Annotated in this window: 49 protein-coding genes, 3 tRNA genes and 1 pseudogene; 25 read left to right on the top strand and 28 right to left on the bottom strand. The window is 35.1% G+C overall.

Going from position 1 to position 50,854, the window contains the following annotated elements:
* The 5 genes and pseudogenes from HMPREF9699_RS02570 to HMPREF9699_RS02550 all read left to right on the top strand — a co-directional run.
* Positions 1 to 1,032, top strand: a pseudogene (locus tag HMPREF9699_RS02570) (hypothetical protein); the annotation flags it as partial.
* A 42-nt stretch (positions 1,033 to 1,074) separates the two neighbouring features.
* Entirely contained in the window at positions 1,075 to 1,533 is a 459-nt protein-coding gene (locus tag HMPREF9699_RS02565; RefSeq protein WP_051008190.1) for a hypothetical protein, read from the top strand.
* Between the two features lie 45 nt (positions 1,534 to 1,578).
* Entirely contained in the window at positions 1,579 to 1,854 is a 276-nt protein-coding gene (locus HMPREF9699_RS02560; protein ID WP_147292194.1) for a hypothetical protein, read from the top strand.
* Between the two features lie 122 nt (positions 1,855 to 1,976).
* Positions 1,977 to 2,486 (top strand): hypothetical protein, encoded by a 510-nt coding sequence (locus HMPREF9699_RS02555; RefSeq protein WP_002662161.1) that lies wholly within the window; start codon positions 1,977 to 1,979, stop codon positions 2,484 to 2,486.
* Positions 2,487 to 2,539: 53 nt separating this feature from the next.
* A complete protein-coding gene (locus HMPREF9699_RS02550) occupies positions 2,540 to 3,376 on the top strand; it encodes an IS5 family transposase (RefSeq protein ID WP_002662160.1) in 837 nt (278 codons plus the stop codon).
* Positions 3,377 to 3,508: 132 nt separating this feature from the next.
* On the opposite strand, the gene HMPREF9699_RS02545 is transcribed toward HMPREF9699_RS02550, so the two are convergent.
* The 9 genes from HMPREF9699_RS02545 to HMPREF9699_RS02505 form a co-directional block, all read right to left on the bottom strand.
* Entirely contained in the window at positions 3,509 to 4,504 is a 996-nt protein-coding gene (locus HMPREF9699_RS02545) for an SDR family oxidoreductase (RefSeq protein WP_002662158.1), read from the bottom strand.
* A gap of 1 nt (position 4,505) precedes the next feature.
* Complete coding sequence (locus HMPREF9699_RS02540; protein WP_002662156.1) at positions 4,506 to 5,186, bottom strand: NAD-dependent epimerase/dehydratase family protein; 681 nt, start codon at positions 5,184 to 5,186, stop codon at positions 4,506 to 4,508.
* Positions 5,183 to 5,986, bottom strand: a complete 804-nt coding sequence (locus HMPREF9699_RS02535; RefSeq protein ID WP_002662154.1) for a glycosyltransferase family 32 protein — start codon at positions 5,984 to 5,986, stop codon at positions 5,183 to 5,185. The genes HMPREF9699_RS02540 and HMPREF9699_RS02535 overlap by 4 nt, the downstream gene beginning before the upstream one ends.
* 309 nt (positions 5,987 to 6,295) lie before the next feature.
* On the bottom strand, positions 6,296 to 7,159 hold the full coding sequence (locus HMPREF9699_RS02530) for a hypothetical protein (protein WP_002662152.1): 864 nt from the start codon (positions 7,157 to 7,159) through the stop codon (positions 6,296 to 6,298).
* A gap of 12 nt (positions 7,160 to 7,171) precedes the next feature.
* Complete coding sequence (locus tag HMPREF9699_RS02525; RefSeq protein ID WP_002662150.1) at positions 7,172 to 8,152, bottom strand: glycosyltransferase; 981 nt, start codon at positions 8,150 to 8,152, stop codon at positions 7,172 to 7,174.
* Positions 8,153 to 8,460: 308 nt separating this feature from the next.
* Positions 8,461 to 10,254: an ABC transporter ATP-binding protein gene (locus tag HMPREF9699_RS02520; protein WP_002662149.1), complete on the bottom strand. Its 1,794-nt coding sequence runs from the start codon at positions 10,252 to 10,254 to the stop codon at positions 8,461 to 8,463.
* A 63-nt stretch (positions 10,255 to 10,317) separates the two neighbouring features.
* Entirely contained in the window at positions 10,318 to 11,178 is an 861-nt protein-coding gene (locus tag HMPREF9699_RS02515; protein ID WP_260182241.1) for a glycosyltransferase family 2 protein, read from the bottom strand.
* A 158-nt stretch (positions 11,179 to 11,336) separates the two neighbouring features.
* Positions 11,337 to 12,305, bottom strand: coding sequence for a glycosyltransferase family 2 protein (locus HMPREF9699_RS02510; protein ID WP_002662146.1), 969 nt, complete (start codon positions 12,303 to 12,305; stop codon positions 11,337 to 11,339).
* Positions 12,306 to 12,309: 4 nt separating this feature from the next.
* Positions 12,310 to 12,735 (bottom strand): acyltransferase, encoded by a 426-nt coding sequence (locus HMPREF9699_RS02505; protein ID WP_245946089.1) that lies wholly within the window; start codon positions 12,733 to 12,735, stop codon positions 12,310 to 12,312.
* A 182-nt stretch (positions 12,736 to 12,917) separates the two neighbouring features.
* Here HMPREF9699_RS02505 and HMPREF9699_RS02500 point away from each other — a divergent pair, with 182 nt between their 5' ends.
* Complete coding sequence (locus HMPREF9699_RS02500; RefSeq protein ID WP_002662142.1) at positions 12,918 to 13,913, top strand: glycosyltransferase; 996 nt, start codon at positions 12,918 to 12,920, stop codon at positions 13,911 to 13,913.
* A 36-nt stretch (positions 13,914 to 13,949) separates the two neighbouring features.
* Here HMPREF9699_RS02500 and rfbA read toward each other — a convergent pair whose 3' ends face one another.
* The 7 genes from rfbA to HMPREF9699_RS02465 form a co-directional block, all read right to left on the bottom strand.
* Entirely contained in the window at positions 13,950 to 14,810 is an 861-nt protein-coding gene (gene rfbA, locus HMPREF9699_RS02495; RefSeq protein ID WP_002662140.1) for a glucose-1-phosphate thymidylyltransferase RfbA, read from the bottom strand.
* Positions 14,811 to 15,068: 258 nt separating this feature from the next.
* Positions 15,069 to 16,109, bottom strand: coding sequence for an acyltransferase (locus HMPREF9699_RS02490; RefSeq protein ID WP_002662138.1), 1,041 nt, complete (start codon positions 16,107 to 16,109; stop codon positions 15,069 to 15,071).
* Positions 16,102 to 17,451 (bottom strand): DUF6056 family protein, encoded by a 1,350-nt coding sequence (locus HMPREF9699_RS02485; RefSeq protein ID WP_002662136.1) that lies wholly within the window; start codon positions 17,449 to 17,451, stop codon positions 16,102 to 16,104. Before HMPREF9699_RS02485 ends, HMPREF9699_RS02490 begins: the two co-directional genes overlap by 8 nt.
* Positions 17,438 to 18,391, bottom strand: coding sequence for a glycosyltransferase family 2 protein (locus HMPREF9699_RS02480; protein WP_002662134.1), 954 nt, complete (start codon positions 18,389 to 18,391; stop codon positions 17,438 to 17,440). Before HMPREF9699_RS02480 ends, HMPREF9699_RS02485 begins: the two co-directional genes overlap by 14 nt.
* 34 nt (positions 18,392 to 18,425) lie before the next feature.
* Entirely contained in the window at positions 18,426 to 19,514 is a 1,089-nt protein-coding gene (gene rfbB, locus HMPREF9699_RS02475) for a dTDP-glucose 4,6-dehydratase (protein ID WP_002662133.1), read from the bottom strand.
* A 317-nt stretch (positions 19,515 to 19,831) separates the two neighbouring features.
* Positions 19,832 to 21,142, bottom strand: a complete 1,311-nt coding sequence (locus HMPREF9699_RS02470; protein WP_002662132.1) for a UDP-glucose dehydrogenase family protein — start codon at positions 21,140 to 21,142, stop codon at positions 19,832 to 19,834.
* Between the two features lie 127 nt (positions 21,143 to 21,269).
* Positions 21,270 to 21,863, bottom strand: coding sequence for a 50S ribosomal protein L25/general stress protein Ctc (locus tag HMPREF9699_RS02465; protein ID WP_002662131.1), 594 nt, complete (start codon positions 21,861 to 21,863; stop codon positions 21,270 to 21,272).
* Between the two features lie 404 nt (positions 21,864 to 22,267).
* Between HMPREF9699_RS02465 and HMPREF9699_RS02460 the strand changes: the two genes are divergently transcribed.
* Complete coding sequence (locus HMPREF9699_RS02460; RefSeq protein ID WP_002662130.1) at positions 22,268 to 24,760, top strand: ATP-dependent Clp protease ATP-binding subunit; 2,493 nt, start codon at positions 22,268 to 22,270, stop codon at positions 24,758 to 24,760.
* A gap of 59 nt (positions 24,761 to 24,819) precedes the next feature.
* Here HMPREF9699_RS02460 and HMPREF9699_RS02455 read toward each other — a convergent pair whose 3' ends face one another.
* Both HMPREF9699_RS02455 and HMPREF9699_RS02450 read right to left on the bottom strand, forming a co-directional pair.
* A complete protein-coding gene (locus HMPREF9699_RS02455) occupies positions 24,820 to 25,347 on the bottom strand; it encodes a DUF6646 family protein (RefSeq protein ID WP_002662129.1) in 528 nt (175 codons plus the stop codon).
* A 9-nt stretch (positions 25,348 to 25,356) separates the two neighbouring features.
* The gene (locus tag HMPREF9699_RS02450; RefSeq protein ID WP_002662128.1) at positions 25,357 to 26,769 is read right to left on the bottom strand and encodes a nucleoside recognition domain-containing protein; all 1,413 of its coding nucleotides are present in this window, start codon (positions 26,767 to 26,769) and stop codon (positions 25,357 to 25,359) included.
* A 538-nt stretch (positions 26,770 to 27,307) separates the two neighbouring features.
* On the opposite strand from HMPREF9699_RS02450, the gene HMPREF9699_RS02445 reads away from it, so the two are divergent.
* Entirely contained in the window at positions 27,308 to 28,339 is a 1,032-nt protein-coding gene (locus tag HMPREF9699_RS02445) for a DUF3078 domain-containing protein (protein WP_002662126.1), read from the top strand.
* Here HMPREF9699_RS02445 and HMPREF9699_RS02440 read toward each other — a convergent pair.
* Positions 28,334 to 28,936: an aminotransferase class IV gene (locus HMPREF9699_RS02440; protein WP_245946090.1), complete on the bottom strand. Its 603-nt coding sequence runs from the start codon at positions 28,934 to 28,936 to the stop codon at positions 28,334 to 28,336. The two genes, HMPREF9699_RS02445 and HMPREF9699_RS02440, sit on opposite strands and share 6 nt — an antisense overlap.
* 68 nt (positions 28,937 to 29,004) lie before the next feature.
* Positions 29,005 to 29,985: an aminodeoxychorismate synthase component I gene (locus tag HMPREF9699_RS02435; protein WP_002662124.1), complete on the bottom strand. Its 981-nt coding sequence runs from the start codon at positions 29,983 to 29,985 to the stop codon at positions 29,005 to 29,007.
* Positions 29,986 to 30,054: 69 nt separating this feature from the next.
* On the opposite strand from HMPREF9699_RS02435, the gene HMPREF9699_RS02430 reads away from it, so the two are divergent.
* The gene (locus HMPREF9699_RS02430) at positions 30,055 to 30,777 is read left to right on the top strand and encodes a hypothetical protein (protein WP_002662123.1); all 723 of its coding nucleotides are present in this window, start codon (positions 30,055 to 30,057) and stop codon (positions 30,775 to 30,777) included.
* A gap of 56 nt (positions 30,778 to 30,833) precedes the next feature.
* A complete protein-coding gene (locus HMPREF9699_RS02425; RefSeq protein ID WP_002662122.1) occupies positions 30,834 to 31,577 on the top strand; it encodes a hypothetical protein in 744 nt (247 codons plus the stop codon).
* Between the two features lie 284 nt (positions 31,578 to 31,861).
* On the opposite strand, the gene HMPREF9699_RS02420 is transcribed toward HMPREF9699_RS02425, so the two are convergent.
* The 3 genes from HMPREF9699_RS02420 to HMPREF9699_RS02410 form a co-directional block, all read right to left on the bottom strand.
* Positions 31,862 to 31,945 (bottom strand) — tRNA-Leu (locus HMPREF9699_RS02420).
* Between the two features lie 35 nt (positions 31,946 to 31,980).
* Positions 31,981 to 32,053, bottom strand: a tRNA-Gly gene (locus HMPREF9699_RS02415).
* Positions 32,054 to 32,058: 5 nt separating this feature from the next.
* A tRNA-Leu gene (locus tag HMPREF9699_RS02410) sits at positions 32,059 to 32,140 on the bottom strand.
* A 163-nt stretch (positions 32,141 to 32,303) separates the two neighbouring features.
* Between HMPREF9699_RS02410 and HMPREF9699_RS02405 the strand changes: the two genes are divergently transcribed.
* A complete protein-coding gene (locus HMPREF9699_RS02405; protein ID WP_002662121.1) occupies positions 32,304 to 32,687 on the top strand; it encodes a DUF3127 domain-containing protein in 384 nt (127 codons plus the stop codon).
* 55 nt (positions 32,688 to 32,742) lie between these two features.
* The gene (gene aat, locus HMPREF9699_RS02400; RefSeq protein WP_002662120.1) at positions 32,743 to 33,381 is read left to right on the top strand and encodes a leucyl/phenylalanyl-tRNA--protein transferase; all 639 of its coding nucleotides are present in this window, start codon (positions 32,743 to 32,745) and stop codon (positions 33,379 to 33,381) included.
* Between the two features lie 60 nt (positions 33,382 to 33,441).
* Here aat and rpmA read toward each other — a convergent pair whose 3' ends face one another.
* The 4 genes from rpmA to xrtF form a co-directional block, all read right to left on the bottom strand.
* Positions 33,442 to 33,699: a 50S ribosomal protein L27 gene (gene rpmA, locus HMPREF9699_RS02395; protein WP_002662119.1), complete on the bottom strand. Its 258-nt coding sequence runs from the start codon at positions 33,697 to 33,699 to the stop codon at positions 33,442 to 33,444.
* Between the two features lie 240 nt (positions 33,700 to 33,939).
* Positions 33,940 to 34,251, bottom strand: coding sequence for a 50S ribosomal protein L21 (gene rplU, locus HMPREF9699_RS02390; protein WP_002662117.1), 312 nt, complete (start codon positions 34,249 to 34,251; stop codon positions 33,940 to 33,942).
* A gap of 234 nt (positions 34,252 to 34,485) precedes the next feature.
* Positions 34,486 to 34,914, bottom strand: a complete 429-nt coding sequence (locus HMPREF9699_RS02385) for an exosortase F system-associated membrane protein (RefSeq protein ID WP_002662116.1) — start codon at positions 34,912 to 34,914, stop codon at positions 34,486 to 34,488.
* On the bottom strand, positions 34,914 to 35,438 hold the full coding sequence (gene xrtF / locus HMPREF9699_RS02380) for an exosortase family protein XrtF (protein ID WP_002662114.1): 525 nt from the start codon (positions 35,436 to 35,438) through the stop codon (positions 34,914 to 34,916). The genes HMPREF9699_RS02385 and xrtF overlap by 1 nt, the downstream gene beginning before the upstream one ends.
* Positions 35,439 to 35,531: 93 nt before the next feature.
* Between xrtF and HMPREF9699_RS02375 the strand changes: the two genes are divergently transcribed.
* The 13 genes from HMPREF9699_RS02375 (at position 35,532) to HMPREF9699_RS02315 (ending at position 48,960) form a co-directional block, all read left to right on the top strand.
* A complete protein-coding gene (locus tag HMPREF9699_RS02375; RefSeq protein ID WP_034985449.1) occupies positions 35,532 to 36,518 on the top strand; it encodes an aminoglycoside phosphotransferase family protein in 987 nt (328 codons plus the stop codon).
* Positions 36,519 to 36,523: 5 nt separating this feature from the next.
* Positions 36,524 to 36,925 carry a RapZ C-terminal domain-containing protein gene (locus HMPREF9699_RS02370; protein WP_002662110.1) on the top strand — a complete coding sequence of 134 codons (402 nt, stop codon included), beginning with the start codon at positions 36,524 to 36,526 and terminating at the stop codon, positions 36,923 to 36,925.
* A gap of 3 nt (positions 36,926 to 36,928) precedes the next feature.
* Positions 36,929 to 37,648, top strand: coding sequence for a nucleotidyltransferase family protein (locus tag HMPREF9699_RS02365; RefSeq protein ID WP_002662108.1), 720 nt, complete (start codon positions 36,929 to 36,931; stop codon positions 37,646 to 37,648).
* A gap of 5 nt (positions 37,649 to 37,653) precedes the next feature.
* Positions 37,654 to 38,412, top strand: a complete 759-nt coding sequence (locus tag HMPREF9699_RS02360) for an LOG family protein (RefSeq protein WP_002662106.1) — start codon at positions 37,654 to 37,656, stop codon at positions 38,410 to 38,412.
* Positions 38,413 to 38,505: 93 nt separating this feature from the next.
* Entirely contained in the window at positions 38,506 to 38,982 is a 477-nt protein-coding gene (locus HMPREF9699_RS02355; protein ID WP_002662104.1) for a DUF6702 family protein, read from the top strand.
* Positions 38,983 to 39,165: 183 nt separating this feature from the next.
* Positions 39,166 to 41,292 (top strand): prolyl oligopeptidase family serine peptidase, encoded by a 2,127-nt coding sequence (locus HMPREF9699_RS02350; RefSeq protein ID WP_002662102.1) that lies wholly within the window; start codon positions 39,166 to 39,168, stop codon positions 41,290 to 41,292.
* Positions 41,293 to 41,367: 75 nt separating this feature from the next.
* Positions 41,368 to 41,811, top strand: a complete 444-nt coding sequence (locus tag HMPREF9699_RS02345; RefSeq protein ID WP_002662101.1) for a hypothetical protein — start codon at positions 41,368 to 41,370, stop codon at positions 41,809 to 41,811.
* A 65-nt stretch (positions 41,812 to 41,876) separates the two neighbouring features.
* Positions 41,877 to 42,887 (top strand): aspartate-semialdehyde dehydrogenase, encoded by a 1,011-nt coding sequence (locus tag HMPREF9699_RS02340; RefSeq protein WP_002662099.1) that lies wholly within the window; start codon positions 41,877 to 41,879, stop codon positions 42,885 to 42,887.
* 100 nt (positions 42,888 to 42,987) lie between these two features.
* The gene (locus tag HMPREF9699_RS02335) at positions 42,988 to 43,584 is read left to right on the top strand and encodes a DUF3575 domain-containing protein (RefSeq protein ID WP_002662097.1); all 597 of its coding nucleotides are present in this window, start codon (positions 42,988 to 42,990) and stop codon (positions 43,582 to 43,584) included.
* Positions 43,585 to 43,673: 89 nt separating this feature from the next.
* Complete coding sequence (gene dnaB, locus HMPREF9699_RS02330; RefSeq protein WP_002662095.1) at positions 43,674 to 45,269, top strand: replicative DNA helicase; 1,596 nt, start codon at positions 43,674 to 43,676, stop codon at positions 45,267 to 45,269.
* A 12-nt stretch (positions 45,270 to 45,281) separates the two neighbouring features.
* On the top strand, positions 45,282 to 45,761 hold the full coding sequence (gene rnhA, locus HMPREF9699_RS02325) for a ribonuclease HI (RefSeq protein WP_002662093.1): 480 nt from the start codon (positions 45,282 to 45,284) through the stop codon (positions 45,759 to 45,761).
* Positions 45,762 to 45,764: 3 nt separating this feature from the next.
* Positions 45,765 to 46,397 (top strand): NAD(P)H-dependent oxidoreductase, encoded by a 633-nt coding sequence (locus HMPREF9699_RS02320; protein ID WP_002662092.1) that lies wholly within the window; start codon positions 45,765 to 45,767, stop codon positions 46,395 to 46,397.
* A gap of 109 nt (positions 46,398 to 46,506) precedes the next feature.
* On the top strand, positions 46,507 to 48,960 hold the full coding sequence (locus tag HMPREF9699_RS02315) for a hypothetical protein (protein WP_002662090.1): 2,454 nt from the start codon (positions 46,507 to 46,509) through the stop codon (positions 48,958 to 48,960).
* Positions 48,961 to 49,051: 91 nt separating this feature from the next.
* Here the strand turns inward: HMPREF9699_RS02315 and HMPREF9699_RS10750 are convergent, their stop codons facing one another.
* On the bottom strand, positions 49,052 to 50,653 hold the full coding sequence (locus tag HMPREF9699_RS10750; RefSeq protein WP_002662089.1) for a hypothetical protein: 1,602 nt from the start codon (positions 50,651 to 50,653) through the stop codon (positions 49,052 to 49,054).
* Positions 50,654 to 50,854: the final 201 nt, after the last annotated feature.

Here is a 50,854-nt window from a genome sequence, read left to right as displayed (position 1 = left end):
GCCGATGAACATATCCAAGACCCATACAACACGCAGAACTATAACAAATACGGCTATGTGTACAATAACCCACTGATGTACAATGACCCGAGTGGAGAGTTTGTAGGATTTATATTTGGAGCGATAAAAATAATATCCGCAATTTTCTCAGCGGTGCAGATAGTGAAATCCATAGATGCTTTAGTTACAGGGACAATAGATGCTTTTCAGTTTGTTAAAGGACTTTTCTTTATGGCAGTTTCTAAGATTGCCTCTGTAGGATTAGGGGATGTGTTTAAGGCAGGAGGTTTTTGGGAAACTGTGGGTAATGGTGCATTGGCAGGAGCAGGCGGTGGTGGCGTACAAGCTCTTATGAACAATGAAAATTTCTTTAAGGGACTTGTAAAAGGAGCAGTGATAGGTGGGTCTATAGCAGCGGTGAGTTATGGGTTAGGGAAATTGTTTGAAGGTAAAAACTCTGTAGAATTAGATGCAAAGGGAGATTTTAGTTATGATGGGCAGCAATTTTCAAGTAAGCAGGAATTATTAGAGTATATTCAAAAGAATAATGGTGATGTGAATACGATTATGAGAAAACTCAAAATAGATGATGTTAGACTAGTATCCTCCGACAACCTTCCACACTCAAAAGGTTCCTTTTATAAGTTGGAAAATGGTTTAATGAAAGAATATATAAGAACTTATAATCAAGAACAACAAATAGGTCAAACTCTTGCAAAAGTTGTAAAAAGTGAATCTGAAACAATTTTATATGTGTCTCCCGGATTAAAGGGTATTCATATCAATGGGCATTATATGGCAAAATCTATTTTAAATCATGAATTCATCCATGCTCGTCATATGATGTTAGGATTAAATAACACTAGGTATTTAGAAAGATCTGCTTGGTCTTATAACTATGCTTATGCTAGGTATCATAATTTGCCTGTAAATGGTATTTTGAAACACCTTAATAGTTACGGAGGATTTCATATACCTAAAAACTATATGTGGAGTAATTTAGGATTGGATAAATTTTTAAAATTATTTTAAGCAATGAGGTTGTTGTGTTACATTATTGTTGTTAGTTTTGCTATGTCTTGTAAGCGTGAAAAAATGATTGGTTTTCAATTAGAGTTTTCAAAGATTGGAACTATAATTTATCAAGATAATGAAGAGCTATATTATCTAGATTATAAGATAGGTAAAGAACAGTTTTTTTTGTCAAGTGATGAATTATCATGTGATACCATAAAAATGAGTCTAACTAGTTATGAAATGGAGAAAATTAATAATGCCTTTTCAGAGAATAAGATTTATCTTTTTAATCATAATAACAATGATGTTGGAGATATTATAGATGAGATTCATACAGATGAAAATTTGAAAAAGTATACCATTATTACAGATAGAAGAAAGATTGTTGTAAACTATCAAAATAGCTCCCAAATGTCCCTCATAAATAGAGATAAAACGAATAGATTTAAGTTGTTTCATTCGGTATTAGATACCATTTATAGTGAAAAAATAAAAAATCATTTCAAAAATCGGTAATCCAGTACAATGCTCCCCCAGAATCAGACCGGTAAGTATATCAAAATGGAAAAAGGGTTTATGGTTGAATATAAAAAAGATATTTTTGGAAATTCAATAAAAAAATCAGGATCTATGAAGATTGCAAAGACTATTCATGAGAATAATGCTTCTAAAATATGGGTGTCTCCGGGTTTAAAAGGAGTCCGTGTTGATGGACATTATATGGCAAAATCTATTTTAAATCACGAGTTTATTCATGCCCGACATGTGATGTTAGGATTAAATAACACTAGGGTATTTAGAAAGATCTGCTTGGTCTTACAATTACGCCTATGCTAGGTATCATAATTTGTCTGTAAATGGTATTCTGAAGCACCTTAATAGTTACGGGGGATTTCATATACCTAAAAACTATATGTGGAGTAATTTGGGACTTGATAAATTTGTAGAGCTTTTTTAATATGAAAATATTTTTGTTTTTCGTTTTTTTCAGCGGTTTATTTTTTCAGTCTTGTAATAGAGAGAAGGTGTTGGGGTTTAAGCAGGAGGATTTTATTGGGACTGTTGTGTATTTGAATAATAGCGAACTTTATATCTATGATAGAGTGCAAGATAAGAATGATATATTAGATATAAAGGAGGATTCTGTAAAAATAAATCTTTCTGCGAAAGATTTGAGTGATATACAAAAATCTTTTATCGAAAACGAAATCGGTTCTTTTCATGACATGAATCATGACATAGGGGAAGTAATGGAATTCTTTGAATCTGGAAAAATTTTTGATACTTATAGTATATATACCAATAAGCGTAAGATTGTTATTAAATATGTTTATACGATGGATTCATCGTCTATTAATCACCAAAAAACAGAGCGATTTAAAAGGTTTTATTCGGTTTTAGATCGTATTTTTACTAGAAATATCAGTCAGAATAATAGTTTTGAGAATGAGTCTATCTTGACTTTTTGAAAACAAACAAGGAATTATGATTTTTGTGGTGTGAAACATAAAAACCTAAGACCTTGTTTGTAGTACTGGACAAAGATACGATAATAGAAGAAATTATCCCACATTTACCTAAAAGAAAAAGAGGATTTAAACCAAAATCGCCTATTAGTGAGATAGTTAACTGTATTTTATACAAATTAAAAACAGGTATTCAATGGGCACTTTTACCAATGGAACAATTGTTTTCAGAGGTAGTTCCGAGCTATAAAACCGTGTTTGGGCATTACCGGAAATGGTGTGAAGAAGGTGCTTGGCAGACTTGTTGGGTAGAAATTTTGAAGAAAAACAAATCGAAAATAGATTGTTCAAGTTGCGATTTTGACGGTAGCCAAACACCCGCAAAAAAAGGCGGGGAAGAAGTCGGTTATCAAGCTCGTAAAAAAGCAAAAACAACGAATAGTTTGTTCTTGTCCGACAGGCAAGGTTTGATGTTAGCAATGTCTCAGCCTATATCTGGCGAGCATCACGACTTGTATAATATAGAGGTTCATTTTCAAGGAATTACATCCGTTTTGAAAAAGGCTGAAATTTCCACAGAGGGTTTATTTGTGAATTTTGATGCAGGTTTTGACAGTGAAAATCTTCGGAAAATAACCGCCTCAGAAGGTATCATAGCCAATATTTGTGAAAACAAAAGAAACCAAAAATCACCCTCTGAAACGGAACATTATTTCGATAAAAAACTCTATAAAGAGCGTTACGCCATTGAAAGAAGCAACGCTTGGATGGATAGTTTTCGTTCGGTTTTAAATCGTTTTGATACTACCGTAAGTAGTTGGATAGGTTTTAATTACCTTGCATTTATCGTCTCAGGACTCAGAAAATTTAAACAAAAGAGAAAGTCCAGATGAGTTCTACAGCTATTTTTATTAAGTACAAATAATAATAAATGATTTTTATCACTATCCAATCGTATTTATTTGAAATAATTTACTGATGATAAAGCCGAATTCTTCGTTTGTTTTTCAAAAACGAAGATAAACTTATGATAGTTTCAGATGCTCCCAATACCAATCTACCGCTTCTTTTAGCCCTTCAGCGAATTTATGAGTGGGTTGGTAACCCAAATTCTTTTGTGCTTTTTCTATGGAAGCCAAAGAATGTGGCACATCCCCCTGACGATTTGGCCCATGGAGAATTTCTACTTCTGCGATTTTAGGGTCGTATTCCGATAGATATTTTTTGAGCAATTCCGCCATATCTTTGATGGTCGTTCGGTCGCCTACCGCCGTGTTATATACTTGATTAACTGCATTTTCATTCTCTGAAATCATCGCCAAAAGATTCATCTGAATCACATTATCAATATAAGTAAAATCACGAGAGTAAGTTCCATCGCCATTAATGGTAGGCGATTGGTGGTTCATCAGCTGAATCACAAATTTGGGAATTACCGCCGCATACGCTCCTTTAGGATCTTGTCTTCTTCCGAAGACATTAAAATATCTCAATCCAATAGTATCAAAATCATAAGTTCTTTTGAATACATCGGCGTATAGTTCGTTGACATATTTAGTGATTGCATACGGGGAAAGTGGTTTTCCGATGACATCCTCCACCTTAGGTAGCGATTTAGAATCTCCATAAGTAGAGGAACTCGCGGCATAAACCAAGCGTTTTACTCCCGTATCTCTCGCAGCTACCAGCATATTAAGGAAACCGCCTACATTCACATCATTACTGGTAATTGGGTAATTAATGGAACGCGGTACAGAACCTAAAGCCGCCTGATGCAAGACAAAATCCTGTCCTTCACAAGCTTTTCTACAAGTTTCCAAATCGCGGATGTCTCCCTCTATCAAGGTAAAATTCTCATTGGATAGGAAAGCCTCTATATTGTGTCTATGTCCTGTGGCAAAATTATCCAAAACGGTCACCATAGCTCCTAATTCCAAGAGCTTTTCAGAAAGATTAGAACCGATGAAGCCTGCTCCACCGGTTACTAATATTTTTTTGTTTTGTAATGATTGGAAATTCATTTTATGAATAGTATTTCTTTAATATGTTACAAAGATACGCCTCTTTATTGGTCAATTTATTTTTTTTGAAATAGTCTTGAATATCTGGAATACTAATATCATAACCAGAGCCTGCTTTGATGAGATTAACATTGAGATTCAGACTAAAAAACTTCTCTATGATTTCTAAAATTTCAATGATGGCATAATTCTCTAAATACGCTAAGTTTACTATCTTGTTCAGCTCTTGCTTTTCAAGGAGCAATAAGGTAACATTCTTAATATCCTCGGTATCAATCAGATTCCTAGTCGCCTTAGTATGCACATTAATTGTTTCTCCATTTTTCACAGAACGGATAAGATAGTTCATCAGAAGGTTAGGGTTTCCACCATGCCCTACAGCATTACTCACCCTTAAAATGAGATACTTCTCACAGGCGTCCGCAATGATTTGCTCCATTTTTAGCTTGTGAAGGACATACTGACTTTGTGCTTTGGAAGAATCATAAATACTACAAGTGGAAAAATAAACGAAGATTTTACCCTCATTCTCCGAAATGGTTTTCCTAATAAGATTTTCTTCCCTCAGAAATTCAGATTCCCGAGTTTCCAAAGAATTAGAAACCCCCGAAGCGAAAAACACTACGCTTTCCGCATCATCCTCCCTAAACAAAGAGGCAATAAGCCCGTTACCGATGATCATTTAAGTTTTATTTTTTTTAGCAATTGAATTACTACGAAATTTACTATAAACCTTAATGGAAACTGAGATAATATTTTATCTAAATCCAATTTTTTATGATTATAAATTACATCCTTAATATGTTTTTTCCCATTTGGAATATCTTGTAATTGTTTGAGAACCCCATAAGTGTTAACCATTTTTTTATAGGTACTATCACTTTCTAGCCAAGAAGAATGCCAAGAACCTGAAAAATGATGAGTGATATAGTTTTTAGGTAAATCCAATGAGAAATAGTGAGACGGATATAATGCTATCCCTTCTTTTAGTTGTTGAAATTTATCCTCTTTACCATTTGCACCATATTTATCAATTAATAATTTTGAAAAAATAGCAGTATTAGGAATTTCTGAAAAATGATTTAATTTTTCATAATAATCTTTAATATCCTTAGCTAACGGATGTCTTTTCTCTACTGCCCAAAAAGCAGAATAGGGAACATCTTCTATTTCAAATCCACAAATGGCACGATGATTAACAAACTCATCTAAAGGAAATTTTAACTCCATATCTGTATCCAAATAAAAACCACCTTCTTCATATAAAATCTTTGCCCTGGCATAATCCGAAACAAACGCCCATTTCTTTTTTGCATATGCTTCCCTGGCGAATGAACATTGATTAACATCAAAATTTTCTTCCGTCCATTCTATAATTTCAAAATCAGATTGATTCTTCTTCCAACTTTCTAAACAAAATTTTACTAAATCCGATTTTTTACCTTTTCCGAACCAAAAATAATGTATTTTCTTAGGTATCATTTATCTAATAATATTTTTCAAATTAAGTGCTCTTTTCTCTACCCAGTGCCATGACAACCAACCGAGGAGCCCCGAAACAAGTAAACTCGGAATGATAAGTTCGTAAGCATTGAAACCAAAAATATGGATAAGCATTTGCTGAACAAACTATTTTCGGAGTTAAATGAAATCGAAAAACCGATTTTCCAAGACCAAAATATTCTCAATTCAGTACTGAGAAAAAACAGTGGGGTAGACTAATATCAAACAAATATAATATACCCTTTCTACAAAGAGATTTTAGAGGCAAACTAAAATGTTTAGCCTTCTTTAACTCTCAACACCATAATATTTTGCCACTCTTGGATGACCAATATGTAGCAGAATCTCGTACCCACAGCCAATATCTCCATCACATACACAGAATTGCATTGGCAAAACATAAGGATAAACACCTGTTTTCCAGGCTGCTTTATACATTACAAGTGATCCTCTGGAGGGATTATCTTTCATAATTTCTAAACAAGAGTTATAGTAAACTTTTCCTCTATCATCTCCTCTCCAAAGGGTCATTGGACTTTGGTTATAGGAGTGAGCATTTCCTAAACTATCATCATTAACATTTTGTGTATCAAGGGAAATAGCCATATCCTTATTGATTAATTGCCTTGAACTATTATTAGCTGTGCAAAATCCAAACTTTTTAGTTAAGGTTACCAAAGAGTAGATGTTTTCATTTACAAAAAGCATATCTGTATCCAAGGCACAAGCAAAATCGGCTGTAGAATCCAATAATCCTTTGAACTTAAAATAATTTCCTGTTCTGTATCCAAATCTTGCATGCTCAGGAAACGGGATAGGGGATTCCACCTTTACAATGTTTAGATCTAGATTTTCTTCCCAATCAAAATCTGTAAAAACGGTAATTTTAGCATTAGGGAAAAACTTTTTTATTCCTGATAAAGAGGGTTCAAGTCTATTTTTTTTATCTAAAACGGCTCCTCCTGCATTCACTCGCTCTTTTCCAAATTCTGTAAAAATAAATTCATAACTATAGCGTTCCAGATTTTTTTTAAAATCATCTGAAATAATAGATTCCTTAAATCCTGTGAACACTATAGGCTTCTCTATTTTTGCTTTACCTAAAAATACTTTTAATGCAGATTTCAGTCTATATTTTAGTGTATTTATCATTGTTTATATTTATTATTGAATTAATTTATGAAATAATGAATCCCATTGTTTCATAACCTTTTCTATGTTATAATATTGTAAAACATTTTCTCCTTTCTTTCCCATTTCACTCCTTTTATCCTTAGATTTCATTAATTTTGAAAGTTGTTGAATAAATATTTTTTCATTGTTTAAAGGAATTAAATATCCCCCATTGGATTTAGAAAGAATTTCTTTTATACCAAATCCGGAGTTGAATGTAACTATAGGAATTTTACACATAGATGCTTCTAATAGCACATTAGGAAACCCTTCGTATTGAGAAGTAAGTACTAAAATAGAATGATTCAGCATTTGTTGTAAAATGTCTGGATTTTTACCTTTTAGAAATATGGTTTTTTCCATATTAAGTCTATATATTTTTCTTTCTAATTCTTCTTTTAGGGGGCCTTCTCCATAAATATTAAGTTGCCAATCGGGAAAATCATTTACTATTTTAACCCACATGTCAATCAAACGAGAAAATTGTTTTACAGGCTCTAATCTTCCAACTGCTATAACTTTTTTAGATTCATATTTTGGATTAGGCAATGCTATAATGTCAATGGGATTTCCAATGAAAAAAATACGATTAATATATTTTTTGAATTTTTTTTTACCGCCTTCGGACAAACATACGAAAGCATCATATTTTCTAGCTGTATGTATAAATTTTAAAAATCTTTTTTTGTCTTTAAACCAATTTTTTAAGTCATATCTCCAATTAGAGAAACCATAAACATATTTATATGAAGTATGAAACTCCATAATTTTTTTACTTCCATCATTGATCTTGTATAAATCATTAAAAACACTATCACTAAGAGCAATACCTATGGTGATATCAAATGATTGAGAACACAAATAATTTTCTAATGTTTTTCTGAACATTTTTGATTTCATAGATATATAATGTATGTGTACTCTATCATTTTTTTCAAAAAATAGAGGAATATTTTTATATTGCTCATCCATAGTAAGTAAACACTATGATTCAGCTTATCTGCTAAAAAATTAGCCTTGAGGAGTATAGTCTTAGGTACCCCTCCTGAAGCTGTCATGTTAGGATATATGTATAAGATTTTCATAGTATAAAAAGAAATAGTATTGTTAAATACATATAGTTATGGATAAAAATAGATTGCCTTATTTAACTTATTATGATTAAGTTGAAATTCTAAACATTTCTGATAAATATATTAAATCAACTATACCAAAGAAATTAATACTTTTAGATTGTATTATAAAGGAACTCATCACATTGCCAGAATTTAATTCAAGCTTTAAATTTCTTGTAATTCTATCATTTTTCTAAACTTTTCAGACTTTTCAGCGAGTTGACTGAAATTACCCTGTGCAGAAATATTTCCCTTTTCTAACAAATAAACAGTGTCTACATTTTTTATCGTGGAGAGCCTATGTGCAATGATAATCATTGTAAATTTGCCATGAAGCAAATCTATACTATCTTTAATATGCCTCTCCGTTTCCGAATCTAAAGCAGAAGTAGCTTCATCCATAATCAATAGTTCTACATCTTTATACAATTCTCTTGCAATAGAAATTCTCTGCTTTTGTCCCCCTGAAACTAAAATACCATTATTCCCCAATTTAGAATCTTCGTGATTTTCAAGTTCAGAAACAAAATGTGTCAATGAAACCATTTCCATCACTTTATGAAATTTCTCTAATGCCTCGGGGGTTTTTTCCGCCCAAAAAGAAACATTGTTAAACAGCGTATCATTAAATATAACTGGTTCTTGTGTGATGTATCCTATCTTACTTCTATAGGAATTCAAGTTCGATGCATACAAAGATTGGTTCCCCACCATTACCTCTCCCGAATGTGGACGCTGCAAACCACAAATCACATTAGCGAGGGTAGTTTTTCCTGCTCCACTTTCTCCTACAAAAGCAACGGATGTTTTCGGTGGAATGGTAATATTAATATCTCTCAAGACTTGTAAATTCCCAAAAGTAACACCAAGTTGTTTTACTTTTATTCCTCCATCTATAGACGCTACCTCATCTGAAAATAAAGGCTCTCTATTTTCTTCAAATTCTTTAAGAATAGTATCAATAGATTCTATGGAAGCCGATGCAGGAGCAAATGCCGCAATCGCCATCTGCAAATTCACCAAATAACCTAAACAACGATAAAACAAAAGTAAACTGACTAAGATAGATGCCAAATTTCCATCAAATACCTTAAGCTGGATTACAATGACTAATGCAATAATAGTAATAATCATAGGCTCTCTTGCATTCACCATAATGGAATTTAAAATAGATGATTGCAAATTATAATGATTATTCAACTCAATGTTCTCTCTCAATATTTTTTTATATATGGGAAAATAATTCGTTGCTTTTAGGTATTTAAAATTATTTACAGACTGTACCAATATTTCATTGTATGAATTTCCTAATCCAATTTGCTTCTTAGCATATTCCTTAATCAGTTTGCTCAAATATTTGAATAAAAAATCCGTGATATATCCCCCTATAGCCACCATAATAGCGAACTGCCAGTTAGACACCGCTGCTAAAATAGCATAAGTAGCCAGCATAGTTCCAAACTGAATGATATTCATATAAATCTTTATAGACTCTACGAGTTTCCATGCTTCAGTAAAAACATGATTCTGTATCCTCCCTACACTCATCTTAGTAAACCCATCATAAGAAAGCCCCTCTACACCATCTACCAACTGAAATCTAAGATTCTTAGCCGCTCTTAAATTAATTTTAGTAATATAAATAGATTTAAAATAACTGATTACTCCTTTGAAAGTAAACAAAACTACCATAAGAATAAGAATATTAACAATATTAAATTCTATTCCCCAGCTTTGGAGGAAGTCTATAAAAACTTGTAAACTACCTAAAGATTCATTAGCATTCGTGGTGTCTGTGGCTGCGGATAGTAAAGGAATAAACATGGTCAATCCCAAACCATCTAATAAACCTACAAGAAAATTAAGCACAATGAAAACATAAATATGTTTTCCGAGTTTTTCTCTGAAATAATTAAAATGCCCTAATAACCCTTTTGTTTTATCCTCCTTTTGCTTCATGGTAACTATTTCTTCCTAATTCTGGTGTACAAATATACTGAAAATAATGCCATTTTTTATGCTCTACTCTATCTCACAGCCTAAATTTCTGTACTGATTTTTAAACCTTTCTACCCATTTTCTAAATTCTGCCGTGTTTATTTTATGCTCTATAAACAGTTCCCAATAGTCTGTAGAAAAATCTTTTGGAAAGTTTTGCATCACATCAAAATTGTCCTTATACCATGCTTCACTGATGAGATGATTAAACATATTCACATCAAAATCAAAACCGTACTCATGGTAGGAGTTCGTAGCCGAAGACTGAAAAGTAGTTCTCATCGCTTCCTTATTTAGTCTTGCAATAAAATGAGGATTATTTTTATGTTTTCTATAATAGATAGCGGCATTTCTCAGCTGTTGCTTTTCATCTACTTTTCCCTGTGCATCTTTCCAAACAAAATTCCAATAGTCCTTATTCCAAAATCCCATTAATATAGAGTTCAATGCCCAATACCTCAACTTTGTTTCATTATCAAACATTTTTAATCTGTACCCCAATGTAAAGAACTTGTACTTATTATAAAAAAACAAATCCATTATAAAAGGATGTGAAAGGAATAAGTCTTTTGGCTGGGTAGCGACAAGGTTTTCATTAATTTTTAGTAAATCTACCCATTGGTCATCTTTAAAATTCCCAAGCCAGCCTAATTTTAATAAAGCAACTTTATTTTCTTTTGCTTGATGGGCAAGTTCATTTACATTAATTTTTTCTGTAAACCAAACATCATCCTCGGTCATTATAAAATATTCGGATGCGTTTTCAGCAGCATTTCTCCATAAATCAGTAGGAATGTGAAAACCATTGATATCCTTACCATGTTCCAAATTTTCTTGTATGGCTTTAATCTTCTGAGAGTAGTTTTCCGAAATTCGGATTTTCACATGGGGATACTTTTCCCGTATTTTGTTCAAATATTTTTCAGGAGTACCATCATCTAAAATTGTGACTTGGAAGTTACCCGAGACATAGGTTTTGATACCTTGTAAGCATCTATCCAAATAATAAGGCCGGTTAAAGGATTTTATAAAAATATCGGTCATTAATCAATAAATAATTTAAAATAAAGTTTTGTGAAAGACCATGGTAAAGAGTTTAAAAGACTATAAATTGCAACATTAAAATTAAAGCCATTATCAAGCTGATATTTTTTTTTCAAAATAGAAAACTCTTTATTATAACCAAATTTTGTAGCTACTTTTAATCCAAACTCCAAATCTTCTTTTAATGATTTTTTTTCTTCATTAAGTATATTAAGAAAATATTCAGGATTAAAATGCTCATAAGAATCTTTACCTTCTAACATCCTTTCTTTATAGAATGATTTCATTTTTTCTAGAAAAAGTGTTCTATAAAATTTACCATCTTTACGAGAAATAGAAGAGTTTAAAATTCTATAATCCAATAATGGTTCAGCGAAATTATAGAACTTACTCCCGTTATACATCAATCTTAAATAAAGATCATAATCTTCACAGTAATATATATTTTCTCTATACCTTACTTCAGAATCATTACGAAACATAATTACTGGATGATACATTGATATTTGTTTAGGCATTACACGCTTTATCAATGAATCTCTTTCTAATGCCTCCAATCTTTTGATAAAATTATTTTCTTCATCTATAAGATTAATCGAACTTCCCACCATAAAAACATCTGGATTATCTCTCAAAAACGCAACTTGTTTCTCAAAACGAGTAGGATGGGATATATCATCTGCATCCATTCTAGCGATATACTCTCCTTGAGCTCTATGCAAACCAATATTCAGATTTTCTATAAAGCCTTTCATTCCCTTGTTCTCTTGCTTTCGAATAATCTTAACACGCGAATCCTGCATAGAATAATCTTCCAAAATAGTAAGAGAGTTATCAGTAGAGCAATCTTCTATAATTATAAATTCAAAATCCTCAAAAGTTTGATTAAGAATAGAATCTATTGATTGTGAAAGATATTTTTCTGCATTATAAACAGACATTACCACAGAAACTTGAGGCTTCTTCATTGTTTTATATTCTTCTAAACTCAAAAACACTCTTTATAACACTCTCACTTTTATTTACTACAACAGAATGAGCCGGAATATTTTTATAAACAGTAACATTCGCTCCAATGATACTATTATCTCCTATGGTTACTCCCTTAAGAACCACTACATTACTCCCAAGCCAGCAGTTTTTCCCTATTTTGATAGGTGCTTTTTTAAATTTCTGCCTTTCTACTTTTTCGGATGAGTATTCATGATTATGGTCATAAAGTTTCACCCCTTCACCAAAAAGTGTGTTTTCTCCTATTTCTATTTTTTCAAGACAATTCACCGAACAGCCATTATTCATGAAAACATTATTTCCGATACTAAGAGTCGCATCTTTCTCTACTCGAATGGAACAATGATTTCTAAGCTCTAATTTTTCGCCAATAGTTACTTTTGCCATATGATGGAAAGTAAAATTACAAAAATCGCCAATTCTAGGTGACTTCCCGAATGCCTGAATCTTCTTTAAAGAAGGGCGTTTTAGTAAATAATAAAGTAGTTTTGATAGAAAAAGCATCCACTAATTTTATGGCAAAATTACCAAAAATTATTCATAATTTTGTTGTTTAATTTGAATTATTCATGCAACCCTTAGTTACTATTTCCATCCCGATTTTCAAATGTGAAGACTCTCTTGAAAAATGCTTACTATCAGTCCTTCATCAAACTTATAAAAACTTAGAAGTAACACTGATCAATGACCAAACACCTGATGATTCAGTAAAAATCGCAGAGCGTTTCATCCAAAAACATGGGCTCCAAAACTGGAAAATCTATTATTTAGAAGAAAACTCTGGGCTTTCCGTGGTAAGAAATAAAGGCATAGACACCGCACAAGGTAAATACCTATTTTTCCTAGACTCTGATGATACTATTACTCCTAGCTGTATAGAAAAAATGGTACATCTAGCAGAAAAAGAAAAGGTACAGATGGTCATGGGAGAAGTAGAAGCGGTAAAACTTCCCGAAGGAAAAAGATATCCTATTTTCCCAATTACTGAGAAAAAAAATACCCTTCTAAACAATGAAGAGATTTTTGAAAGTTTTATTAGTGGGAAATATCCTGAATGTAGCTGGAACAAACTGATACTTTTAGATTTCATAAAAGAAAATCAGCTCTATTTTACTAAAGGGCTCTACGCACAAGACTCCTTACAAAGTTTCGAAACCGCTTTGGTATTAGAATCCATCGCTTTTCTAAGGGAAAAGACCTATGATTATTATCTCCACCAGAATTCAGTTATTCATAATAGAGGTAAAAAACATTTCGATAATTGGTTTACCATTGCAAAACAGATAGACCATTCATTTAAGAAAGAAAAATCTCCCGAAAGAAAGAAAAAGATTTTGCAACATCTTATTAACTTTAAAACCCTCACGCTCCAAATGAACTGGCGTGCCAAGAAAAACGATATGCTTTGGAAGGAAAGCTATTCTAATTATAAGACACTCAGTTCCCTAAGTTTAAGCGATTATTTATCCCCAAAGTTTTCCAATAAAATCAAAAAAGAAAACTTCTTTAATAATCTTCCCACTCATTTAGGATTTAAAGTTTTTAAGAAGAGATGGGGTGCATAATAAAGATAGAGACGCCGTATCAGCGTCTCTATTTTATTATTTTATCAATCGTTTCAAATAATCTCCATACCCGCTTTTCCCGTATTTCTCGGCAGATTTTAGTAGTTGCTCTTCATCAATGAAACCTTTTTTATATGCGATTTCCTCAATACAAGAGATTTTAAAGCCTTGTCTTTTCTCCAAAACCTTTACAAATTCTGATGCCTCGTGGAGGGAGTCAAAAGTTCCTGTATCCAGCCAAGCGGTTCCACGGCTCATCACCCCTACTTCTAACTCGCCTTTTTCAAGGTAGATTTTGTTGATATCCGTAATTTCCAATTCGCCTCTTGCAGACGGTTTTAGATTTTTAGCATATTCCACCACCTTGTTATCATAAAAATACAAGCCTGGAACTGCATAATTGGATTTTGGCTGAGCAGGTTTTTCTTCGATGGAAATCGCTTTTTGATTCTCATCGAACTCCACCACTCCATAGCGTTCTGGATCGGATACTTGATAAGCAAAAACACAGCCTCCAGTTACATTGGTTTTACTTTCTAAAAGCTGAGGCAATCCTGTTCCATAGAAGATATTATCCCCTAAAACGAGTGCCACAGCATCATTACCAATAAATTCTTCGCCTAAAATAAACGCTTGAGCTAATCCATCGGGAGAAGGTTGTACTTTATACTCGAATTTACAACCAATCTGGGAACCGTCTCCCAAAAGTTTTTGGAAAGCCTCACTATCATGAGGTGTGGTAATGATAAGTATCTCTCTAATTCCGGCCAAAAGCAAAGTGGATAGCGGATAATAAATCATCGGTTTGTCGTACACAGGCATCAGTTGCTTACTTACAGCGATGGTCAGTGGATATAGTCTGGTGCCAGAACCTCCGGCAAGTATAATTCCTTTCATTGTATTATTTTATAAGTTTCCTTTTACATAGCTAAGAACACACGAGCAACTCCTATATCCTTATTCAATATTCCAAATATTATTTGATTAAAAACATACTTATCTTCACATCTTTATTTAAGATAACAAAGATAAATAAAAAAACATCCCCGAAAATTGCCCTCACCAATCAAATTTAAATCTCATAGACTAATAAAAATTCACAGTTGGAAAAACCCAATAACATACATAAAGTCTCAAAATAAAGCTTCTTTCTTATCACATTACTACTTTTCTTAATAAAGGAATTCTACACAATAAATTGATCATAACATAAGAAAGTAATAATACCCCAAAAGAGGTAATAATTACGAAAATAGCGGTCGCCGCGTATGTATGTATGTATGTATGTATGTATGTATGTATGTATTCAGCCAATTTATTTAAGTAATGTAATATAAAAACATGCACAAAATATATTCCGAAAGAATATTTTTCTATTTGTTTTATAATTGTATTTTCTTTTAGGCGAGCGTGTTTTACTAAAAGAAAAACACATGCAGACATGATTGCTACATTAAAGGTCAGGTAAAATGTGTATCTCGGGGCGAAGTTATTAGCTAAATTTGACAGATAAAAGGTAATACCAAAAGTGAACAAAACAGATATAACATACACTATCCATGCACTATGCTTCACTATTTTAGATGAAAAATTGAATTTAATAATACTAAGATAATAGCCTAAAACTAAATAAAATACATACCCTCCAAAATTCACAAAATTTTCTACAACAGGTTTTACACCATATTGATTCGCAATTAATACAATACAACTTATCAGTAAGAAATATTCTATCTGCCTTTTAGTGGCATGCATCGTAAATTTTCGCAAAACTGGAATAAAAGCATATACACCTATAATCATATATAAGTACCATAAATGATAGGCACTTCCATTGTATAAATTATTCAAAAAAATCTTTAATAATTCCATATCCACCTCCAGTAATTCATCCTTATAATACCAACAAGTATAAAATAAACTCCAAAATAGAAATGGAACCACTATTTTTTTTATTCTTTTATTTAAAAACAACTTTACTCCTTCATTTTTACCTAGCAATAAAGCCCCTGAAATCATTACAAATAAAGGTACACAAAACCTTACTCCACTATTAATAAAAGTTGCTACTGACCAAGACCCTATGCTTACATTTTTGTAATCCATAGATATAAATGCTGCTGTATGAAGCACAATAACAGAGATTGTTGCTATTACTCTTAAGTAAGAAATATAAAGTTGAGAAGAATTATTCATCCGTTTTGATGCTTTTTATTTGATAAAAATGAGCCACAGATGTATTAATATAGTGGTGCTTATCAGAAGTAATATCTTTAAACAAAATAGTTCTTGGAGCATTTTTGATAGCAGGAACCGTACATTCATCACAATGCTTTATTAATTGTTTTCTTTCGTTGATTTGTTCCACATACTCTTTTGCTCTGCTATTAAAAATATCAGAGTAAAGCAACTGAAGATTGCTTTCCCTTTGAAAACTATTTTTGGGAACACAAAAATAAACTAAACATACCGCAACACCACTGACGATGTAGTATATATTTTTAAGGTTAACAAAATATCTTTCATAAAAAATATAAGACAGAAGAAAAATAAATATTAAAGAAACAAATAATAACAAATTCTCTACCCTTGGTGGATAATAATAAGTCAGTTTATATATTGTAATGAAAGAACCTATAAATAGGAGAAAATTATAAAATACAAAAATATAAATCGGATGTTTTATTTTATTATTAATAGTCAGCTTTACATTCACTGTTTTGAACAATAAAACAAAAAGAATAAATCCTACAACAAGATAACGAATATTGATAACAATAACTTTATTAAAACTCATGAAAGCTACATCCATAAGAGATAATTCCGCTTTCTTTATCTGTCCTCTGACTTCATTTCCAGGACTTAAATATACAAACAAAAATAACCCTACAATCAATAAAATAAGAATGATATAAGAATAGTTTATCTTTTTATTCTTTATAAAGTAAAAAATGAACAATATCCCTGTAATAATCCCCGAAAAACCAACCAATAATTCACTACATCCACCAATGATTAACATAGAGCTCATAGCAAAAAATGAATTAAGCAAAGCTCTTTGATGACTAAATATTCTTTTCAAACAGGAAATATAAAAAATAAATAAAATAGAGGGTAAAAAATAAGTAGCACTTCCTGCTAACCAAAAATAATTCTCCACAAGAGAGGTTTGCAACAAAGTATAAACAGAGATAATACTTAAATTAACCACAAACCTTTTTCTTTTATCCTCCATGCCAACATCTTTTAGAATACGATGATTAGCAAAATAAAATAACATTATAAAAGCAAAGGTGTAAAGTCCAAAATACTGATCTGAGCCAAAATTTAAGGGACTTGTAATGAGAAAAGCAGTAGCCATATACCGAGAACCCCAGTTATTATAGTGCCATATCTGCCTCTCCATAAAACCCTTGTGGGAATCAATAGCATAGCTAAAATCATCAGATGATGGATAATTGTATATGCTCAAATATATTATTGGTAAAATAACAATCAAGTTTACCAAAAATAGTAGCCCAAAGTTATTTTTGTTCATTTTTCAATAATTTTTGCACAATATAACGAGGTCTTCTCTTTACCTCCATATAAATCCTCCCTATATATTCCCCTAATATACCTATTCCAATTAGCTGCACACCTCCTATAAAGAATACAGAAACTATGATAGAGGCATACCCTTGCTCTTGTATTCCAAAAAAGAATTTTTCAATTAAAACTTTTATTCCTAAAACAAAGGACAAAAAAGCAATAAACGAGCCTATATATAGCCAAACTCGAATGGGTATAGTGGAAAAAGAAGTAATGCCTTCTAATGCCAAATTCCAAAGTTTATACCCGTTAAATTTACTACTACCTGCAACTCGCTCTTCTCTATTATACTCCACAATTGCTGAACGAAATCCTACCCAATTAAAAACCCCTTTCATAAAAAGCTGATTTTCTTTTAGTTTAAGAATTTCATCCACAACATTTCTGGTCATTAAACGGAAATCCCCTACATTGGGTTCCAATTTTACTTTAGCAATTTTATTATACACCTTGTAAAATTGCTCTGCCGAAAATCTTTTCAAAAAACCATCTTTTTGCCTTTCTGCCCTTTTTGCTAAAACCACATCATAACCTTCTTCATATTTTTCTAGCATTGTTTTGATAACTAATAAAGGATCTTGTAAATCTACATCTATTGGGATAATAATTTTACCATCTATTGATATATGTTCCAAACCTGCAAACAGGGCATTCTCTTTCCCAAAATTCCTTGAAAAGCTAACGACTGTAATGTTTGAATTCATTTCATAAAGTTCCTGTAAAACATCCATTGTTTTATCATCGCTTCCATCATTCACAAAAACCAACTCAAAAGAGTACTTTTCATTATCAATTTCATTTTGAAAAAAATGACAAATTTCTTTATGGAAAATCCTTATTGTTTCTTGCTCGTTATATACAGGAACTATAAAACTTATTAAGTCCAAACCTTTTTTATTTTTGTTTCAATATAAATAATTTCTATTTCGCTTTTTCATACTGCTCCTTATAATACTCTTGATACGCTCCGCTGGTTACATTTTCCAGCCATTCTTGATTTTCCAAAAACCAATCTATGGTTTTGGCCAATCCTTCTTCAAAAGTTACCGATGGCTTCCAGCCTAAATCTTTATTGAGCTTGGTGGCGTCAATGGCATAGCGTTTATCATGCCCTGGGCGGTCTTTCACGAAATTAATCAGTTTTTCTGAATATCCCTGAGGTCTGCCCAGTTTAGCATCCATCTGTTGGATGAGTTCTTTAATCAAGTCAATGTTTTGCCATTCGTTCCAACCACCGATGTTATAAGTTTCGCCTGTTTTCGCTTCGTGGAAAATTTGGAAAATGGCTTTTGCATGGTCTATTACAAAGAGCCAATCACGCGTATATTTTCCATCGCCATAAATCGGCAGTGGTTTTTCATGGATAATATTGGAAATACACAGCGGAATGAGCTTCTCTGGGAAGTGATTAGGCCCGTAATTATTAGAACAATTGGATACGATGAAAGGCAAACCATAGGTATTCCCGTACGCTCTTACCAAATGGTCACTCGCAGCTTTACTGGCCGAATACGGAGATTTCGGGTCATACGGTGTGTCCTCGGTAAAGAATCCCGTTTCGCCTAATGCACCATACACCTCATCTGTAGAAACATGGTAGAACAGATTTTCTCTTGGCGCATTAGGAAAATTACCATGCGTATGTTCTGGATTCAATGTCCAAAACTCTCGGCAAAGGTTTAGTAAATTGGCCGTCCCCATCACATTGGTATTGATAAAGGCGTTCGGGTCTGTGATACTTCTATCCACATGGCTTTCCGCTGCCAAATGCACCACCGCATCGGGGTGATGTTTTTCAAATACCGCTCTTAGCTGTTCAGGTTTTGTAATGTCTGCCTTTTCAAAGATATAATTAGGCTCGTTTTCTATATCCTTGAGATTTTCCAAATTCCCTGCATAGGTAAGGGCATCCAGATTGATGATTTTAGTTTGTGGCAAGTTTTTCACAAACTCCCTTACCACATGAGAACCGATGAATCCTGCTCCACCTGTTATGATGATTGATTTCATATTTTTATTAAAGTTATAAGGTTAAGAGGTTAGAAAGTTAGAAAGTAAAAAATGCTTACTTTCTATTTTAAATTTAAACTTGTAATTAATTTGATTAGCATATCTTAATAAAAAAAATTCTCTTTTTAATTTCATTGTTTTCTTGGGTAAAATATTTACGAAGTTAGTCCAAAAACCTCTTCCTTTGGAAAGTTTTGAGTTAGAGTGTAAATATCCCTTACCAAAATCATTGATTCTTGATAAACTTTCAAATCTTTATGAGATTTTATCTCCCTCACCCTCTAACCTTTTAGCTTTCTAGCTTTTTAGCAAAAATTCTATTTCACTAGTTTTCTACCAATAGACTGATAGTAAAATCCATTTTGCTCAGGTAATTCTAAAGGGAACATATTCCTTCCATCAAAAATCACCTTATTCTTCATTTTTTCTGCCAAAATATCGAAATTAGGATTCTTAAACTCACTCCACTCAGTAGCGATGAATAGACAGTCGGCTCCCTCTACACAGCTATACATATCTTTGGCATACTGAATTTTATCTCCTAAAACTCTCTTCACATTATCTTCTGCAATAGCATCATACGCCACTATTTCCGCCCCTTTTTCCAAAAGGATTTTGATATTATCTAATGAAGATGCCTCACGAATATCATCTGTGTTTGCCTTAAATGCCAATCCCCAAAGTGCAATTTTTTTACCTTTCAAATCCCCTCCGAAATACTTTTCTATTTCATAAGAAAGAATGACTTTTTGTTTTTGATTGACCTCTTCTGTAGCCTCCAAAATTTGGAAGTTAAAATCTTCCTCTTTTCCAGATTTAATGAGGGCTTTCACATCCTTAGGAAAACAAGAACCACCGTAGCCTATCCCTGGAAAAAGAAATCTATGCCCTATTCTATCATCACTTCCCATCCCTAATCTTACTTTATCCACATCTGCTCCTACTTTCTCACAATAATTGGCAATTTCATTCATAAAGGTAATCTTTACTGCTAGGAAAGAATTAGCCGCATATTTCGTTAATTCCGAGGACTTTTCATCCATAAAAATAATAGGAATTCCCGTATTAGTAAATGGCTGATAAATTTTAGACATAATATCTTTAGCCTTTTCAGAGGAGCAGCCTACCACCACTCTAGCAGGATTCATAGAATCCTCCACCGCAAAACCTTCACGAAGAAACTCTGGATTAGAAACCACATCAAAAGGAATATTGGTTTTTGCAGAGATGGTAGCTCTCACTTTATCCGCAGTCCCTACAGGAACAGTAGATTTATTTACCACTACTTTATAATCCGTCATAAATTCACCGATGTCATTAGCCACTTTCAGCACATAGGATAAATCTGCAGAACCATCCTCTCCCGGCGGCGTAGGCAGTGCGAGATACACCACTTCACTTACCTCCAATGCTTCTTTTAAATCTGTCGTAAAGTGTAATCTCTGTGCCTGAATATTTCTGGTAAACATTTCCTCTAGTCCAGGCTCGTAGATAGGTACGATACCTTTTTTCATCCGTTCTACTTTTTCGGCATCTACATCTACGCAATATACTGAATTCCCGAGTTCTGCGAGTGTAGTACCCGTTACTAAACCCACATAGCCTGTTCCTACTATAGCAATATTCATCTTATTTATTTTTGTTTGTGCAAATTTAGTTTAAAATGTTTAAAAATTAACCGACTATGTGGAATTCATAAAAAAAATTGCCTCAAAATTTTGAGGCAATCTTATTTTATAGAACAGAGTATGAATTTTATTCATCATCTTCATCATCCATTCCTCCTGCTTGAGCATTTTTCATTGCGTTTCTTGACATCTTCACTGCCACTACTACCGCATTATCAGGATGCATGAATGTGTAATTTTCATTCTTAATATCTCCGATATAAAGCTTATTACCAATTCTTAATGGAGTAACATCCACCACTATTTCATCTGGTAAGTTTGCTGGAAGTGCTTTCAATCTCAATTTACGGAAAGACTGACGAAGTGCTCCACCAGCTACCACCCCTTTCGCTCTACCAGTAAGTCTTACAGGAACATCCATAATTACTGGTTTGTCTTCAGATAACTGATAAAAATCTGCATGAAGGATTCTATCCGTAATTGGGTGGAACTGAATATCCTGAAGTACAGCAGGAATAGTCTCCCCATCGATAACGAGTTCTACTGTGTGTGCTTCAGGAGTATAAACCAAGTTCTTAAAAGATTTCTCTTCTGTAGAGAAACTTAAAGCTTCTTTTCCTCCATACACAACACAAGGAACTAATTCAGCATCACGAAGGGCTTTTGTAGATTTCTTGCCAACGCTTTCTCTTTTTGCGCCTTGAATTGTAATAGATTTCATATTGTATAAAAATTTTGAATTGCAAAAATACAATTATTTTTTGGAATAGAAACATTTTCTTTGATTTCAATATTAAAATTTCAGAGTTAAATCCAAAACAATAGTAAAGCACATAGCTCTCAAAGCTCATTTACACTTTCTTCAAAAAAATCACATAAAACGCTACTAATTATCAATAACTTAAAAATAACACACATTAACAATTACGAGAGAAGCAAAATTTTAAGCATCTACTTTATATAAGTCTCTTGGCATGAAAAATACTTTTTGGAGCCAGAAAAGTTGCTATATGCCATTCCGTCACATTATTTACTTTGGTAAGTATTTTGTAATTTTGGAGTACATAATTTCTTTTTCGGAATGGTAAAACACCGAAAAGAATATCATTCTTTAAGCGATATACAATGAATTATCAATTTTCTGAAGGTGTAAATAATGTCTTCAAACATAGTAAAAGTGAGGCTCGCCGCCTTAAAAGTGAGCATGTAAATACGGAGCATCTACTGCTGGGCATCCTAAAGACAGAAAACTCTGCAAAGGATATTCTCAGAAAATTAGATGTAGACCTTACCCAAGTTCGTAGAAAAATAGAAAATATGTCTGCTGTTTCTCTTAATCCCAATTTAATGGAAACGCAAAATATCTTCTTTACCAAAATGGCAGACCAAGCCATCCGAAGAGCAGAATTGGAATGCAGACAATACCAAGGAGCTGAAATAAATACCGTACATCTCCTACTGGGTATTCTTTATAAATTTGAAGACCCTACTTCTAGCATACTCAGTGCCTATGATGTGGATTACAGTGCGGTATCCGCTGCATTTAGAGCCATGCTTAAAGACTCTGGCATGAATCCTCAGATGTCTGCTTATGATGAATCTGATGATCCCGATGAAAGTCAGCCCATGAAAAAGCCTACAGGAAATTTGGGTACTGGAAAATCTAAAACGCCTACACTGGACAACTTCGGTAGAGACCTTACCGCATTGGCAAAAGATGGTGCGTTAGACCCTGTCATCGGTAGAGAAAAAGAAATAGAAAGAGTATCTCAAATTCTTTCCAGACGAAAAAAGAACAATCCGCTCCTCATTGGAGAGCCTGGAGTGGGAAAATCTGCCATTGCAGAAGGGCTTGCCCTAAGAATTCATCAGAAAAAAGTATCCAGAATTCTTTTTAACAAAAGGGTAATCACCTTAGACTTAGGAAGTTTAGTAGCAGGCACCAAATACCGCGGACAGTTCGAGGAAAGAATGAAAGCCATCATGACCGAGCTGGAAAAAAATAAAGATGTCATCCTTTTCATTGATGAGCTACACACCATCGTAGGAGCAGGTGGCTCTACGGGAAGTTTAGACGCTTCTAATATGTTTAAACCCGCTTTGGCAAGAGGAGAAATCCAGTGCATAGGAGCTACTACCCTAGACGAGTATAGACAATACATAGAAAAAGATGGTGCCTTGGAACGCCGCTTCCAAAAGGTAATGGTAGAGCCTACTTCTGTGGAAGAAACTATACAAATTCTTCATCAGATTAAAGACAAGTACGAAGCCCATCACAATGTTACTTATACCGAAGAAGCAGTAAATGCCTGTGTAAACCTTACTACCAGATATATTACAGACCGTTTTCTGCCAGATAAAGCCATTGATGCCCTAGATGAAGCAGGAGCTAGAGTGTATATAAAAAACATGAAAACACCTGTGGAAATTATGGATTTCGAAGAGAAAATAGAAGCAGTAAAAGCGAAAAAAATGGCTGCCGTAAAAAGGCAAGATTATATAGAGGCCAGAACGCTAAAAGATGAAGAGGAAAGACTGCAAATGGAGCTTACATCAGCACAAGAAAGATGGGATAAAGAGGTGAAAGAAAACCGCGAAACAGTAACAGAAGAAAATGTAGCCGAAGTAGTATCCATGATGAGCGGTGTCCCTGTAACCAAAGTAGGTAAAAAAGAGCTAGACAAATTGGCATCCATGGATGATAAACTTAATGGCAAAGTCATCGGACAAGAAGAAGCCGTGAAAAAAGTGGTAAAAGCCATTCAAAGAAACCGTGCAGGACTCAAAGACCCGAACAGACCTATCGGTACTTTCGTATTCCTTGGAACTACAGGAGTGGGAAAAACGGAGTTGGCAAAAATCATGGCAAGAGAACTTTTTGATTCTGATGACGCCCTCATCCGTATAGACATGAGTGAATACATGGAGAAGTTTGCCGTATCTAGATTGGTAGGAGCGCCTCCAGGATATGTAGGCTATGAAGAAGGCGGACAGCTCACTGAAGCCGTGAGAAGAAAACCTTACGCCGTAGTGCTTTTAGACGAAATAGAAAAAGCTCATCCTGATGTATTTAACATCTTGCTCCAAATCTTAGACGAAGGGCATGTAACGGATTCTTTGGGTAGAAAAATTGATTTCAGAAACACCATTATCATTCTTACTTCTAACATTGGTACCCGAGACTTGAAAGACTTTGGTGATGGGGTAGGCTTCGGAACGAGTGCAAAAAAATCCAACACTGATGCACATGCCAGAGCTACTATAGAGAGTGCTCTTAAGAAAGCTTTTGCACCAGAATTCCTCAATAGGATAGATGATATCATTATTTTCAATGCTTTAGAAAAAGAGGACATCCGAAAAATCATTGATTTGGAACTCCATAAACTTTATAGCAGATTAGAAAAACTGAACTATCATGTTACCCTTACCGAAGAGGCAAAAGATTTTATTGCAGACAAAGGTTGGGACAAAAATTTCGGTGCAAGGCCACTGAAAAGAGCCATCCAAAAGTATATAGAAGATGTATTGGCGGAGTTGCTGGTTAATAAACAGCTCAATGAAGGAGATGCCATCATACTAGACCTCAACGAAGCAAAAGACAGATTAATACAAAAATAAGACAAAACCCTCACTATTTTAGTGAGGGTTTTGATTTAGAAATCCATAATAGAGCTGAATTATCTCTTCGTCAAATCAAAAGACGCTCCTATTAGGAATGCGAACTGATTATTCCAAAGCTGGTAAGATTCTGCTCGTTTATTAAATCTGGCAAGCGGAAATTGGGCTTCTGCAAAGACACCAAATCCCTTGCTAAAAAAATAACGCGTACCTACATGACCACCGAAGTTTTTCAATCCTAAATTAAGCCCTGGATATACATCCAACTCCTCAGGAAAACCGATGACACTGCCCAAATTAGCATTCGCTCTTACCTTAGCATCAAAACGGTGATGCGGCTTGGCACCTTCTGTAATCATTGCCTCATCTACCCCTAAAAGATAACCCGCCTGAATTCCTGCGGAAAAACTCTCCCCGAAACCTTTGTCTAAAATCACAGCAATTCCAGTTCCGCCGTGCTGAATATTCGCACCTACATTTAATCTAAGATCCGAAGCACCTCTAAAAGCACTATTATCCGAAGCTACCTCTTGTGCTCCCATGGCTAATCCGAAAGAGATTGCCGCCATTGTGAATAATTTCTTCATATTCTGATATTATAAAGTTGAACCAAAAAATAAATAAGCCAATGAAATAGCCGTAATAATTCCCACCAAATCTGCCAAAAGCATAGCACCTACCGCATAACGAGTATTGGAAATACCCACTGCCCCGAAATAAACCGCTATAACATAAAAAGTAGTATCTGAACTTCCTTGTAAAATCCCTGCCAAACGAGACGGAAAACTATCGGGACCAAAAGTAGCCATGGTATCCACCATCATTCCTCTGGCTCCAGAACCCGAAAGTGGCTTAATAAGTGCCGTAGGAAGCCCATCTACAAAACGAGTATCTAAAGCAGCCATCTGTGCAATGTATTTCATCCCATCAATAATCACTTCAAAAACCCCCGAAGTCCTTAACAGAGAAATAGCGATAAGCATCCCCACAAGGTAAGGAATAATCTTCACCGAAGTGGTAAAGCCTTCTTTTGCTCCTTCCACAAAGGCTTCAAAGATATTCACTTTTTTGTACATTCCTCCAAGGACGATGCCAATAAAAATCAGCAATATCAGCCCATTGCTAAACACCTTAGAAAAACCTGCCAGTTCCTCTTGATTTAATCGAACCAAAAATACCACTAATAACCCTATCAATGCGGAAATTCCTCCCACATAAAGCAAAATCATCGGCTGGAATAGGTTAATTTTTTGTTTGATGGAGACGATCACCATAGAAGCCATAGTTGCCATAAAAGTAGCAATAAGACACGGCAGGAAAATATCCGTAGGATTTTCAGCCCCCATACTAGAACGAATGGCGATGATGGAAACAGGAACCAGCGTAAGCCCACTGGCATGAAGACAGAGGAACATCAGCTGAGGATTAGACGCTGTGGTTTTAGAAGGATTGAGTGTTTGTAAGCTCTCCATCGCTTTCAGCCCGAAAGGCGTAGCGGCATTGTCCAGGCCTAAAAGGTTTGCAGAAAAATTCAGCATCATATGTCCATAAGAAGGATGATTTTTAGGCACTTCTGGAAAAAGCTTAGTAAAAAATGGCTGAATCATCCTAGAAAGAAACTGTATGCCTCCCGCCTTTTCAGCAATGCTCATAAATCCTAAGAATAATGCCATAATACCTATGAGCTTAAGACATATGGTTACCGCTGTATTTGCCGTTTCTATCACCCCGTCCGTTGCCTGAATTCTGTATTCCTTTACCTCTTGTGTTTCAGGATTAAAAGAATACCTCAATGCCCCGTCTTTATAAAAATTTTCTTTGAGCAATGCTTCTTTCACATCTCCAGAATAATGCACAATGGGTTGCTGGGCAAGATGAATGGTATCCCCGCCCTTTCCTACTACCATATCATTATAGATAGTACCATATTCTGGAAGAAAGATAAACTTTACCGTAGCCACCAAAATAGCTACAATGATGAACGCACTCCAAATTCTACTCAAAATCATTCAACAAATTTTTGGTAAAAATAAACATTTCTTACTTATGTCTAATTAATACCATTTTGAATCATTCTATAATGTACAAAGTACAATGACTCATGAGAGAGGAGAAAACTGTTCGCTAACAATTAAAAACAAATAATTTTTTTTAAATCAGCAACATGCAGAAATGAACCAGCAACACGCAGAAATCAATCAGCAATATGCAGAAATGGACTAGCAACATACAGAAATGAATCAGCAAGGTGCAGAAATGGACCAGCAACACGCAGAAATTAATCAGCAACATGCAGAAATGGACCAGCAACATGCAGAAATGATATATCAAATATGATGAATGATTTTATCTACTTGTATAGCGTACAATAATTTTAGAAACCAGATATTGGAAATTAGAACCCCATCACCAAAAATCCAAAACGAATAGCTACTCGATTTTTCCTCTCCCTAGGGAAAATCAAACCGCTTTTGCATCGCTATATTTTCATTATTTTAAAGAGATTAACTAAATTTGCGTATAAATTTGCTTCAAAACAATAAAAAAATGCAAAAAACATACATATTCATCTTTTTTATTTTATGGGGAACTTTTACCTTCGGGCAAACCGATTCTTTACATGTAAAAAATGATACCATCACAGGTACAAAAGACAGCCTATTCATCAAAAAAATAGACTCCATATTACAACACAAAACAGAGGCACCCAAAAAAGATACAGTAAGACATTGGTCTATTTCAGGACAAAACGCTTTAACACTCAATCAGGCTTCGTTTTCCAACTGGGCTGCGGGAGGGTCTAATAATATAGGATGGATAGCAGCGGTAAGCTATAATTTTACCTATGAAGACGAAAAGAACTTATGGGAAAATATCATCATCTTAGGCTACGGACAATCTAAAACACAGGGATTAAGCATCCGAAAAACACAAGATGTGATTAATTTTTCTACCAATTACGGAAGAAAATTTTCTAAACATTGGTTCCTAAGTGCAGGAGCAGGTATTATTTCACAATTTTCTGCAGGTTATGACTATGACAATAAAAATCCTATTAAAAGTGATGTATATCATACGGAGGGCAAAAGGATTTCCCTTTTTATGGCACCAGGCTATCTGAATCTGGGGATAGGGGTTACCTATAAACCATCTCCCAACTTCTCTTTTAATCTCTACCCTAGTAATGCCCGTTTTACCTTCGTATTAGAACCTAGTTTACAATACGCTGGTAATTTCGGTTTGAGTAATGATGGAGACTTTATGCTCTTCCAGCTGGGGATGCTTGCCAATATCTATTACAAACAAAAAATCATGGAAAACACCTATTTTACTAATAATTTCTCTGCTTTCTCTAATTATCTAGAAAATCCCGAAAGAATGGTCATTAATTATCTAGGCACACTTGATTTTAAAGTGAACAAAGTGATTTCTGCCTCCGTGGTAGCCAATGTGATCTATGACCATAACCAAATTAGAAAAACACAATTGAGACAAACGCTGGGCATAGGATTTACTTTTAATGTAAGCAATGGAGTAAAGCGCTCTGAACACAAACACAATAGAGCATGGAAACTATAAAATAATTTGCCCTATTTCATAGGCAGTGGCTTCTTCTAAAGGAAGCATGGCATTAATAAGTTTAAAATGGGTAAACGCAGAAAGATGCTCTACCGTAATGGAGCTTTCAAAAATCCTTTCCGTTGCTAATAAAAACTGCCTCTGTACCCCATTCAGCAGGAAAGTTTTAGGCGTAAACCACGCTTTACCATCGTAAAAAACAAGATTGCTAAAAGAGGAATCTGTAATATGATTTTTATCCAAAAAAATGAAATCTTCATAAGAGGCTTTACTTCGCTGTTCCAAAAAATGTCGGTCTTCATATTTAAACGGATATCTAAAACCAGAAGCATCTACAGTTCTGAACCGAGTGATTTTTTTAGGAAAATATTGCTGAAACGCTGAAGAACAAACGCCCTTTTCATCATAAACCACTCGCCATTTATACACACCTTTCCCTTGAAAATCAGACTGGAGGAAAAGTTTTTCTAGATGTATATGATTTTCCATTCCATGAAAACGGAGGGTTTCATTTACCCTTTTTTGATGCCAATCTAACAATTTCGGTACATTATCCTCCACCCGAATGCTTTCTATAAAACGAATTTTTTTTTTCATATTTTTTAAGTAGAAATAGGGGTATTTCACCTGTACTTCCCACACCTCACTCCCTTTTTTTTGGAGAATTAAAAGACCTTGGGAATATAAATTTTGTTCCTCATTTCTTGGTATTCATCATGGACATTACTTTTGTGGGTAATTCCTCCGCCACTTCGGAAGAAAAATTGGTCATTCTCTTTTTCCACAAACCGAATCATCACACAAGAATCTAAATTTTTGCCATCAAAATACCCCGCTACTCCCGTGTACCATCTCCTCGGAAACCGCTCTGATTCCAATATGATTTCCAATGTTTTAGGCTTAGGTGCCCCCAAAATAGAGCCTGCAGGCAACAAGGTTTTAAGTATAGTACCCACTTTGTTTTGATAATTTTTCTTTACCATTCCTTCTATTTCAGAACTCATCCCCAGAAGCTCTCCACGATGAGTCTTTATGCTATCTATTCTCTGAAATTCTTTTACGCGTACTTTTTGAGCCACTTGGCTAAGGTCATTTCTCAGTAAATCCACTACGGTATAATGTTCTGCCTTTTCCTTTTCGTCATTTTTTAAGATATACTCAGCATTCGGGAGCGTGGCATCTATTGTCCCTTTCATAGGATGGGTAGCAATTCGGTTTTCCTTTATCTCAATAAAAGTTTCTGGGGAAAAACATACAAAATCATCTCTAAATTTTATTTTGTATTTGGCCTGAGAATATTTAAAAATTTCCTGAATAGACCACGAAGTTTGAATCGGTGTTTTACAAGTATAGTTGGCAAGATAAGAATTACCTAAGTATAAATTTTCCTGAATATGCCTAAACCCCTTCTCATAAGTCGCTATCCCTTCAGGAAAAGCTAAAAGCTCAAAAGGAGCATCACTAACGCTCTGTGAACAAGAAAGATTACTATTCGGAAAAGAAAACTGAATTTCTTCATTTCCAAAATCTTTTTCTTCCACTACTACGGCGTTTTCTACTAAAAAATCCAGCATAAAAAAGAAAGATTTCCCCTGTAAAGAGAGTGCATCCATTTTTTCAAATGCCTTATCTGCCGATATTACCATAAAGCAAAAATAACCAATGAAAGCATAAAAGCCGAAAAAATCTCTTATTTTTGTGAAAAATAATTAAGAATGACTGTATTTAATGAAAAAAACGAATCTGTAGCCAATGTACTCAGAATGGCTTTTTATTTTTGGAAAAAAAGTCTCCTATACCAAATTCTTTACAGCATTCTTTTCATTTCTTTATTGATTACCTGCTTTTTCTATCTCATGGATTATTATGAACTTTCCAAAGGATTTTTTGAAATATCCCAAAATGAAAGTATAGACCAAGGAAAACGCTTTGAAGAAATGCAAAAATTCATTGCTACACATCCTAATGCACCTTCTTTTTCTTGGGCGATGATTGGTGTTTCATGTTTTCTATTTCCCCTCAATTTGGGACTTTTCGCTATTTTTAGAAAAATTCAATTGGCAGAACCCGTATCTCTCTCTGACCTGTTTACTGGCTACCGAGGAAGAAACTTTTTTGCCTTAGGCTCTTATTTTTTATTTTGGATACTTACCTTTAATATTGCCATGAATACGCTTATTTTAGCACCGATATGGTGGCTAATAACCCTATTTGTAGCACCACTCATGTTTTTTAAAAATATTCGAATCATAGAGGGAATAGGGCTCACCATTAAAACATTACGAAAGCATTTTGTAGATATTATGGTAGTTTTAGTAATAGGGCTCATCATCAAGTACATCGGGATTTTTAGTTTTTTCGGGATTCCTTTATTCTTTGGATTTTCTAATGCAATCGTTTTCGCTTTATACAATAATTATTTTACTACAAAAGATTGAGTATAATGCTGCCTCTGAGAAAAAATATGTATTTTTGAGTTAAAATAAATAAAATTATGGATAACAACTTTACTACACCTACCACTTCCACTCATGAAAGACCTATGATGGGATTCAGCGAAATTTTTAATGCTTCGTATGAAAATTATAAAAAAGTCATCGGATGGCAGATTGGGTTACTCCTGATGATGATAGTGCTTTCTTACGCCTCCTCTTTCATCTCCCAACTGATTTCAGGCTATGATGCTGTAGCAGCTCAGGAGTATATAATGAAAAATGCGGGTCGTATGGATCCATTTACAGCCATGGTGGATGCTCCTGGATATACTACATTTTTAGGGATTTCTATGCTTTTTTCTCTTCTTTTACAGCCATTATATGTAGCATCTGCTTATCTTATGCATAAAGGAAAAACCGAACAAACTATTACTTTCAGCGATATGTTCATTGGATACAAAAACATCGTATCCTATATCATTTTAGGAATTATGACTTGGATTATATCTTTAGTCGCATTAATGCTATGCATATTCCCTATCTTCTTAGTATTACCACTGGTATATACTGCTTTTTGTTTTGTACTATTTGAAAAACAATCTCCTTTTGAAGCTTTAAAAAGTAGTTTTAATTTAGCAAAAGAAAATTATGGAACCGTACTGGGAGTTTCTGTGGCGGCTCTATTTGTATCTTTAGCAGGAGTCCTACTTTGCGGAATAGGTATCATAGCTACAGGAATGTTCTTTTATGCAACGGCTTACACTGTGTATATTGCTAAAAGAGGTATCCCTGTAATGAAATAATTTTAATGATTCACTTAAGGAGGTATTTACTGTCTAGGAAATGCCTCTATTTATACAGTAAAAGCATATATAGAGGGGAACAAATAAACTCATTTTGTTCCCTTTTTTTATTTATGAATACATAAGAAAAAACCAACAAGCTTAATGAAGTGGTGCTTTTATAGATTTTCAATCAATATTTCCTCACTGGATTTCCCTATGCCTACTCCTACCTGCATCACTAAATAGAAACATATAGAAATAAAAAAAAACACTGAAAATCATAAGATTAACAGTGTTAAGTGTACCCCAGACGGGACTTGAACCCGTACGCTCTTGCGAGCACAGGATTTTAAGTCCTGCGTGTCTACCAATTCCACCACCAGGGCAGAAAAAAAAAGAAGCTACTCACTTCTTCCTTTCGAGCGAAAAACGGGATTCGAACCCGCGACCCCAACCTTGGCAAGGTTGTGCTCTACCAACTGAGCTATTTTCGCAATTGTGCGGATGAAGGGACTCGAACCCCCACGCCTCTCGGCACCAGATCCTAAGTCTGGCGTGGCTACCAATTACACCACATCCGCAATTATAAAAAGAACCCCTTTTCGTTTGTGAGTGCAAATATACACCATTTATTTTATTTCCACCAAATATTTTTACATTTTTTTCAAAAAAATATTTTTCCCTTTTTTCGTTTTTTTGTTTGAAATCTTATGAGTAATTTTACAATCTTAAAATAGCATATTTATGGAATTACAAGGTACTGTAAAGAAAATATTTGACATTCAAACTTTTGCGTCTGGATTTCAAAAAAGAGAAATGGTGCTTCTTACCCAAGAACAATATCCACAGCCCATTAATATTGAGTTTCTTTCTGAAAAAATTGCACTCTTAGATACCCTCAATGAAGGAGACGAAGTAAAGGTAGGCATCAATATTAGAGGAAGAGAATGGACAAATCCACAAGGAGAAGTGAAATATTTTAACTCTATTACAGGATGGAGAGTAGAAAAAATGGGTGCCCATTTTAATCCATCTACTCCTGCTCCGCAGCAAAACAACACACCGCAAACTACCTCTACAGAAAATCAAAATGTTTTCGGTGATGATGATGATGACTTACCATTCTAATCTTAACTGAAATTAACCCTCAATATCCTATCTTTATGGTAGGATTTTTTTTATTATGATTATTCTACAAGAACATACGCCATTTCCTGACCCACTTCATTATCACCCGATGCAAGGGCTCATTGCTGCGGGAGGAGATTTGTCTCCTAAAAGGCTTTTAGAGGCTTATTCTTTAGGTATTTTCCCTTGGTACAGTCCAGGGGAAGAAATTCTTTGGTGGAGTCCCGATCCTCGTTTTGTTTTATTTCCTGACGAACTGAAAATCTCCAAATCCATGCGAAAGATTTTGGATAGGAATACATTCTCATTTACTGAAAATCAGTGTTTTGAAGAAGTTATGAGAAACTGCCAAACCGCTTATCGGAAAGCACAAGATGGCACTTGGATTTCTGAAGAACTCATCAAAGGTTTCTGTGAGTTACACCAAAAAGGAATAGCGAAAAGCATAGAAGTGTGGCAAGACAATGTACTGGTAGGTGGATTCTATGGTTTAGAAATAAGAAGTGTTTTTTGCGGAGAAAGCATGTTCAGTAAAGTAAGTAATGCCTCTAAAGCGGGCTTCATGAATTTTGTATCTAGAAATAAAAACCGATATACACTTATTGACTATCAAGTGCATAGTGAGCATTTAGAGAGTCTGGGGGCTTGTTTCATCTCAAAATTAGATTTTCTTGCTTTTCTGCATGACAGCTGAAGATAAACACAAAAACCTCAGCAATTATGCTGAGGTGAATTATTTACAAACACTTATAGACTAAGCGTTTGGCTCTACAGATACGAAAGATCTGTTATTCGCTTTCTTTCTGAAAACTACGGTTCCATCTACCAAAGCAAAAAGTGTATGGTCTTTACCCATTCCCACATTTTCACCTGGATGATGCTCGGTACCTCTTTGTCTTACAATGATGTTACCGGCAATCGCTTCTTGTCCTCCGAAAATCTTAACTCCTAATCTTTTAGAGTGAGATTCTCTACCGTTTTTGGAACTACCAACTCCTTTCTTGTGTGCCATTTTATTAAAGGTTTTTTAAGGGGGTTTGTTATTTTTTTAACTCTTTACAGCTGAGTAATATTTTCCTCAATAAGTACACCTATTTTTGCATACCTGAGTTATTTTTACTCAAAGTTTTTCTCAATACTACAGTTAAGTTTTTTAGCTTGAGATAAAACTGATTTTCTTATAATTTTAACTCTTGTTTTCCCCGAAATTATAATTTTTAATCTGAATAAGAGAATCCTGTCTCTTAACTTATTAAAAACCTGTAATTCCAGTAATTACTATCTGAGTTAATTGTTGTCTATGACCATTCTTCACTTTGTAACCTTTTCTTCTTTTCTTCTTGAAAACGATTACTTTATCCGCTTGAACATGGTCAAGAATTTCAGCATCTACCGTGATGCCACTTACAGCTGGGGCGCCCACAGTTGTAGTCCCATTTACAGTAAGAAGAACTTTATCAAAAGAAACTTTCGAACCTTTTTCTCCTTTCAAACGGTTTACAAACAACTTTTGGTCTTGCTCAACTTTGTATTGAAGCCCTGCTATCTCTACAATTGCAAACATTGTTTTATTGGGTTTTAAGTTAATAAATTTTAAATAATTACTTCAGTGGGCAAATATAGTGTTTTTATTTCATTTGACAAAAGAAAAAACGCATCATTATTTATGAAAACCTTTCCAAGTAAATTCAAACCTTGAATAATACAGTATAAAACAATCATTATCAATCATTATCAATAATTTTCACACTATTCACTTACTTAAAAAAACAATAATGACAGTTATTCACTTATTGATTCACATCTGCTTCTTTCTTAAATAGTAGAATAGTGGAATGAGTAAGAATAATGGCATAGGCTGAATAACCAATCTACGAAGAAAAAAAGTAACTGCATACCCGAATGCCATATCCGTCTCTAACATATAGTAGTAAAAAGGATAGCACAGCAGAAAACTCATCCACATAATAATAATGCTGATTTTCAGATAATTGATATTTTTATACAATCCATAAATCAACCCCAGCGAAAAAATAGAATTCAATAAAAAACGATACAAATGATGAAAACTCAACTTTACGCCCTCATAATGAGGTAAAGACATTGAAAATTGTGCCTCTTTAAAATACTGCAGCATCGGGTCATAAAACCACTCGCCCTCAAAAGCTCTTACCGAAATAAGCCCCAAAATAGAAGTAATACAAACAATAATAGACGTCCATTTCATTATTTCGTATTTTTATTTACCATTTTCATCCACACCAGCCATATCCCTACTACACTTCCATAAATCACCACAGGAAAAAGGTAATCATGGGCAGGCTCACTATAGGCTTCATATTCCACATAAATCAAATTGATTCCCGCTATCCTTAAGACATTGATGACATGTAAAAAGCATATACTCCCTACCGCATACCACCAAGTTTTTCCACCTTGATAAAAAGCAAAAACAAACGCGATGCAAAGCATCATCACTGATATTGCATTACATCCCTCCACCATACGCGTTACGGCCTGATGATTGATATAAAAATATTCGGTACTCCATTGTGGAAAATGCTCTGTATGGGAAGGATATCCTAAAAATTCTTGAACCGTATTCACCTGCCCTGCTACCCACCGTGAATATGGGTCTAATCCTCCCACTTCTGTACTCTTTAAATACCATTGATACCCTATAAATAAAACAAAATAGATAAGGATAAAACGGAAAAGTATTCCAAGTGCAGGTTTTAAATCTTTTAGCATGTTACAAAGATAAGTAATTCAAAATATTTTCTATCTAGATAAAACTCTAGCTATGTGCTATTTTTCATAAAATCATTATCTTTGTCTTTGGACATGGAAAATTTACAAACTTTTTTTGAAAGTATCGCACAAACCAAAGCAGATGAAATCATCCCACTCCCCGCAAGTGGCTCTGCAAGAAAAAACTTCATCGCTTCTGCTGGAACTGAAAAATTCGTCATTACCCAAAATGAAAATATAGCAGAGAACCGCAGTTTTTTGTATTTTTCGGAGGTTTTTTCCTCACTACAGCTCCATGCACCTACCATTATTGGAGTTTCCGATGACCAAAAATCCTATATTCAGTCCTACCTCGGCGATGAAACACTCTCACAAATCATTGAAAAAGAAGGACTCAGTGAAAGAGTAATAAGTTTAGTACAAAAATCTTTACTCCAGTTGTTTGAGTTTCAAACCAAAACAAAAGATAAAATAGACTACTCTCAATCATTTGAATATAAAGCATACAATCATATTCCCATTATTCATGATTTATTTTATTTCAAATTCATGTTTGTAGATGTCTTAGAGATAGAATACCAAAAATCACTGCTCATCCAAGAGTTTTACCAGCTCTCGGAAATCATTGAAAACCTTGAACCGAAAGGCTTAATGATGAGGGACTTCCAAGCAAGGAATATCATGGTAAAAGAAAACAATGTATATTTCATTGACTATCAAAGTGCCATGTATGGAACACTCCTATACGATGTGGTTTCTTTCCTCTATCAAGCAAAAGCCAACTTTCCTGAAAGTTTTAGAAAGGAAATGATAGCGTTTTATATTGAGCTATTTGATAACGAAGATGAAAAAACACTTTTGAGAGCAGCCATAATGCCTATAAGATTGATAAGAAATCTACAAGTTTTGGGGGCATACGGTTTCAGGGGGCTAGTTCAAAAGAAGGAACATTTCCTCCAAAGCATCCCACAGGGCATAGAAAACTTAAAACAAACCGCACTGGAATGGGAAGTAATGAAAAACTTCCCTGAACTATTCCAGCTTATTGAAAAAATCAACAAAAAACAAATACCTTATTAATAAACATGTTACACATAGACATTCACAGTTTTTCATACAAAAAAAAAGGATATCCAAAAGATGAAACCGGAAATGGCGGTGGCTTTTGTTTTGATTGCCGTGGCATCTTGAATCCAGGAAGAATAGACGAATATAAATCCCAAACGGGAAAAGATATTGCCGTTCAAGAATATCTGGAACAAAAAACCATGATGCCTCAATTTTTAACCAATATTAAAGCCTTAATCTCCATCACGATAGAAGACTACCTAAATCGGAACTTTGAGCATCTTCAAATCAATTTCGGGTGTACAGGCGGACAGCATCGTTCGGTGTATTCGGCAGAGAAAATTGCAGAATTTATCAAAGAAAAATATCCCCAAACCCAAGTAAGCATTACCCATGACGAACAGCCCCAACTGAACTAAACCATGAAAGCATTCATATTCGCAGCAGGAAAAGGAACGCGTTTACAGCCTTTTACACTAAAACATCCTAAGGCTTTAGCCCCCGTAAATGGCATCCCCTTACTGGAAAGAAATATCCGCTATCTACAGTCCTACGGCATCCAAGATTTCATTATTAACATCCATCATTTCGGACAACAAATCATTGATTTTCTCGAAGAAAAAAAACATTTTGGAGCTAATATTCAAATTTCTGATGAAAGAAAAGAACTCCTAGAAACAGGGGGTGGCTTGATTTTTGCCCGAGAATACTTAGAAAAGGAAGAAGATTTCCTTGTAATGAATGCGGACATTCTTACCACCCTAAATATCAGAGACTTCATAAAATATCACGAAGACCACAAAAACCTAATTTCCTTAGCCGTTTCCGACAGAAACAGCTCTAGAAGACTTTTGTTTAACACCGAAATGGAACTCAAAGGGTGGCAGAATAAAAATACAGGAGAAACAAAACTTTGCGAGGAAGAGAAAATGGATAATTTAAAATCCCTCGCGTTCAGCGGTATCCATTGTATTCATTCTAATTTCCTGAAACTAATGAGAAGAAGGGGAAAATTTTCCATCATGGAAGAGTACCTTGACTTGATGAAAGAACACACTATAAAAGGATATCAGCACAACGCTCTATTCATAGATGTAGGAAGACCAGAATCTATAATAGAAGCTGAAATTTTTTTTAAATAAACATTATGAGCAAAATTAAAAGAGAAAAAGGCTTTACCAAAGCCATTGCAGATGCGAGCCAAGAAATAGACCAACGCGTAAAAAAACACTTTCAAGAAAAAACATGGGATGAAACCATCAATAAAGACAGCTGGATGGTTTTCAAGGTGATGTCTGAACTGGTAGATGGCTATGATAAACTGGCAAAAATAGGACCTTGCGTTTCTATTTTCGGGTCTGCAAGGCTAAAACCTGAGGATAAATATTACCAAATAGCAGTAGAAATTGCCGAAAAAATTACAGAAATAGGATTCGGTATCATTACAGGTGGAGGACCTGGTATCATGGAAGCAGGAAATAAAGGAGCAAAACAAGCAGGTGGAAAATCCATCGGGCTGAATATAGAACTCCCTTTTGAGCAGCATTTTAATCCATACATTGACAAGCATTATTCTATGGATTTTAATTATTTCTTTGTAAGAAAGGTAATGTTCGTGAAATACTCTCAAGGATTCGTAGTAATGCCAGGAGGATTCGGTACTTTAGATGAACTTTCAGAAGCATTAACACTCATTCAGACCTTTAAAATTGCCCGATTCCCTATCATTTTAGTAGGTTCAGAATTTTGGTGTGGACTTTTAGACTGGTTCAAGGATACGCTGCTCCAGCAAAAAATGATTTCTGAAGAAGACCTACATCTTTTCCGTGTAGTGGATACCGCGGAAGAGGCTGTAGCACACATTAAAGCCTTTTATGACAAATACAGTATTCATGTAAATTTCTAGATGGAGAGGACCAGTTACATTCTGTGTCTTTTATAAAATCCCCCCATGGCATGTTATTTGTCAGTTAAAAAGATGTTAAAAAAAATCAAAAAAATGAAAACACTTTATAGATACATTGGTTTTGCCATCATGTTAATTTGTTCTATGCATATGATGAATGCACAAGGCTTTCAGTCTTCTATGACGAAGATAGACTTTATAGATGGCTCTGGAACGCTAAAATTCACCACAAAGCTCAATACGCACCATATTTCGGAAGCACTAAAAATCAATGCCAACACCGCAGGCTTTGAAGCTGAAGTGAAAAAATATATGAACACCAACTTTAATGTAGCCATCAATGGAAGCCCTAAAACACTTACCTTTACAGGAAGCCAAGTGAGTGGTGAAACGGTATGGGTCTATTTTGAAACGAGCGGCGTTTCCAGCATCAGCAGCTTAAGAATAAAGAACTCTATTTTAGTTCATCACTTTCCTAAGCAACTTAATCTGGTAAACATCGCTTATAAGGGACAGCAAAAAACCATGAACTTTATGAAAGGAAAAGAAATAGAAGAAATTAAGTTTTAAAATAAAACCACATCTTTACGGTGTGGTTTTTTATTTGTTTCATATCCCCTGTGTAGTCTCGCATATTGTGCAAAAAAAATACTCCATATTTTATTCCCCATATCACAATTTTATAGCATAAGTTCCTATTTTGAACCGTTTCGACCAAAAAATTAGTATTTTTGGACAAAATTATTCACTTTTATGTACAGAAAATATTTAGGAATTGCCGCAGGAATCGCATTAGTATCTTGTGCAAGCAATTCAGGAGTAAAAAAATCAAACATGAATTACCCATCCACTAAGACTGTAGCACATACTGATGTGTATTTTGGTACAGAGGTAAAAGACCCTTACCGTTGGCTGGAAGATGACCGCAGTGCAGAAACCAAGCAATGGGTAAAAGAACAATCTGAATTTACAGAAAAATACTTAGCTAAAATTCCTTTCCGTGAGCAAATGAGAAAAGAGCTGAGAGCCATTTGGAACTATGAAAAAGTATCTGCTCCTTTCAAGGAAGGCAAATATGAATATTTCTACAAAAATAATGGGCTACAGCCACAAGCAGTATTGTACAGAAAATCTGCAGATGGTAAAACTGAAGTATTCCTAGACCCGAATACCATGTCTAAAGACGGCACTACTTCGCTTTCTAGTGTTTCTTTCACCAAAGATGGCACTCTAGTAGCGTATGCCATCTCTGAAGGAGGCTCGGACTGGGTAAAAATCATCACCATGGATGTAGAAACTAAAAAAATCATCGGGGAGCCTATCCTCGCTAAGTTTAGTGGTGCCTCTTGGCTCAATAACGAAGGCTTCTTCTACTCTAAGTATGACCAGCCCAAAGATGGAAGTATGCTCTCAGGAATGACAGATATGCACCAAGTGTATTTTCACAAATTAGGCACACCAAGTAGCCAAGATGAGCGTATCATCGGTGGGGAAGACTTCAAAAGAAGATACCTCTATGTTTCAGTAACCGATGACCAAAAATACCTTATCCTTTCTGCCGCCAATGCTACTTATGGCAATGAAATATACATCCGAAAAGCTTCTGACAAAAAAGGAAAATTCATCCCCGTACAAACTGGATACAAACAAAGCACCAATATTATAGACAATGACGGAGACACTTTCTATGCCATCACGGATAAAGATGCTCCCAATAAGAAATTAGTAAAATTCAGTCTGAAGAATCCTAGCCAATGGACTACTGTAATTCCTGAAACGGAAAATGTACTCAGCATCTCTACAGGAGGTGGGTACCTCTTTGCAAAATATATTAAAGATGCCGTTTCCTATGTGATACAGTATGACTATAATGGAAGAAAAATCCGAGAAATCTCCCTCCCTGGCAAAGGAACAGCAGGCGGCTTTAGCGGTAAAAAAACAGAAAAGAATATTTATTTCTCTTTCAGTAATTATATCATGCCTTCTACCACCTATTCTTACCATGTAGAAAATGGAACATCTGACCTATATTACAGACCGAATGTAAAGTTTAACCCAGACGATTATATTTCTGAACAAGTGTTCTTTACTTCTAAAGATGGTACTAAAGTTCCTATGATGATTTCCTACAAGAAAGGACTTAAAAAAGATGGTAAAAATCCTACTATTCTTTACGGATATGGCGGTTTTAATATCAGCCTTACACCAAGTTTCTCTGTAGTAAATGCCATCTGGATGGAAAATGGAGGAATCTACGCTGTTCCTAACCTAAGAGGAGGCGGAGAGTATGGTAAAAAATGGCATGTAGCAGGTACCAAAATGCAGAAAAGAAATGTATTCGAAGACTTCATCGCTGCAGGGGAATATTTACAGAAAAATGGCTACACTTCTCCTAAGTATATGGCACTTTCTGGGCGTTCTAATGGAGGGCTATTAGTAGGAGCTACCATGACCATGCGTCCTGACTTAGCGAAAGTGGCTTTCCCAGGTGTGGGGGTTTTGGACATGCTCCGATACAACCAGTTTACGGCAGGTGCAGGCTGGGCGTACGACTATGGTACGGCACAAGATTCTAAAGAAATGTTTGAATATCTAAAAGGCTATTCTCCTGTTCACAATGTGCATGAAGGAGTTTGCTACCCTTCTACGATGGTGATTACCGGCGACCATGATGACCGTGTAGTTCCTGCTCATTCCTTTAAATTCGGAGCAGAATTACAGAAAAAACAATCCTGTTCTTCGCCTACCCTTATGCGAATAGAAATCAACGCAGGACACGGTGCAGGAAGAAGCACCGAACAAGTCATCGGAGAAAATACAGATTTACTGAGCTTCGCACTCTATGAAATGGGAATCAAAGCGTTGCCAAAGAAAAAATAAAATAAATTTCATTCCCAATCTAAATAAATACGATTGGGAATGTTTATCTTTGCTCCACAAAAAATAATTTAAAAAATGGATAAAATTGTATTAAATGCTCACAGAGGCTTTGCCTATCTAGCATTGCTATTGGTGGCGGTATTTGTATTCGCTTTATTAGCGGCTATGCTGGGCTACTCGGGAAAAATCAATAAACTACTGAGAAAATCTACCCTCTTTACCATGATTTTCTTTCATGTTCAGTTCATTGCGGGGCTTCTCATGCTTTTCACTTCTAAAGGTTTTCAGGCCATCTTAGACAGTGGAAATGTGATGAAAAACCTTATGGGAGACGCCTATAACAGAGTAACTTTTATAGAACACCCTACTTCCATGCTCATCGCTGCAGTGCTTATGACCATTGTCAATAAAAAAGTAAAAACCAACGATAGACTTACCACAGGCATTGTCATCATGAGTGCCATTGCTTTGTTATTATTCTTTTACGCATTCCCTTTTGCAAGGTTATTTAATAAATAAAATTACAGAAGCAAGGTGCAATTTACCTTGCTTTCTTTTTTCATAATCATTCAGTAAAAAAATCTATGAAAGTAGCTGTAGTAGGTGCCACAGGTATGGTGGGACAAGTGATGTTAAAAATTTTAGAAGAAAGAAATTTTCCATTAACAGAACTCATTCCCGTAGCCTCAGAGCGTTCGGTAGGGAAGACCATTCGGTACAAAAACAAGGAGTATCCTGTTGTTTCCTTATCAACTGCTATGGAGATGAAACCTCAGATTGCTCTTTTCTCGGCAGGTGGTAGTACCTCTTTAGAATGGGCACCTCAATTCGCCAAAGTAGGCACCACCGTAGTGGATAATTCTTCTGCGTGGAGAATGGATACAACTAAAAAATTAGTAGTACCCGAAATCAATGCCGATGTATTAACCGCAGAAGATAAAATCATTGCCAACCCCAACTGCTCTACCATTCAGCTGGTCATGGTGCTTCACCCTCTACACAAAAAATATAAACTTAAAAGAGTGGTAGTTTCCACTTATCAATCGGTAACAGGAACAGGAAAAGCAGCTGTGGACCAACTCAATGCCGAAATAGAAAACACCGTAAAAGGCACGGATAATATTAGCGTAAAGAAAGTTTATCCTTATGAGATATTTAAAAACGCTCTGCCACAATGTGATGTTTTTGATGAATCAGACTATACCAAAGAAGAGCTTAAACTGATGAGAGAGCCACTCAAAATTATGGGAGATGATACTTTCCAGCTCACCGCTACCGCTGTGCGTGTCCCTGTACAAGGAGGGCATTCTGAGAGCGTGAATATAGAATTTGAAAATGATTTTGAGTTAGATGAAGTAAAAAAAATACTTTCAGAAACACCAGGGGTCATCGTTCAAGACGATGTAGCGAATCAAATATACCCCATGCCACTCTACACCGAAGGGAAAGATGAAGTTTTTGTAGGAAGAATTCGTAGGGACCCTTCTCAGCCCAATACGCTTAACTGCTGGATAGTAGCCGATAACCTCAGAAAAGGAGCTGCTACTAATACGGTACAAATCGCAGAATACTTGGTAAAAAAAGGATGGGCATAATGCTCATAATACTGCCAAAAACAGAGCAATAATGAATTAAAAACATTATTTCTCTGTTTCATTTTTTTAGTTAAATTTGTCCATCTTAAAAAATCATAGAATGAAAAAAATCTTAACGCTCGTTTGTGCACTCATGCTGTCTTTTGCTATGGCACAAGAAACAAAAAACATGGATAAGGCTCAAGAAGAAGCGATTGTGGCTGTCATGCAAGAATCCGCATCAGAAAAACGAAATGACATCGTGCTCAATCCTATCGCTTTAATCTTAGGGGTAGTTAATGTATCTTATGAACATCACATCAATAAAGATTCGGGCATTGGTGTTTCTACAATTTTCATTTTAGATGACTATGTAGTAGGGAATACATCTTACTGGCATATCTTACCTCACTACCGCTACTATTTCGGAAAAAAATGGGCAAGAGGATTTTTCCTTGAAGGATTTACAGGGGTAATTGGACAGAAGTATGACACAATAGCTTATTACGGGCATTACGATTATGGACTATATTTTCCTAACATATACCATAATAAAAAGGAAACTAATTTTGGATTTGGTGTAGGATTTGGTGGAAAATGGGAAACCAAAGGAAATATTCTCTTCGAAGCTTCTTTAGGAATTGGAAGGAGGTTAGGTTCAGATTTAGGGGAACCTATTTTCGCAAAGGGAATGCTAGGTGTAGGAATTAGATTTTAATAACTAATAGTCAATATTTTAAATTATTCTGCATGGCTTTTTGTCATGCAGATTTCTTTTTACTTTTTTAAAAACACTATCTTTGCTCAATGGCACAGAAAAATCCAAACGCATTTACTCACACGGCAAATTCTGCCAAAGAAATTTCCTTAGCCCAAGGAAAAATGCCTCCTAATGCCATAGATTATGAAAAACTGGTCATCGGTATTCTATTAATTGATAGAAAGGGATTAGACTATACCATAGAACTCCTTACCCCTGACCATCTTTATGACCCAAGGCATCAGACCATCTTTGAAACCATTCACAGAATGTACATGAATTACCTCCCTGTGGATATGGTAACGGTAATTAATGAATTAAAAAAAGAAGGAAAACTGGCAGCCGCAGGTGGAGACCACTATATCATAGACCTTACTACAGGCGTCTCCAGCAGTGCCAATGTAGAGTATTATGTGAGAGTAATCCAAGAAAAATACATTCTCAGAAGCCTTATTGGGATTTCTTCAGATGTGATTGATAATTCCTATAAAGAATCTACCGATGTGTTTGAGCTTTTGGAAAATGCGGAAAAAAGTTTCTTTGACATCACCAATGGGACCATTAAAAAGGGATTTGACGATGCCAAAAAACTCGTAAAGGAAGCCATAGAAACCATTAAATCTCTCAAAGACAAAGAAGGATTATCTGGAGTTCCATCAGGGTTTACTGCGTTAGATAAGGAAACTGGAGGCTGGCAAAACTCAGACCTCATCATCATTGCTGCTCGTCCTGCTATGGGAAAAACGGCTTTTCTTCTCTCTATGGCTAGAAATATCGCTGTAGAACATCAGATTCCTATGGCATTATTCTCTCTGGAAATGGCATCCGTACAGCTCATTACCAGAATGATTGCCTCTGAAACCCAAATCTCCTCTGAGAAACTCAGAAAAGGGACCTTAGAAGACGATGAATGGAATAGATTGTTTAATAATGTTTCGGCATTAGAAAACGCTCCGCTCTATATTGATGAAACTCCATCACTCTCCGTGTTTGATTTTAGAGCAAAGTGCAGAAGGTTAGTAATGCAGCATGGCGTAAAAATCATCATGGTAGATTATTTACAGCTCATGACCGCAAATACAGGAGGTAAAGGAGGAAACCGTGAGCAAGAAATCGCTACCATCTCCCGTTCATTGAAAGCCATTGCTAAAGAGCTTAATGTCCCTGTCATCGCTCTTTCCCAGCTCTCAAGAAGCGTGGAAACGAGACCCAATAAAAGACCACAACTCTCTGACCTGAGAGAATCTGGAGCCATAGAACAAGATGCGGACATCGTTTCATTTATCTTCAGACCCGAATATTATAAAATAGAACATTGGGACAATGACCCCGAAGATGCCCAAACGAGAACCGAAAATCAGGCCGAAATCATCATTGCAAAGCATAGAAATGGTGCCACAGCAGATGTCCGATTATCATTCTTTAAAAATATTGCAAAATTTGCAGACTTAGATGTCTATGGAGATAGCTACGGCTTTTCTAATACTGGCTCTGCAATAGATAACACTGGATATCAAACCATTAAACAAACCATAGACCCCAGTGCAGCATTTGATATCCAGCCGAGTGGCTCCGCCATGAACTACGAAAATTTAGGTTCCTCTATGAATGATTTGGACGAAGATGAAGATTTCCCTTATTAACCAGTAATCATGATGAAAGTTCATATTTTTACCGATGGTGCATGCAGTGGAAATCCTGGGAAAGGAGGCTTTGGGGTACTTCTTCGGGTAGTAGGCACCCCACATGAAAAACAAATCAGTGCGGGATTCCGAAATACTACCAATAACCGAATGGAGCTATTAGCGGTTATCATAGGACTGGAACAGCTCAAAACCAATGAATTAAAAGTGGAGATATTTACCGATAGCCGATATGTATCTGATGCTTTTAATAAAAACTGGATTCATGGCTGGGTAAAAAAAGGATTCGCCAAAGTAAAAAATCCAGATTTATGGAAGAGATTGTATGTTTTGTATAGAAAATTTAACCCTACTTTTCACTGGATTAGAGGACATGCTGGGCATCCTGAAAATGAATTAGTAGATCGGCTTGCTGTAGCAGCTTCACAAGGAGAAAAATTACTCATCGATCAATATTTCGAACAAGAAAATCAAAAAAATACATTATTTTAACCTATGGAAAAGTATATCAACGCATTAAATCATCGTTACTCTGTAAAAAAATTCGATAAGAATAAAAAAATAGATAAGAATACGATAGAAAGAATCATAGAAGCAGGAAGACTCTCTGTAAGTTCCTTAGGATTACAGCCTTATCGTATCATCGTAATAGAAAATGATGAAAAACTCCAAAGTCTGATTCCTGCATTTCACAACCCTTCTCAGGTCTCCACATGTTCTCACCTCATTGTCATTGTGAGTAGAAAAAGAATTGATAATGAATACATTGATGCGTATTTCAATCATATCAGTACCACCCGAAACATGGAAGTAGAGCTACTAGCTCCTTTCAAAAAAATAGTGGAAGAATACAAAGGGCAACATTCTGAAGATGAACTACTTCACTGGAACGAAAAACAAAGCTATATTCTTTTAGGAAATATGGTTTTTGCGGCAGCATTAGAAGGGATAGACTCTTGCCCTATGGAAGGTTTTTTCCGTGAAGAGCTGGGTAATTTACTCCAAATTGATACTCAAAAAGAGCAAGTTACAGTAACAGTAGCCTTAGGCACTCGTGCCGAAGATGATTTTTTCCAAACACTGAAAAAAGTAAGAAAACCGAATGATAAATTTTTAGAGTTTATCTAGCGAGATGCTCCATTGCTCCGCCATTCAAAGACTTTGGAAGTAAATAATATACAATAGAAGTAAAAAATCTTGTAACGCACTGAAGAATAGTATTGTCTATTTTCGTACCATGAAGAAATGGTTAAAAAAATCACTCATCGCCTTAGGTGTTCTGGCAGGAGTGCTATTGTTACTCAATATAGGTTTTAATATTTGGTTGCAGAGAGGATTGCCTCATCTGATTAAAAAGAAAACCCAATACCAAGTACACTACCAAAGTCTTTCTGTGGATATTTTCACAGGGAATATATCCGCTCATGCCATTAACATCAAAACATTACCGAACAACAATCCGAAAATCCCGAAAATAGAAGGCACGGTGGAGCAAATAGAAATCGGGAGGCTAGGGCTATACGATGCCATTTTCAATAACGAAATTTCCTCTTCTCGGCTGAATATCGTTCGTCCTCATCTTACCGTGGTATTACCCCCGAAAAACAATGAGAAGAAAAAGAAAAATACCACCATTGCACTGGATGAATTACAAATTACCGAGGGACATCTCACTATCTTTCGTCATGATCATCAGAAACTACTTTCTGCCCAAAAGCTATCCGTTACGGCAGAAGACATTGCAATGAACCCAATGACTGAAAGCAAAAAAATCCCTATCGTTTTTAGTAAATACCATCTTTCAGGAGAAGAAATCTATTTCCGCCCCGATGATGTATATGCCTTTAATGCTCAAAAAATCAGAACAGAGAATCAGCAAATGAGCATTGAAAACTTCACTCTAAAACCTTTGGTCTCTTTTGACGAGTTTCAAAAAAAATTTCCTAAAAAAAGGAATCTTTTTGATGTTTCGGTTCAGGCGATTGCTTTCACGGATATTGTATTAACGGAGAATAAAATTCAGCTATCCGATGTACAGCTAAAACACCCTCGTCTAAAAATGTTTACCACTTCGGCAGCTCCTGAAAAGAAAGAGCAAAGTTTCAGCTATAAAGTAGAATTAAAGAATGTCAACTTTACCCATTCAGAATTGGAAATCGTGAAACCGAATGGACAAAGAAACTTCTATACCCCAAAGCTAGATTTGGCAGTATCTAATTTTAGAATGAATGAGGACACAGCACAGGGAGATTTACCTTTTAACTATGAAACCTTTGACATTCGTGCAGAAAACACAGAGTATATTGCAGGAAATCAAGATATTCGCGTAAAAAATCTCCATATCACACCTCATGCTTTCGTGCTGAATGGCAATACGGTAAGTACCCTCCAAGGAAATAAAACGGGAACCCAAATTCAGCTGAACTTACAGCAACTGAAAGGCGATGTGGAAGATTGGAAAATCAAAGACAACCAACTCTTCGCTACCATTAATGCTATTCATGGAAAAAATTTTAATGGTAATCTCACTGCAATTTCAGAAACTCCTAAAAAAGTAAAAGCCATCAAAAATGCCATTGGAAAGCTAACAATCAAAGAAACTCGGCTGGACAATTTTCATCTGACATATTCTAAAAATAATCAACCTCTCCATGTAAAAAACATCCATCTGAAGATTAACAATTTCGTCATGGGGGGAAAAATCAATGAAAAACCTAAAATAGAATTAGCAGACTATCAGCTAAATACTGGGACGCTGACCTACCAAACACAGTATTACAATATTCGCTACGGACAGCTAATATTTAACAATAAAAAGTTTAATATCAATGACTTATCTGTATTACCGCGTTATTCCAGAGCTCAGTTCACCCAAATGATTTCCAAGGAAGCGGATTTATACACCATAAAAGTAAAATCGGTTTCAGGGAACGGATCATGGAATTTTCTGAATACTACTCCTTCTCTAGAAGTTCAGCATCTATTAGTAAATGGTGCCGATGCCAATATTTTCAGAAGTACCATCCCTCCTGATGATAACTCTGCCAGACCACTCTATTCCCAGCTGCTCCGAGAGATGAAATTTCCTCTTCTCATAAAAAATATGGACATTAAAAACGCTCATTTAGTGTATGAGGAAGACACAGAAAACAGTGTAGGTGCAGGGAAAATCATCCTTGCCCAGCTGAATGGAAACATCCAAAATCTACATTCAGGAAAAGCCAAAACCTCGTCAAGGCTTATCCCTATTCGGATTACCGCGGAATTTATGAATGACTCTCCACTAAAAGCCATCTGGACCATGAACACTGCAAGTCTCAAAGATGAGTTTACCATCAAGGGAACGCTAGAAAACCTCAATGCTGAGAAAATCAATCATTTCATCACACCGTATATGAAGATGAAAGCCGAAGGACAAATCAATCGTTTATCTTTCGATTTTAAAGGCGATAAAACAGGAATAGAAGGAGTACAAGGAATAGATTTCGAAGATTTAAAAATCACGGTTTTAAATGATGCAGGAGAAAAAAGAGGTTTCCTTACTGGGGTGGCCAATTTGTTCCTAAGAGACAACAGCAAAAAAATCCCTAACCAAATAGAAATTAATAGAGTGGAAAGAGAACCCCACCGTTCTTTCTTCAATCTTTTCTGGCAAGGCATCCTATCTGGACTCAAAAAACAACTGATATAGTTTTTGGGATTAAGGCTTATAGTTGATTTTAGAAACAAAAGAAAAAGCCATAGAGAAAAGCTTTTATTTCTTTTTATCTATGGCTTAAAAATTAATCTAAATTCTCTCCAAAGTTCCCTGTAAGATTAGTAACTCCTGTACCACCATAAAGGTATCTCCAATAGAAATTACCATCTGAACTTTTTAAGCATATTCCAAAAGCATCAGCCGTCCCGCCTCCAGCAATTTGAACATCTTTTATAAAGTTCATTTTTCCTCTATTAGCATCATTACAAGGCATAGCGTCTATACCTGAAAGCTGTGTAGCACCTGTAGAGCCACCTACTTTAAGCACTCCATCTGCCGTTACAAATACTGGCTTATCTGTAGCTCCAGCATTATTATTCGCAGTATTCGTATTTGCTAAATCTCCAAAACGGATTTGTCCTGCATTGGTATAAATGGAAAAATTTCTCAATGGTGCTTTATTAACATTTTGAATATATAATCCATAATGCGTATTATTAATCGTACCATTTCCTATAGCATCCATATCTAATTTAATACCATAGAAATTACCAACAGTGCTACCTGTTTTTATATTAAATATATTATGTAAACCGTAAAGATTAGACACATTTGCACCTCCATCCTGAACAGTTATTTGATTTCTTATTCCAAGTAAGTTAGTTACAGTTGCACCTTTATTTACTGTTGTTATATTTTGTTCCGCTAAGGAGTTAGTTACAGTAGTGTTATCCAAAATAGATTGTATATTTCTGACTCCTATAGCATTCCCTAAGGTTTCCGTAGAACCATGTGTTAAGATATTTTCTACTGCAAAAGCTGAAGACACCTTTGATTCATTGCCAGTAGAAAGGGTATTCCTATGATTCGAAATAACAAATGTTTGCCCAGATAACGCTGCTACTGAAGAAATTGACCCCAACACTCTATTTATATTCTGACTAAATGACAGCCCAGAGCTATCACCAATACTAATGGTATTGTTTCCAGCGGCATAAACATTCGATGAATTATCATTTTCATTAATATTTAAAAAACTGTAATTCATAAATCTATTTCCATACGATGAAGAAGAAGGAAATACAGAAGATGAATATTTTATCGTAGCATTATAAGGAGAAAAATAATTTATAGTAAAATCATCTGGATTTAATGTCACATTACCTGAACTTTGTAACATTCCAAAATCCATATTTCTCAATCCTCCATACTCATTATAAAATACTTTTTTCGTATTTATCCCACTTCTTTTTAAATTCACTCGATTTGTATTATTATCATACACCCATTCTGTTTCCGTTCCATTATTCCCCGCTTTCACCCACTCAGTGCCGTTGTAGAAATAGTACCCTTTTTCCGTAATCTTGGCTACTTTAGGGTCATTACCTGTATAAGCAGAAATAAGTGAAGTAGCATCATCCGTAGCATATACCAAAGTACCTTCTACGGGAGTTTCAATATTAGCAATTCTCGTTTTGCTCAGCTTAGGAGCAATAATCCCTTCATTCGTTTTTGCCTCTACTCTAGCGTTATCACTATTCGGCTGTACATCCATCGTAGCACTTGGTGTTACGGTGTTTACCCCTACTTTACCCTTGTAAGGGTCTTGCTGCTGTTGCTGTGCGTAGCCATAAGTCATAAAACCTAAGAACGCTAACACACTGATCTTGATTGTTGTTTTGTTCATAATTTTAAATTTAAAAACGATTGTTATTTATTATTAAATGATTCAAAGATTAAAGGATTGAAAAAATTAAAAGATTCAAAAATTCCACTCGTTTCGATGATTTCGATTTTTTAGATTCTTTAGATTCTTTCGACTCTTTAATTTCTTTCCTTTTTCTAGATAATTCCTTATTAAATCCCTATCCTCCCAAAAAACAATTAG

This window comes from Bergeyella zoohelcum ATCC 43767 (genome assembly GCF_000301075.1).
Classification (GTDB): Bacteria; Bacteroidota; Bacteroidia; order Flavobacteriales; family Weeksellaceae; genus Bergeyella; species Bergeyella zoohelcum.
This window is presented reverse-complemented; position numbering and strand designations above follow the sequence as displayed.

Bases quoted from the DNA above. Each gene is read 5' to 3' on its own strand.
- HMPREF9699_RS02560 (WP_147292194.1), top strand. From the start codon at position 1,579: ATGGAAAAAGGGTTTATGGTTGAATATAAAAAAGATATTTTTGGAAAT.
- HMPREF9699_RS02355 (WP_002662104.1), top strand. From the start codon at position 38,506: ATGAAAACACTTTATAGATACATTGGTTTTGCCATCATGTTAATTTGT.
- xrtF (WP_002662114.1), bottom strand. From the start codon at position 35,438: ATGCTAAAAGATTTAAAACCTGCACTTGGAATACTTTTCCGTTTTATC.
- HMPREF9699_RS02350 (WP_002662102.1), top strand. From the start codon at position 39,166: ATGTACAGAAAATATTTAGGAATTGCCGCAGGAATCGCATTAGTATCT.
- rfbB (WP_002662133.1), bottom strand. From the start codon at position 19,514: ATGAAATCAATCATCATAACAGGTGGAGCAGGATTCATCGGTTCTCAT.
- HMPREF9699_RS02365 (WP_002662108.1), top strand. From the start codon at position 36,929: ATGAAAGCATTCATATTCGCAGCAGGAAAAGGAACGCGTTTACAGCCT.
- HMPREF9699_RS02470 (WP_002662132.1), bottom strand. From the start codon at position 21,142: ATGAATATTGCTATAGTAGGAACAGGCTATGTGGGTTTAGTAACGGGT.
- HMPREF9699_RS02500 (WP_002662142.1), top strand. From the start codon at position 12,918: ATGCAACCCTTAGTTACTATTTCCATCCCGATTTTCAAATGTGAAGAC.
- HMPREF9699_RS02505 (WP_245946089.1), bottom strand. From the start codon at position 12,735: ATGGCAAAAGTAACTATTGGCGAAAAATTAGAGCTTAGAAATCATTGT.
- HMPREF9699_RS02375 (WP_034985449.1), top strand. From the start codon at position 35,532: ATGGAAAATTTACAAACTTTTTTTGAAAGTATCGCACAAACCAAAGCA.
- HMPREF9699_RS02445 (WP_002662126.1), top strand. From the start codon at position 27,308: ATGCAAAAAACATACATATTCATCTTTTTTATTTTATGGGGAACTTTT.
- HMPREF9699_RS02430 (WP_002662123.1), top strand. From the start codon at position 30,055: ATGACTGTATTTAATGAAAAAAACGAATCTGTAGCCAATGTACTCAGA.
- HMPREF9699_RS02565 (WP_051008190.1), top strand. From the start codon at position 1,075: ATGTCTTGTAAGCGTGAAAAAATGATTGGTTTTCAATTAGAGTTTTCA.
- HMPREF9699_RS02435 (WP_002662124.1), bottom strand. From the start codon at position 29,985: ATGGTAATATCGGCAGATAAGGCATTTGAAAAAATGGATGCACTCTCT.
- HMPREF9699_RS02425 (WP_002662122.1), top strand. From the start codon at position 30,834: ATGGATAACAACTTTACTACACCTACCACTTCCACTCATGAAAGACCT.
- HMPREF9699_RS02450 (WP_002662128.1), bottom strand. From the start codon at position 26,769: ATGATTTTGAGTAGAATTTGGAGTGCGTTCATCATTGTAGCTATTTTG.
- HMPREF9699_RS02460 (WP_002662130.1), top strand. From the start codon at position 22,268: ATGAATTATCAATTTTCTGAAGGTGTAAATAATGTCTTCAAACATAGT.
- HMPREF9699_RS02540 (WP_002662156.1), bottom strand. From the start codon at position 5,186: ATGATCATCGGTAACGGGCTTATTGCCTCTTTGTTTAGGGAGGATGAT.
- rfbA (WP_002662140.1), bottom strand. From the start codon at position 14,810: ATGAAAGGAATTATACTTGCCGGAGGTTCTGGCACCAGACTATATCCA.
- HMPREF9699_RS02520 (WP_002662149.1), bottom strand. From the start codon at position 10,254: ATGAAGCAAAAGGAGGATAAAACAAAAGGGTTATTAGGGCATTTTAAT.
- HMPREF9699_RS02360 (WP_002662106.1), top strand. From the start codon at position 37,654: ATGAGCAAAATTAAAAGAGAAAAAGGCTTTACCAAAGCCATTGCAGAT.
- HMPREF9699_RS02525 (WP_002662150.1), bottom strand. From the start codon at position 8,152: ATGGATGAGCAATATAAAAATATTCCTCTATTTTTTGAAAAAAATGAT.
- HMPREF9699_RS02530 (WP_002662152.1), bottom strand. From the start codon at position 7,159: ATGATAAATACACTAAAATATAGACTGAAATCTGCATTAAAAGTATTT.
- HMPREF9699_RS02465 (WP_002662131.1), bottom strand. From the start codon at position 21,863: ATGAAATCTATTACAATTCAAGGCGCAAAAAGAGAAAGCGTTGGCAAG.
- HMPREF9699_RS02535 (WP_002662154.1), bottom strand. From the start codon at position 5,986: ATGATACCTAAGAAAATACATTATTTTTGGTTCGGAAAAGGTAAAAAA.
- HMPREF9699_RS02545 (WP_002662158.1), bottom strand. From the start codon at position 4,504: ATGAATTTCCAATCATTACAAAACAAAAAAATATTAGTAACCGGTGGA.
- rnhA (WP_002662093.1), top strand. From the start codon at position 45,282: ATGAAAGTTCATATTTTTACCGATGGTGCATGCAGTGGAAATCCTGGG.
- HMPREF9699_RS02455 (WP_002662129.1), bottom strand. From the start codon at position 25,347: ATGAAGAAATTATTCACAATGGCGGCAATCTCTTTCGGATTAGCCATG.
- HMPREF9699_RS02320 (WP_002662092.1), top strand. From the start codon at position 45,765: ATGGAAAAGTATATCAACGCATTAAATCATCGTTACTCTGTAAAAAAA.
- HMPREF9699_RS02485 (WP_002662136.1), bottom strand. From the start codon at position 17,451: ATGAACAAAAATAACTTTGGGCTACTATTTTTGGTAAACTTGATTGTT.
- HMPREF9699_RS02510 (WP_002662146.1), bottom strand. From the start codon at position 12,305: ATGAAGAAGCCTCAAGTTTCTGTGGTAATGTCTGTTTATAATGCAGAA.
- HMPREF9699_RS10750 (WP_002662089.1), bottom strand. From the start codon at position 50,653: ATGAACAAAACAACAATCAAGATCAGTGTGTTAGCGTTCTTAGGTTTT.
- HMPREF9699_RS02335 (WP_002662097.1), top strand. From the start codon at position 42,988: ATGAAAAAAATCTTAACGCTCGTTTGTGCACTCATGCTGTCTTTTGCT.
- rpmA (WP_002662119.1), bottom strand. From the start codon at position 33,699: ATGGCACACAAGAAAGGAGTTGGTAGTTCCAAAAACGGTAGAGAATCT.
- HMPREF9699_RS02385 (WP_002662116.1), bottom strand. From the start codon at position 34,914: ATGAAATGGACGTCTATTATTGTTTGTATTACTTCTATTTTGGGGCTT.
- HMPREF9699_RS02315 (WP_002662090.1), top strand. From the start codon at position 46,507: ATGAAGAAATGGTTAAAAAAATCACTCATCGCCTTAGGTGTTCTGGCA.
- HMPREF9699_RS02370 (WP_002662110.1), top strand. From the start codon at position 36,524: ATGTTACACATAGACATTCACAGTTTTTCATACAAAAAAAAAGGATAT.
- HMPREF9699_RS02440 (WP_245946090.1), bottom strand. From the start codon at position 28,936: ATGAAAAAAAAAATTCGTTTTATAGAAAGCATTCGGGTGGAGGATAAT.
- HMPREF9699_RS02340 (WP_002662099.1), top strand. From the start codon at position 41,877: ATGAAAGTAGCTGTAGTAGGTGCCACAGGTATGGTGGGACAAGTGATG.
- HMPREF9699_RS02405 (WP_002662121.1), top strand. From the start codon at position 32,304: ATGGAATTACAAGGTACTGTAAAGAAAATATTTGACATTCAAACTTTT.
- HMPREF9699_RS02555 (WP_002662161.1), top strand. From the start codon at position 1,977: ATGAAAATATTTTTGTTTTTCGTTTTTTTCAGCGGTTTATTTTTTCAG.
- HMPREF9699_RS02345 (WP_002662101.1), top strand. From the start codon at position 41,368: ATGGATAAAATTGTATTAAATGCTCACAGAGGCTTTGCCTATCTAGCA.
- HMPREF9699_RS02490 (WP_002662138.1), bottom strand. From the start codon at position 16,109: ATGAATAATTCTTCTCAACTTTATATTTCTTACTTAAGAGTAATAGCA.
- dnaB (WP_002662095.1), top strand. From the start codon at position 43,674: ATGGCACAGAAAAATCCAAACGCATTTACTCACACGGCAAATTCTGCC.
- rplU (WP_002662117.1), bottom strand. From the start codon at position 34,251: ATGTTTGCAATTGTAGAGATAGCAGGGCTTCAATACAAAGTTGAGCAA.
- aat (WP_002662120.1), top strand. From the start codon at position 32,743: ATGATTATTCTACAAGAACATACGCCATTTCCTGACCCACTTCATTAT.